We start from the raw sequence: 56604 nt of genomic DNA, 5'->3' as shown, positions 1-56604 counted from the left end.
TCGCGCGGCCACGCCGACAACACCTTGCCGCGCGACGCGATCCTCGCGCACCTGCGTGAGATCGTCGCGGCAACCGACCTGCCCGTGAACGCCGACTTCGAAAGCGGCTTTGGCGCCGATCCCGCAGGCGCCGAAGCAAGCGTCGGCCTCGCCGTCGAGACCGGCGTCGCCGGGCTTTCCGTGGAAGATTCGACTGGCGACGACGCAGCGCCGCTGCTGCCGATCGAGATCGCCGTCGAGCGCATGCGGGCGGCGCGGCGCGCCATCGACGCGCGCGGCGGCGACACCGTCCTCGTCGGCCGCGCGGAGAACTTCGTGGCGGGCGTGCCCGATCTCGACGACGCCATCGCTCGCCTGCGGGCGTACGCGCAGGCAGGCGCGGATTGCCTCTATGCGCCCGGCATCCAGACACGCGAGCAGATCGTGGCCGTCGTCACCGCTGTCGCGCCGAAGCCGGTGAACGTGCTGATCGGCGCGAAGTCGGCCTTCACGCTCGACGATCTCGCCGCGCTGGGCGTGCGCCGTGTGAGCGTGGGCGGCGCGCTCGCCCGCACCGCATGGGGCGGCTTCATGCACGCGGCGCAACGGCTCACCGAAGGGCGTTTCGACGGCTTCGAAGGCGCGGCCCCCGGCGCGACGCTCAATGCCGTCTTCCGTAGCGAGAGCTAATCACGCTATGTGCGTTCGGTGCGCGGCTTGCGCGCCGAACGACGAACGAGCGGGGACGCGGGCGCCCGCGCGCCGGCGACGCTGCCCGCTTCGCCAAAGCACGCCAGCGCCCACGCCACGAACGCGCGCTGCTTGGGAGCCTGCGCGCGGCGATCCGCGTAAAGCAGATGCATGGGCCGTACCGGCGCGGCATACGCCTCGAGCAGCGGCACGAGCCGCCCCGCCGCCACCGAAGGCGCGAGGTTCGGCTCGCCCGCCAGCACGATCCCACTCCCGCCTCCGCCGCCGAGACCAACGCGCGGGTGTCGTTGCTGCGCAGTTGGCCGCGCGGCTCGACTTCGATCTGCGTGTCGCCGTCCTTGAAGATCCACGTTTGGGGCGCCGGAAAGCTGTCGAATGCGTAATCGAGGCACACGTGCTGCGCGAGTTCGCGCGGATGCGCCGGCGTTCCGTGCGCGGCGAGATAGGCCGGCGCGGCACACGGCACGAGCCGATAGGGCGCGAGCGGCCGCGCGACCAGTTGCGAGTCGGGCAGCGCGCCGATACGAAACGCGACATCGAAACCATCTTGCAAGAGGTCGAATTGCCGATCGCTCAGCACGAGATCGACTTTCACGTCCGGGCAATCCGAGAGAAAAGCCTTGATTTCATGCGCAAGCCGGAAAGCGCCGAACGAGACGGGCGCCGTCACGCGCAGCGTGCCTTGCGGGTGGCCGGTCTGCGCGAGCGCGACGGCCTCCGCGGCGGCCGCCTCTTCGAGCACACGGCGGCAGGCTTCGAAATAGGCGCGGCCGGCCTCTGTGAGCGCGTGCTTGCGCGTCGAGCGCTGCAGCAGCCGCACGCCTAGCGTCTTTTCCAGCGCGTCGACGTGCTTGCCCGCCATCTGCGGCGTCATCGCGAGCATGCGTGCCGCCGCCGTGAACGATCCGGATTCGGCGGTCTTCACGAACACGGTCATGCTGGTCAATTTGTCCACGATTGGAAATCCCACGTTTCAAGTGTTTCACCCGGGTGTCCGATTATCGCATGACAGTTTCGGCGCTACGCTGGAGGCTCCATTGCAAACCACGGGGCTTCCCATGAACGAACATCGATTGGCTGTCGGCATTCTCGGCGCGGGCGAGATCGGCTCGACGCTGGGCAAACTGCTCGCACAGGCGGGGCATGAAGTGATGCTCTCGTCGCGTGATCCGAAGGTGCGCGCGGCAGAGGCGGCGGCGCTGGGCTGCGAAATCGGCACGCTGGAGCAAGCCGCGGCGTTCGGCGAAATCGTGATCGCGGCGCTGCCTCTGGCCGCGCTTGGCGAGATACCGGTCAAATCGCTCGCCGGCAAAGTCGTCATCGACACCATGAATTACTATCCGGCCCGCGACGGTGCCATTGCCGCGTTCGACGAACACCGCGAGGCGACGAGCGAACGCGTTGCGCAGCAGTTGAATGGCGCACGGGTGGTCAAGGCGTTCAGTGCGATTCTTGCGTACGACCTGCCGCGCGAAGAGCGGCCGCCTGTTGAAGGCGGACGGCGCGCGCTACCCGTCGCGGCAGACGACGAAGCGGCGAAGGCGCTCGTGGCCGCGCTGCACGCACAGCTCGATTTCGATGTGCTCGACGCAGGTTCGCTTGCCGACAGCTGGCGTTTCGAGCGCGCGAAACCGGCCTATTGCATTCCGCTTAACCAGACGCAACTGCGCGCCGCGCTCACCGCGGCCGAGCGACACAAGGAACTGCCACATGGCTCGTGGCGCCGCAAACCGCGACAGGATTGACGTTCACCGATACCGGGGAAATCGCCTGCCATACCGAATCAAACAGCACGAAGCCAACGCGGCCAGGCACCCGGATGCGATCTAGCATAAGCAGGGAGGGAGTTGCGCGCGGGCCAGAACGGCCCGGCGAGCGCCGCGGGATACAGCGGCGCGAAATGACGAGGCGCAGCGGCGCTTAGCCGTTGCGCCCGGCAAGCTGTGCTTAGTCGTAGTGACGGTGCTTGTGGTGCTTGCCGTGATAGCCGCGCGAATAGTCGTCGGCGTACGAGTTCGATCGCGAGACATTGCCGCCGAGCGCCGAACCCGCGCCGCCGCCCACGGCCGCGCCGATCAGGCCGCCGGTGCGGCCGCCCATGGCATTGCCCGCGGCAGTGCCAGCGCCGCCGCCGAGCGCGCCGCCGATGATGGCGCCCGTGCGTTCGCGACGATTCGAGGTGACTGCGCCACCCGCGCCGCCGCCCACCGCGCCGCCGATCACCGCGCCGGTGCTGCCGCCCACGGCGCCGCCCAGAGCCGCGCCGGCGACGCCGCCCAGCGCGCCACCCAGTGCGTTGTTCATATCGCCGGCGAGCGCCGGCAGCGAGGCTGCAGCAGTCAGCGCAGCAACGGCAACCATCTGGATGATTTTCTTCGACATAGTTGTTCTCTTACGTTTTTGAGACGGAACCGAGTATAGCGGCCAACGTGAAAGGGCTTTGTAACGCCGGAGGCCAAGCGCCGTAAGAGGTGTAACAAAATGGTCTTCTTCGGGTCGCGCCCCGAAAACGCGTCGCGACGCCGCTCAATCCAGTCTGAACACCTTGACCGCGCTGGCGAGCAAGGCCGTCTGGCGATGCTGCTGCTCGACCTGCTCCACCGTGTCGGCGACATGCGCCGCGTTTTCTCGTATCGCCGCGTCGATGTGGGCGATGTTCTCGCCCAGCTGGTCGATGCCCGCGCGCTGAGCGCCGGTGGCCGTCGCCATTTCGTGAACGATGGCCGACAGACGCGTGACGCTTTCGAGCACCTCGCCCACCGTATTGCCCGCGCTTTCGACGAGACCGTTGCCCGTCCGTGCGCGCTCGACCGACTCCCCGATCAGCGCCCGGATCTCCTTCGCAGCCGAGGCGCTGCGCTGGGCCAGCGTGCGGACCTCCTCCGCCACCACGCCGAATCCCCGCCCCTGATCGCCCGCGCGCGCGGCCTCGACCGACGCGTTGAGCGCGAGAATGTTGGTCTGGAACGCGATGCCGTCGATCACGCCGATGATGTCGGTAATGCGTTCGCACGAACGATAAATGTCGCCCATCGTATCGATCACCGCCTTGATCGCCCCGCGCCCCTGGGTCGCGACTTCGCTCGCGGAGCCCGCCAGCTCGCTCGCCGCCATTGCGTGATCGACGCTCTCATGCACGCTTTGCTTGAGCTGCTCCATCGCCGCGACCATGCCTTCCAGAGAATGGCGCTGTTGCTCGGTCCGCTCGGAAAGGACGGCGTTACGCGCGCTGGTTCCTGCTACGGACTCCGAAACTTCACTCACGCTGTCGCGCACCTGCAGCAGCGTTTTACGCACGGCAGCGAGCGTGGCGTGGAATGCCCCGGCCACATCGCTCGCGGGCCGGCTCGTTTGCTCGCCCAGCGTGATGTAACCCGAGGCCTGGCCGATCCCCTCCGACATGGCCGCGAGTTCGCCCGCGATGTTTGCGTCGCGCTCCTGGCGCGCCGAAATCGCCGCGATGAACAAGGTTTGCAGCCAGAGAAACGCCCAGTGCTGCGCCACGACGTCGAAGCCCGTCTGCGAATAGACCCTGACCGGCCAGCCCCAAGCCTGAAAATAGTTGAACGCGAGTTGCTGGATGGAGATGAAGCCGGTAGCGAGCAGCACCACCTGCACGTCGCGATAGGCGAGCAGCAGCGAGAGCAGGATGAACACGACGAAGTGAAACTCGTCCTGCCCGCCTCCCACGTCGATCAGTAGGGCCGCGCCGCCCATGAAGGTGAGCGCGGAACCCATTCTGGTGATCTTGAGCCCCGGCAACGCAAGCGCGAGCGCCGTGGAAACGAGCGCTAGCGGCAACCCGACGACGAGCACGGGCGTGAGCGCGTCGAAGTGCAAGCCGATCCCCAAGGCGCCCGCCAGAAGAATCCAGTTGACCAGCGCGCAAGCCCTGTCGGCTCGTTTGCGCGCGTTCATGAGCGGGCTTTCGACGGCCGCTACCCGTCGAGCGGCATTGGCTGGGGCGTAGGCCTCGCCAAACGGGGCTTCTGCGAAATTGCTGGGCATGGAATTCTCGACTCCTGATTGACAATGCAACTTATGGCCAGAGTGAGGCAGACAGGCCGAATCACATTACGCAGTTATCGGCAGGCGTACCGGCAGCTAGATAAGGGAAATCCATTGAGGAATTATGGTTGACTTATCATCCAATGTCATTTTGACGCCAGCCGTTGTAACGGGACCTAACAAAACTGCATCGCCCGGGGATGTTCCGCAGTGCTGTTTTTGTGGCAGGCTAGGTCAATTCGATCGCGAAAAGGCCCTCTACCATGTCCCGAAGCCCGCAATCCGTTTCTGCGTTGTCGTTCGCACGTCCCACCTATGGCTTGACGCTGCGCGTGCTGCACTGGCTGAGCGCGCTATGCATGTTCGTAGTGATCCCGGTGGCGTGGTACATGACGACGATGGACCGTCATGACCCGTCGCACGGCAGTTGGGTGAATTTCCACAAATCGATTGGCCTGACCGTCCTGCTGCTCACGCTGATCCGCGTGGTGACGCGGCTTGCGGGCAATGCGCCGCCGCTGCCGCAACGCATTCCAGCGTTCGAGCAGAAGCTCGCGCATATCGGCCATGGCCTGCTGTATCTGATTCTCTTTGCCATGCCGATCAGTGGATATATCAACTCGTATGGCGGCGGCCATCCGGTGAACTGGTTCTGGCTGTATCAGGTCCCCGCCGTCGTGCCGGCAGACAAGGCGCTCGGCCATCTCGGCTCGAAGATCCACTATTGGCTGGCGTACCTGACGTACGTACTGATCGCCGGGCACGTGCTCGCGGTGATCTACCATCAACTGGTGCAGCGCGTGGACATCCTGGGACGCATGACGGGGCGCGCGGGCAAGCGCTGAGGCGCCGGGCCGTCACAACGCTCGTTCGATTGCACCGATCAGCGCCCTCAGTACCCCTTCGATGGGGCGTGAAAGCCGCCGGTCGCGCATCGTCATCACACACAGGTTGCGCTGGTTGAGCGTCGGTTCGTCGAAGCGCTTCGCCACCAGCGAAAGATCGTCCGCGAGTCCCGACAGCGAGAGCCGGCTGCCGAGTGTGATCGCGCCCGCCAGCGCAGCGAACGCGTGCAGCGCGCTCGAATTGTTGCTCGTGAGAAGGGGTTCGAGCTTGATGCCGTGCCGCGCGCAGCATTCGTCGAATAGCTGGCGCGCCGTGTTGCCGCGTTCGAGCAGCGCGACGGGATAGTCGCGCAGGTCCGCGAGCGTGAGCGAGCGGCGCTGCGCCAGCGGATGCCCCGGATCGAGCAGTGCGCAGACCGGCGCCTGTGCGCTGTACTGCACGTAGACCTTCGCGGGGTCTCCGCTCGAAAACGCCAGCCCCAGGTCCGCCTCGCCCGTGGCCACCCACTGCTCGACCTGCGAAGGCGTACCCGAGCGCAGATTGAAATGCACGTGCGGCGCGGCGGCGTGATGCTGCGCGAGCACGTGGGGCAGAAACGAGCGCGTAAAGCCCTCCGTGCAGCCGATTCGGACGATGCCGTGCCCGAGCGCCTTGGCCGTGGCGATTTCGGCGAGCACCGCGTCACCCTCCAGCAGCGCGCGCCGCGCGTGCTCGGCCAGCCGCTCGCCCGATTCGGTCAGCACCATCCCACGCGGCATGCGCTCGAAGAGCGCCGTCCCCACGTCCTCCTCCAGCTTGCTGATTTGCCGGCTGATCGCCGAGACGGCGACGTGCAGGTTCTCCGAGGCCGCGGCTAGCGACCCGGTGCGCGCGACCTCGACGAAGTAGCGCAAGGCGATTCCATGAAGCATCGGCTTATCCGTTCAGTGGGCGCTCAGTGGGCGTTGTTTGTGTTGCCGTTTCGGCAATGCTATCCGCAAATTTTGAAATTGTTGCGAATTTTTGGCATTCCTAGACTGCTTTCATTCCCTGCACCCAGGCATGAGAGGAGCCCTTTTGAACGAGACCCGACAAACCGCCATCGACCGCGCCGTGCGCGTCTATGATTCCGGCGCTTTCTTCGCCGACCTCCAGCGCCGCGTGGGCTTTCGCACCGAAAGCCAGAATCCCGAGCAGGCCCGCGCGCTCGTCGCCTATCTCGCCGACGAGGTGATGCCCTCCCTCTCGTCGCTCGGCTTCACGTGCCGCGTGGTCGAGAATCCCGCAGGCGCGCGCGCGCCGTTTCTGATCGCCGAGCGCATCGAAGACCCCGCGCTTCCGAGTGTGCTGACCTACGGCCACGGCGACGTCGTGCGCGGCTACGACGAGCAGTGGCGCGAGGGTCTCGCGCCCTGGACCGTCACCGTGGAAGGCGACCGCTGGTATGGCCGCGGCACCGCCGACAACAAGGGCCAGCACTCCGTGAACTTCGCCGCGCTCGCCGCGGTGATGGACGCGCGCGGCGGCAAGCTCGGCTACAACGTGAAGGTGATCTTCGAAACCGGCGAGGAAATCGGCTCGCCGGGCCTCGACGCCGTGTGCGCCGCCCATCGCGACACACTTGCGGCGGACGTGTTCATCGCCTCCGACGGCCCCCGCGTGCTGGCCGAACGCCCCACGTTGTTCCTCGGCTCGCGCGGCGGCGTGACGTTCGAACTGCTCGTCGATCTGCGCCGCGGTGCGCATCACTCGGGCAACTGGGGCGGCGCGCTGCGCAATCCAGCCATCGTGCTGTCGCACGCGATCGCGAGCCTCGTCGACCGGCGCGGCGCCATCGCCGTGGACGGGCTGCGTCCGCCGCCCGTGTCCGCAAGCGTGCGCGAGGCGCTTGCCGACATCGTGCTCGGCGGCGACGACGACGCCCCCGCGATCGATCCCGAGTGGGGCGAGCCCGGCCTCACGCCCACCGAGCGCGTGATCGCCTGGAACACACTCGAAGTGCTCGCGTTCAAGACCGGCAACCCCGACGCGCCCGTCAACGCGATCCCGCCCACGGCCAAGGCCACTTGCCAGTTGCGCTTCGTGGTGGGCACGGACGCCGCGCGCGTGGGCGAGCATCTCGAAGCGCACTTCGCGCGGCTCGGCTTTGACGATGTGCAGGTGCGCGTCACGCAGACGTCCGCCGCGACGCGGCTCGACCCCGACGATGCCTGGGTGCACTGGGCGCTCGATTCGCTGCGCGCGTCGACCGGAAAGAAGCCGGCGCTGTTGCCGAACCTCGGCGGCACGGTGCCGAACGACGTATTCGCGTACACGCTCGGCCTGCCGACGCTCTGGGTTCCGCACTCGTATCCGGCCTGCGCGCAGCACGCGCCGAACGAACACCTGCTCGGCTCCGTCGCACGCGAGGCGCTCGCCGTGATGGCCGGACTCTGGTGGGACCTCGGCGACGACGCCGCGCGTCTCGCCGCAAGCCGCGCATCGGCGCAAGCGCAAGCACGCGCGACGCAACCCGCCGACGCCTTCGCCTGACGACCCAATAAAGGTGCATGCCGCCATGTCCGCAAAACAACCCGTGAGCCTTGCGAGGCTCGTCATCGCCACCTCCGCCGGCAACGCGCTCGAATGGTTCGACATCGCCATTTACGGGTTCTTCGCGGTGTACATCGGCAAGCACTTCTTTCCGGCGGTCAACGAGACCGTTTCGATGCTGCTCACGTTCGGCACCTTCGGCGCATCGTATCTCGTGCGGCCGCTCGGCGGCGCAGTACTGGGCGCCTATGCCGACCGTAGCGGACGCAAGGCCGCGCTGATGCTCTCGGTCAGCCTCATGATGGTCGGCACGGCGATCATCGCGCTGATTCCCGACTACGCGACGATAGGCCTTGCCGCGCCGCTCGCGGTGTTCGCCGCGCGGCTCATCCAGGGCTTTTCGGCGGGCGGCGAGTTCGGTGCGTCCACGGCCATGCTGATCGAGCATGCGCCGCACCGTCGCGGTTTTCTCGCGAGCTGGCAGTTCGCGACGCAAGGCCTCGCCACGCTGCTCGCGGCCTCGTTCGGCTATGGACTCGCCCGCCTCATGGCGCCCGCCGACCTCGCCGCCTGGGGCTGGCGTCTGCCGTTTTTTTTCGGATTACTGATTGGTCCGGTGGGCCTCTATCTGCGCCGCTTCATTGAAGACGCCGAGGACTTCAAACGCAGCGCGCGTACCGAAACGCCCGTGCGCGAAGTGCTGGGCCAGCAAAAGCGGCTCGTGCTCACGGCGATCGGCCTGATGACTGTCTCGACGGCGGTCAACTATCTGCTGCAATACATTCCCACGTTCGCGATCCGCCAGTTGCATCTGCCTGCGGCAACCGGCTTCGCGGCGACGATGGCGGGCGGCGTGATCCTCACCGTCGTCACGCCGTTCGCGGGGCATCTGTCCGACCGCATCGGGCGGCGCACGCAGATGACTTGTGTCGCGCTGCTCTTCCTCGCGAGCGCGTACCCGGGCTTCGCCTGGGCGACCGGCCGTACGAGTGCGGTTGCGCTCTTCGTGCTGATTGCGTGGCTCGCGCTGCTGAAGTCGATCTATTTCGGCGCCCTGCCCGCGCTCATGGCCGAGATCTTCCCGGCCGCGACGCGCGCCACCGGCATGTCGATCGGCTACAACATCGGCGTGACCGTGTTCGGCGGCTTTACCCCAGCCATCGTCACGTGGATGCTGAGCGCCACCGGCGAGAAGAGCGCGCCGAGTTACTGGCTGATTGCGACCGCCATGATCAGTTTGTCCGCGCTGGCGTATGTGAGCCGCGTGCGCGTCACGACCAGGGTTGCGCAGCAGGCGACGGCTTGAATCGAATGCGTGTGGGTCGCTGCTAACGCAGCGGTGATCCACGCGATGCAATGGGCTCGGGCCGGCGAATTTACCGACTGCCAGGCGTTGTTTCCCGGTGTTTTGCATCGCGCTAGACCACGCGAAAGCGGGGAGCGAACGCGAGATGTACCGACAACCCTATTGAAATCAGTGCCATCGCCCATATCGTAGAAATCCGATATATGATTCGGACAGTTACGATGCGGCCTCGATGAAGAATTCCCCTACCACTCCCGCTCTAGACGTCGACGCGATCTGCAAGGCGCTCTCCAATCCGGTGCGCCGCGAGATTCTTGCGTGCCTGCGCGAGCCGCAGGTGCACTTTGGCGACCAGGAGCTGCCGCTCGAAAACGGCGTTTGCGCGGGCAAGATCGACGCGCATTGCGAGCTTTCGCAATCGACGGTGTCCGCGCATCTGGCCGTTTTGCAGAAGGCGGGACTCGTCACGTCCAAACGCGTGGGGCAGTGGGTGTTCTTCAAGCGCAACGAGCCGGTCATCGAGGCGTTTATCGCCCATATGAACGCGCAGTTGTGATGCTTCAGCGACGAAACATCTGCTGAATACGCATCGTCCGTTTCGATTCCTGTATCGCTTTTCAGCCCGCGGGCCGCGCCCGCAGACAAGGTGACCCTACATGGCAACGCTTTTCGACCCCATCCAGATCGGCGACCTCACGCTGCCGAACCGCATCATCATGGCCCCGCTCACGCGTCAACGCGCCGGCGAAGTGCGCGTGCCCAACGAACTCATGGCGAAGTACTACGCAGAACGCGCCACGGCCGGCCTCATCATCAGCGAGGCGACCTCGGTGACGCCGCAAGGCGTCGGCTATGCCGAAACGCCGGGCATCTGGTCGCAGGAGCAAGTGGAAGGCTGGAAGATCGTGACCGATGCGGTGCATGCCGCGGGCGGCCGCATCTTCTTGCAACTGTGGCACGTCGGTCGCGTGTCCGACCCTGTGTTCCTGAACGGCGAACTGCCGGTGGCGCCCAGCGCCATTGCGCCGCAAGGCAACGTGAGCCTCGTGCGTCCGCAACGCGGCTTCGTCACGCCGCGCGCGCTCGCAACCGAAGAGATCGCCGGCGTGATCGCCGCGTTCCGCCAGGGCGCGATCAACGCGAAAGCGGCCGGTTTCGACGGCGTGGAAATTCACGGCGCGAACGGCTACCTGCTCGACCAGTTCCTGCAGGACACCACCAACCAGCGCACGGACGCCTATGGCGGCTCGATCGAAAATCGCGCGCGCCTGCTGCTTGAAATCACCGACGCGTGTATCGATGTGTGGGGCGCGGATCGCGTAGGCATGCACATCGCACCGCGCGGCGACGCTCACACGATGGGCGATTCGAATCCGGCGGCGACGTTCGGGTATGTGGCGCGCGAGCTCGGCAAGCGCAAGATCGCGTTCCTGTTCGCGCGCGAATCGCTTGGCGACAACCGTCTCGGGCCGCAGCTGAAGGCCGAATTCGGCGGTCCGTTCATCGCGAACGAAAAGTTCTCGCTCGAATCGGCGCAAGCGGTGCTCGCGGCAGGCGAAGCCGACGCGGTCGCGTGGGGTCAGCTCTTCATCGCCAACCCCGACCTGCCGCGCCGTTTCGAATTGAACGCGCCACTCAACGCGCCGAATCCTTCGACGTATTACGCGCGCGGCGAAACGGGGTACACGGACTACCCGTCGCTCGAAACCGCGGCGTAAGGTGACATAAGCGGAACGCGTGCGGCCCATGGCCGCATGCCATCAGGCGGCCACGGCGCAGACATTCTGTCTCGCCGTGGTCGTTTTTTGCGCTGGAAGCCCCGAAAATACAGGGCTCGCGCAAGCGAGCGTCAATGCTCAGACAGTTCACGCTTGTGATGCGCGTATGGCGGTTTTGCGCGATAGGTGGATTCAATTGGTATCCCGCGCCCGGATGTCCTTGAATTGAAACCCGCCTGCCAACCCCACGTCGCTGACCGGAGCCAAGTCATGCCGAAGACCGCCGATGCTTCCGAGATCGTCCATACCATCGCCGAAGAAACCAACACGCCGGAGGAAACGGTCGCGCGCATCTACGCCGACACGCTCAATGAATATCGAGCGCAAGCGCGCATCCAGGACTATCTGCCGCTTTTCGCCGCCCGCAAGACGCGTGCGACGCTGCGGCAAAATGGCACGAAACCGCACTAATCGCCGTCTGTCAGCTTGTCTTTGCGCCGGCCACACGCAGGCCGGCCGCTCCGCCCCACAGCATTTTTCTGGCTGGTGCGCGCCCGCATAGGGCTCGCACCGCTGCCGCCATCGGCCGTGCCGGTCACACTCGGGCTGCCGGCGCCCAAGCCCCTCTCTTAAGGTTGGTTTAATTCTTTGCTGCAAACATAGGCTCAACCCCTGTTGAGCCGCCGGAACATCGGCGGCGTTTTTTTGCGCGGCAAGCTTAGGAGGAGCGAGGTCATGGTTGAAGACGATGTACTAGTGCACCTGCAGTCCCTGCTGCGCGACGGCGCCGCTTCGACGGTCGCGTCGTGCCGGGTGTCCACGCCGCTCCAGCATCCGTGGGGCCGCGCTTACCGGCTCGTCGAATGGACGACGCCGCTCGATGACAGCGCCCGCCGTCAGGTCGTGCCCGCCGAGAGCACGGCGCTCGATATCGCCCGCCTCGTTGCGCAGCACGTGCCCGGCCGCCGCATTCTGCTGAACGGCGAACCCGCTGCAGTCGAACGCCCTCGCTCGCGCCGCCGCCGCGCGTCCAGCGCCGCAAACGCACGCGCGGCGCGCTAGACGCGCCGCTTCCGGGCGGCGCACAAGAACCGGCGCACGCCGCACCCGTCCCAGCATCTCATCCCACCACGCACCCTTCCCGCACGGGCAGCGTCAAACCACGAGGCGCGCCAGCGACGCCTCCAGCTCATCGCTCACACGTGTCATCGGCGCGCGCAGTTCATTGCGGATCCGCCCGCACGCAGCGAGCCCCGCCTTCACCGGGCCCGGATTCGGCTCCGCGAACGCCGCACGCACGAGCGGCACGAGTGTGTGCCAGATCGCGCGCGCATCGGCGAGACGCCCTTCCTGCAACGCGCGCGCCATCCCCACGAAACGCTCCGGCCGCCAATGCGCCGACGCCGCAATTGCCCCGCTCGCGCCCGCGCACATCGCGCCGAACATGTCGATGTCCTCGCCGCAGAGCACCTGCAAACGGCCGTCGAGAATCAGCGCGAGCGTCTTGTCGAGCGAGCCGCCGCAGTCCTTCACCGCGACGATGCGCTCGTGCGCGGCGAGTTCGAGCAGGCTCGGCAACTCGATGCGCACGCCCGTGCGCGCGGGAATGTCGTAGACGATCAGGGGCTTGCGGCTTGCATCGGCGAGCGCCGCGAAGTGGCCGATCACACCCGCCTGCGATGGGCGGATGTAGTAAGGCGCGGCCGCCAGCACGCCCGCGACGGGCTGCTCGTTGAGCGCCGCGATCCGCTCGCAGACGGCCGCCGTGTGATTGCCGCTCACGCCCGCCACGACCGGCAGGCCGCCCGCCGACGCCAGCACGGTGGCGAGCACGTCGTCCGCTTCCGCGTCGCTCAGCGCGGCGGGCTCGCCGGTCGTGCCGAGCGCGACGAAGCCGGCCACGCCGGCCTCGACGTAGTGGCGCACGAGCGCGTCGAGCGACGCATGATCGATTGCACCGGCGTTGAACGGCGTGATGAGCGGAATCCAGATACCCGAAAACTCAGACATGACTTTCCCTTGAACTCGACCGTATGGAAGGTCCGTTCAGCGGTGCGCAGGAGGGAAGCAAGCCGGGAGTGAGGCGGAAGGCAGGGCGCCTTCGACTGGCTATTCCGTCGCACATCTGACGGAACAGCAGACTCCGGTCAGATGAGCGGCTGTTTTTTGGCTTTGGCTTTCACCCACACCGAAGTGGCCTGCGCGAGCGACGACACCGCGCGCGTGGCGGCGGTGAGATTCGGCAGGTCGTGGCGGAGCGGGTTACGTAGCATGTCGCGCAGTTTAACCCGAGATCGCGCAGTTGCGGGCGGGTGCCAGCAAGCGGCGGGCTGCGCGAGCGGTACGGTCTCACGCGCGCAGAACGGTTTCTCGAGCGCTCCTCCGACAAAAGAACTTGACTTCTCACACCACCGAACTAATATACGCACCGCGTACATTAACCAGAAATCACGGGTGCCAGCATGAGCGTTCCGCAACAAGCCTTCCTCCGTGACGCCATGCGGCGTCTGAACATGACCCGCGACGCATTTGCGAGCCGCATCGGCGTGTCGCGTCGTGCGCTCGACACGTGGCTGCTGCCCGAGGAGTCGCAGGAATCGCGCGCCATGCCGGAGATCGTCGAGCGCTTCGTTTCGGAAATCGTCGGCAACGGCGAGCCGCGCGAAGACTATACGCAAAGCGTAGACTCGGCGCGCTCGCTCGCCAGCCAGATGCAGTTCGAGGGCAAGCCGCAACTGCTCTCCGTCGACCAGTTCTCGCGCGACTCCGTCGAGGCCTTGTTCCGCGTCGCCGACATCATGCAGCCCATCGCGCGCCGCCGGAAAATCTCGCGCGTGCTCGAAGGCGCGGTGCTCGGCAACCTGTTCTTCGAAGCCAGCACGCGTACACGCGTGAGCTTTGGCGCCGCGTTCTGCCGCCTGGGCGGTTCGGTGTGCGACACGACCGGCTTCACGTTCTCCTCGATGGCCAAGGGCGAATCGATCTACGACACGAGCCGCGTGATGGCCGGCTACGTGGATGCGATGGTGATTCGGCATCCTGATCAAGGCTCGGTGGCCGAATTCGCGCGCGCCGTGAACATCCCCGTGATCAATGGCGGCGACGGTCCCGGCGAGCACCCGAGCCAGGCGCTGCTCGATCTCTACACGATCCAGCGCGAGTTCTCGCGTCTGGGCAAGATCGTCGACGGCGCGCATATCGCGCTCGTGGGCGACCTCAAGTACGGCCGCACGGTGCACTCGCTCGTGAAGCTGCTCGCGCTGTATCGCGGCATCAAGTTCACGCTCATTTCGCCGCCGCAGCTCGAAATGCCGGCGTACATCGTCGACAAGATCTCGACCAACGGCCACGTCGTCGAGCAGACGCACGACCTGCGCGCGGGTCTGCGCGGTGCGGATGTGGTGTACGCCACCCGCATCCAGAAGGAGCGCTTCGCCGACGAGTCGTTCGAAGGCTACACGCCCGAATTCCAGATCAACCAGGCAACGATGGACGAGTGCTGCAGCGCTGAAACGCTCGTGATGCACCCGCTGCCGCGCGATAGCCGCCCGGGCGCCAACGATCTCTCGACCGATCTGAACCACGATCCGCGCCTCGCGATCTTCCGCCAGACCGACAACGGCATTCCGGTGCGCATGGCGATCTTCGCGGTGCTGCTGGGCGTGGAAAATCTCGTGCAGCACTCGATGCGCGACGCTGTCTGGCGTCCGCCTGCCTACCTCGGCCCGGACGACGCCGTGTTCCACGGCATCGACTGAACCTCGCTGCACTCGCAACGTCATCGGCCCGCAAGCGTCAATCGCGCTTGCGGGCCGATTTGTTTATGGCGCGCTCAAGCGCCTTGCGACGTGCAGACCGTCACGCAGGTCAGCCCTTCCGCCTTTTCCGCCGCGTCGATCGCGGTCTCCAGCGCATCGAACGGGTGACGCTGGACTTCGATCGCATCGAGCGGCAGTTGCCCGGACTGCACGAGCGCGATCAGCGCACGGTAGTCGGCTCCGCTGTACATGAAGTGGCCCATCAACTCCCAGTTGTTGATGAGCATCTCGCCATACTTGATCGGCAGATCCACCTCCATGCTGCCCATCAGCACCATGCGGCCGTTGCGGCGCAGGCTGCGCAGCGCAGCGAGCGTAGCGCCCGGGTCGGTGGCGTGGCCCACCATGTCGAAGGCGAGATCGGCGCCGCCGTTCGCGGCCGCGCGGATGGCCTCCACGTCGCGCGCCATCTCACCGCTGAGCGCGACGGTGACCACACGCCCGCCGCCGAACTTCGCGAGCGGCGCCAGCGCCGCCGCGCGCCGTCCGAGCGCCACCACACGGCCTGCGCCGAGTGCGAGCGCATCGAGCACAGCCGCCGAGCCGAACGCGCCGGCCGCGCCGTTCACCACCACGGTTTCGCCTGCCGCGAGCCGGCCGCGCCGCAGGCCGCCGAACGGCACCACGAGCTTGCCGAGCGCCGCGAGCTGCGCCGAAGGAACATGATCGAGGCCATCGAGCGGAAATACCGTCGAGGCCGGAAACTCGACCGCCTCGCGCAGCGTGCCGTGCGGATAATCGCCGAGCATCGGCCCGCTGTCCGGGCTGATCGCCGTGAGCCCGAGCAGCGCCTGGGCGGGCTCGCGCAGCGCTTCGTCGGCGATCCAGTAGGGGCTCAGCGCGACGCGCTGGCCGACGCGATAGCCGTACACGCCTTCACCGACCGCGAGCACCCGACCGATGCCGTTGGTCCCCGGCGAAAACGGCCCCTGCGGGTAGCCGTAGGGCAGCTTGCCCTGCACGTACTGGCGCGTATAGCTCAGGAGCGGCACGGCCTCCACGCGCACCAGCAGCGCGCCGCGGCGCGGTTCGGGTTGCGGCACGTCGCGCAGTGCGAGCGGTTGACCGGGTTGATCGAGCATCCAGGCTTTCATGGCTTCTCCTAGTGGAAAGGTGTTCATCTGACGGATTGAACTCTAGGCGAGCGAGACGTATTCTTGAAATCAATTGCCGACATTCCACCCATCACCGTGATTGATCTCTCCGGTATCGACCTCAACCTGCTCGTATCACTCGACGCCCTGCTCGCCGAGTTGAACGTGACGCACGCCGCCGCGCGCTTGAATCTCACGCAGCCGGCTGTTTCGGCGCAGCTTGCCCGGCTGCGCCAACTCTTCGACGATCCGCTGCTCCTTCCCGCCGCCAATGGCCGCGGCATGACGCCCACGGCGCGCGCGCTCGAACTGACGGAGCCGCTGCATGCGGCGCTCAAGACGCTCGAAACGGTGGTGCGCCGCGAGAGCGCCTTCGATCCGTTCACGGGCACGCGGCGCTTCGTGGTCGCCGCGAGCGACCAGTGCGTGGCCGTGCTCGGCCTGCCGCTGATGATCGCGTGGCCGCGTCTGGCTGGCCCGGGGCTGCAGCTGGCGTTCATCGCGATTGAATCCGGCTCGCTCGCGGAGCGCTTCGAGCGCGGCGAAATCGATTTGCTGCTCGGCTCCGCGCAACAGGTGCCGCCAACGCTCAAGGCCAGAAAGCTCTACGACGAACACTTCGTCGTGGCGCAGCGCAAAGGGCACCCGCGCGGCGCAGCCCCGTTCGACCTGGACAGCTATTGCGCGCTCGAGCACGTGCTCGTCTCGACCAGCGGCGCGAGCTTCTTCGGCTTCATGGACGAACATCTCGAAGCGCTCGGCCGACACCGCCGCGTGGCGCACTCAGTACAGCACTTCACGCTCGTGCCCGAGGTGCTCACTCGCACAGACTACGTGGCAACGCTGCCTTATCGGCTCGCCGCACGCTACCAGGACCGCGTGGATCTGTTCGAGCTGCCGTTCGAGGCACGCGGCTTTTCGATGCATGCGGCATGGCACCCACGCAATCACGCCGATCCGGCGCTCGTGTGGCTGCGCGAGGCCGTGGCTGCGCTGAGCACCGCCGGCATGGTTAGCGATCCTCTCGATTGACTCGTGCGCAATTCCTCAGTCGATCGATAAGGCGAATGTCTGCAAGCGCACCGCCGCTGCGGTCTACGGCGTGTCGGAAGGACTCCGTACCATTGTGGTCGAGCGTGAAGCACCAGATAGCCAGGCCGACACCTCAACTTTCAGGAAGACCGCGCATAGCGTAGGCGTTGCGCGGACCGACTCGTCGCGCAATCATCTTTCAATACCCTTTTCCCGCCTGCGGCATTGCATTTCTGTCCATGGCGCCAGCTTCGCGCCGGAATGGCGCCAGCCATGCGACAGCGTTGCGCCATCAAGCAATATGCAGCGAAAAATTCACACGTAAGCGCTTTACTTTCGTGTTCGAGAAGTGCACTTTGCAGTTCTGCAGTGCCCGGTCGAGCCACCGCGGCATCGGAATTGCTGCACGAAAGAGGCGCGCCGCTGCGCGACGAAGCCCCCGCGCGGCCAGCGCCTGAAGTCCCGGATTATGTACTGTCTTCATCCTGGAGTCCGCAGATCGCCATGTCCAACGAACGTCCCCTCCATGCGCCGTGCGATTGCGACGACGCCTCCCAAGTTTCCCCCTCCCGCGCGCCCGCCGACGTCACCCGCCGCCGCTTCCTGCAATCGGCGGCCGCCGCTGCCGCGTTGAGCGCGACGCCTCATCTGCATGCCCAGAATGCACCGCCGGCCAGCGCCACAACTGAAGCGCCGCCGCCCGCGCCCGCGCAGCCGGTCAGGCTCGACATCAACGGCCGCGCCTACACGCTGCATATCGAACCGCGCGTCACGCTGCTCGATGCGCTGCGCGACTACGCGGGACTCACCGGCACGAAGAAGGGCTGCGATCGCGGCCAGTGCGGCGCTTGCACGGTGCTCGTCGAAGGACGGCGCATCAACAGTTGCCTCACGCTCGCTGTCATGCACGAAGGCCAGCGCATCACCACGGTCGAAGGGCTCGCGGGCGTGGCCACGCTCAGTCCCGTGCAGCGTGCGTTTATCGAGCACGACGCCTTCCAGTGCGGCTTCTGTACGCCAGGCCAATTGTGTTCGGCCACGGCATGCCTGAGCGAATTCGCGGCAGGCGCAGCGAGCGCCGCTACGCCCGACGTGCGCACGCGCCCCGCCCGACTGAGCGATGCCGAAATACGCGAGCGCATGAGCGGCAACATCTGCCGCTGCGGCGCCTATGTCAACATCGTGGCCGCCGTGCGCGACGCGCACACGGCCAGCGCCTGAGTACGGAGGCACACAAATGGATGCCATCTCGTACCAGCGCGCCGCCGATGTGAACGGCGCGATTGCCGCCGCGCAGCGTCCCGGTGCGGCGTTCATCGGCGGCGGCACGAATCTGCTCGATCTCATGAAAGGCGGCATCGCGCATCCGGTGACGCTCATCGATATCACGCGCATCGAGGCGCTCGATCAAGTTCAAACGCTGCCCAACGGCGGCCTGCGCATCGGCGCGCTCGTGAGCAACAGCGACGCGGCCAATCACACGCTCGTGCGCACGCGTTACCCGCTGCTCTCGCAGGCGCTGCTCGCCGGCGCGTCGCCGCAGCTGCGCAACATGGCCACCGTGGGCGGCAATCTCATGCAACGCACACGCTGCCCGTACTTTTACGACACCGCGTTCACCCAATGCAACAAGCGTGCGCCCGGCAGCGGCTGTGCAGCGATTGAGGGCTTTAACCGCATGCATGCGATCCTCGGCGCAAGCGCGCAATGCGTGGCCGTCAATCCGTCCGATATGAGCGTTGCGCTCGCGGCGCTCGACGCCACCGTGCAAGTGAGCGGACCGGGCGGCGCACGCACCATCCCGTTCGCCTCGTTTCATCGCCTGCCCGGCGACAGGCCCGATCTCGACACGACACTTCAATCAGGTGAACTGATTACCTCGGTCGACCTGCCGCCGCCGTTGTTCAGCGAGCACGCGCACTACCTCAAGATCCGCGACCGCGCGAGCTATGCGTTCGCGCTCGTCTCGGTCGCGAGCGCGCTGCAACTCGACGGCCACCGCATCCGCGCGGCGCACATCGCGCTGGGCGGCGTGGCGCACCGACCGTGGCGCGCGAGCGTGGCGGAACAGCATCTCGCCGGAAAGACGCTCAGCGCGTCGACGCTACGCGAGGCCGCCGCGGCGGAACTTGCGCAGGCGAAGCCGCTGAGCGGCAATGCGTTCAAGGTCGGACTCGCGCAACGCGCGATCATCCGCTCGACGCTGCTCGCCGCCACCGGCACGCAAGCCGACAACACCGGAGATTTCGCATGAGCACGCTGACCGGACAACCGATGGACCGCATCGACGGCATGCTCAAGGTCACGGGCGGCGCGCTCTACGCGAGCGATTTCCCGGAAACGCGGCTCGCCCATGCCGTGCTCGTGACCAGCACGATTGCGAGCGGCACGATCACGTCGATCGACTCGAGCCGCGCCCAGTCCATGCCCGGCGTGCTGCTCGTCATGACGTACCAGAGCGCGATGCGGCTGCCCAACGGCGGGCGCTCGCCGCTCAAACCACCAGCGGGACGGCACCTCACGCTGCTACAGGACAACGTCGTGCGCTACAGCAACGAGCCCGTTGCAGTCGTGGTTGCCGACACGCTGGAACACGCCACCGATGCCGCGCGTCACGTCGACATCGCCTACGCGCCGACACAGGCCACGCTCGACTTCAATCGCGCGAAAGGCGACGCGCACGCGCCGCCCAGCCCAATGGGGCGCCCGGTCGAATCGACGCGCGGCAATGTCGAAGCCGGGTTGCAGGAAGGCGCGGTGCGCTTCGATGCCGTCTACACCACGCCCACGCAATTCCATAACCCGATGGAGCCGCACGCGACGATGGCGCACTGGGACGGCCCGGATCTCACGCTCTACGACGCCACCCAGGGCGTGAGCGGCGCGCGCGACGCGGTGGCGGCCGTGTTCGGCATCGCGCCGGACAACGTGCGCGTGATTTCGCCGTTCCTCGGCGGCGGCTTCGGCTGCAAGGGTTCGTCGTGGTCGCACGTGAGCCTGTGCGCAATGGCCGCGAAGCAGACGGGACGCCCCGTGAGGCTCGCGCTCGCGCGGCCGCAGATGTTCGGCCCCGTCGGCTCGCGCCCGCACACGGAGCAGCATCTGTCGCTCGCCGCGCGCCCGGACGGCACGCTCACGGGCCTGCGCCACGACACGCTGGCCCACACGTCCACCTTCGAAGACTGGCTCGAGATGTGCGGCCTCGTCACGCGCGTGATGTACGCGGTGCCCAATTGCAGCACGAGTCATCGTGTCGTACCCCTGAATGTCGGCACACCGACCTTCATGCGCGCGCCCGGTGAAACCACCGGCTCGTTCGCGCTCGAATCGGCCATGGACGAGCTGGCGTGGCAACTGAAAATGGACCCGGTTGCGCTGCGCCTGAAAAACTATGCGGAAAGCGAGCCGCAGGACGGCAAGCCGTGGTCGTCGAAAGCGCTGCGCCAGTGTTACGAGGCGGGCGCTCAACGCTTCGACTGGTCACGGCGCATCGCCACGCCGCGCGCCATGCGCAACGGGAACACGCTCATCGGCCTCGGCATGGCGAGCGCGACCTATCCCGCGAACCGCAGCGAAGCCGCCGCCGTGGCGCGCATCCTGCCCGACGGCAACGCGATAGTCGCGTCGGGCACCCAGGACATCGGCACCGGCACCTACACGGTGATGACCCAGGTGGCCGCCGACGCGCTGGGCTTCCCGCCCAACCGCATCCGCTTCGCGCTGGGCGATTCGACCTTGCCGATCGCGCCGGTTTCGGGCGGCTCGCAGTCGGCGGCGAGTGTCTCGCCCGCCGTGCAGGCCGCGTGCATGGCCGTGCGCGACAAGCTCATTGCGCTCGCGCGCGCCGATCGCGGCTCGCCCGTCTACGGACTCGCTGCCGACGACGTGACCGTGCAGGACGGCTGGGTCGTAAGCCGCAGCGACAGCTCGCGACGCGACCCGGCCGCCGCCGTCATCGCACGCGCGGGCGGCCAGCCGCTCGAGGCGCAGGTCGCGACGAAGCCAGGCGCCGAGAAGCAGCAGTATGCGTTTCACTCATTCGGCGCGGTATTCGCCGAAGTGCACGTCGATGCCGATACCGGCACGATGCGCGTGGCGCACATCGTCGGCGCGTACGACGTGGGACGCGTGCTCAACGAAAAAACGGCACGCAGCCAGTTGATGGGCGGCATGGTATGGGGCGTGGGCACGGCCCTGCACGAAGAGGGCCTCTTCGACACGCGCGTGGGCCGCATTGCCAACAACAATCTCGCGGAATATCACGTGCCCGTGAACGCGGACATCGGCGAGCTGGACGTGCTGTTCGTCGGCGAACCCGATCTGCGCTTCAATCCGCTTGGCGTGCGCGGCATCGGCGAGATCGGCATTACCGGCGTGCCGGCGGCGATTGCGAATGCCGTGTATCACGCCACGGGCGTGCGCGTACGCGATTTGCCGATTACGCTCGACAAGGTCGTTCCACAGATGAATTCGCTTGTGTGACCGGCACCGGTCTGCACCCGCATAGTGCATGCGCAGTCGGCAAATGCAGGACAGAGCAAGGCCTATGCCGCGCGCGGGGCTTGCCTCACGCGCGCTTGCGCCGCACAATCACTGCTCACCCTCTTCGCGGCGTATCACAGCCATGGCCTATGCTTCGTTCGCCACCGGCGTGTTGCTCGCCGCCGGCACCGGTTCGCGCTTCGATCCCAACGGACTGCGCAACAAGCTCCTCGCTCCCCTCCCTGAAGGCACATGCGTCGCGCGCGAATCCGCGCAACGGCTGCTACGCGTCGTACCCAAAGTGATCGCCGTTGTCCGTCCCGGGGCGGAAACACTCGCGCATGTGCTCAACGACGCGGGCTGCGAGGTGGTGTTCGCCCCCGACGCCGCGCGCGGCATGGGCGCGAGCCTCGCTGCGGGCGTGGAAACCGATCATGAAGCGGAAAGCTGGATCGTCGCGCTGGCCGACATGCCCTGCATTGCCGTCGAATCGATCGAAGCCGTGGCGCGCACACTGGATGGCGGCGCGTCGCTCGTCGCGCCGTTCTATCGCGGGCAGCGCGGACATCCGGTGGGCTTCGGCTACGCGCATCGCGCAGCGCTCGTCGCGCTCGACGGCGACGCGGGCGCACGCGCCCTGCTGAGCACCCACCCGCTCACACGCATCGAAGTCGACGATCCGGGCATTCTGCGCGACGTCGACACGCCGGCCGACCTCGACGGGCTCTGATTCGCACGCACTCGCGCGCGGCGATTGTTCAATTGCGAGTGCCAGGCATGCAATCGATCGCCTACGCTATAGGGTGACACGCACCACACGTCCGCACGCTTTAGCGCAAGAGGACCTCGCGATGATCTGCTCGCACACGAATCCGCTTCCCGATCCACTCGCCGATCCGACACGGGACCCCGAACGCGACCCGCTCACCCCACCGGCACCGGGCCATCACAAGGACGAACCGCAGCAGCCCGAGGGGCCGCCGGACAAGGACCCCGTGTGATCGCACGCCCGGTCGCCGCGGCCGGGCATCGTGTCTCATGGTCGTAGCGGCGCTCGCGACGACATCTCGCAAGCGCCGCGTCCGCTTCTGCGCGCTCCGCGCTTCTTCCACCCCCATATCCTCGCCTTTCGCAAAGCTTGCGCCTTCGACGGTCGATCCGTAGAATGCAAACGATTCCTATTTGCAGTATTTTTCAAGATTGCCGTGAGCCCAATCGTGATTGCGTTCGCCCCCGCGCGCCGGCCGGCGAGCCGAGGTTTTGCATGAGACCGATGCTGGTCCGCCTGCACCGCTGGTTCGGTCTTGCCACCGCAGCCTTCCTGTTCCTCGCCGGACTGACCGGCGCGGTGATCGCGTGGGACCACGAACTCGACGCGCTGCTCAATCCAACGTTCTTCCGTAGCGCGACGCCGGGCACCCCGCTGCCTGCGCTCGAACTCGCGAAGCGTCTCGAGGCCGAAGAACCGCATGCGGTCGTAACCTTCATGCCGCTTTCCGTCGAGCCTGGCCATACCTGGATCGCGCAAGTCGCGCCGCGCCTGAACCCCGCGAGCCAGGCGCCCTACGCGCTCGACTTCAACCAGGTCGCGCTCGACCCCGTCACGGGCGAGGAGCAAGGCCGCCGCATGTGGGGCAAGGCTTCGCTTGCACGCCAGAACCTGATCCCCTTCCTCTACCAGCTCCACTACACGCTATTCATGCCGACGAAGATGGGCATCGACTTCGGCGTGTGGACGATGGGTGTGGTGGGGATGGTATGGCTGCTCGACGGCTTCATCGCGATCGTCCTCGCGTTCCCGAACCTGAAAAGCTGGCGCAAGTCGCTCGCCTTTCGCGTGAAGCGCGGCGGGTATGCGCTCACGTTCGATCTGCACCGCTCGGGCGGCGTGTGGCTCTGGGGACTCCTGATCGTGGTGGCCGTGACATCGATTTCGATGAACCTCGGCACGCAGGTCGTGCGCCCCGTGGTGTCGGTGTTCTCGACGCTCGCGCCGGACCCGTTCCGCATCGTCGCGCCGAGCCCCGCGCTCACGCCCGCTGAAGCCACCGCCGCGCGCGAACGCATCGTGGCGGAAGCCGCCGGGATGGGCCGCCGGGAAGGCATCACAGCGCCGCCGGGGGGACTCTTCGGGCTGCCCACCTCCGGCGTGTATGGCGTGGGCTACTTCGAGGCGGGCAACGATCACGGCGACGCGGGCCTCGGCAATGCCTGGCTCATCATGAACGCGCGCACGGGCCAGGTGCTCGGCAGGCAGATTCCGGGCCGCGGCAGCGCAGGCGATATCTTCATGCAGGCGCAGTTTCCGTTGCACTCGGGCCGCATTGCCGGGCTGCCGGGACGTATCGCCATCAGCATTACCGGCGTTGTCGTCGCGATGCTCAGCGTGACCGGCGTGCTCATCTGGCTCAAGAAAGCGCGTGCGCGGCGCAAGCCCGCGAAGCAGGCGAAGGCGGCCAGCACGATCGGCACGCGCGAGCGCGCCGCGAACTGACCGCCCGGGTCAGCCACTCAGAACTTGTGGCGGATCCCCGTCACCGCGAGGAACTGGTTGCCGTTGCTCGATGCGCCAGACGTCCCGTCGATCTGCGCCACGGCGTTCGTTGCGCGCTGATAGATGAGGTCGAGATAGACATCCGTGCGCTTCGAGAGGAAGTATTGCAGCGCGCTGGTCGTCTGCCAGTAGTGCCAGCTATCCTTCTGGCCGTTCGCATTCACGCCCGTCCAGGTTTCGCCGATCGCGGCATGAATGGACGGCGTGATCGCATAGCGCAGGCTGACTTCCGCGTTCTGATAGTGCTGGTATTGACTTTGCGGCGTCAGCTCGAACGCGACGTTCGTGTACATCGCACCCACGCCGAGATTGCCGAAGGTGTACACACCGCCCGCGCCCCAGATGCGCTGCTGCGTAATGCCCTTCAGGAACGTGAAGTAGTTGTCCGAAGGAATCGCGCCGGTCGTGTCCGTGGCCGGATGATCGAGCTGTACATACGCTGCGCCGAACTGCAGCGGCCCGCCCGCATAGCTCGCGCCTACGCTCCATGAACGGTTCGTCCCGAAGTTGCCCGCGTTGTTGCTGAAACCGTACATCGAGTTGATCGTCAGGCCGTGGAACTTGGGCGTGACGTACTTGACCGAGTTGTCGGTGCGGAACGTGTTGTTCAGGTCGTCGGTATCGAACGGGTGCGTACCGTATTGCGACGTCTCCACGGCCATCTGCAGCGGTTCGAGCGAGTCCTGCGCCGCGTTGTACTGGCGGCCGAACGTGAGCGAGCCCCAGCGGTCGCTCGCGAGGCCCACCCACGCCTGGCGGCCGAAGATGCGACCGTTCGCACTCGCGGTGCCGGTCTGCAGGTTGAAGCCGTTCTCGAGGCGGAAGATCGCGCGATTGCCGCCGCCCAGATCTTCGCTGCCGAGCAGGCCCCAGCGCGAGCCCTGCTCGCTGCCGGCCGTCGCCTGGAAGTTCGACTTGCCGCCCTGGTTGCTCGTGTAGGTGAAGCCGCCGTCGGCGATGCCGTAGAGCGTGACGCTCGACTGCGCGTTAGCGTGCGAGGCCGCGAGACCGAGACCGCCGATGACGAGTGCGAGGGTGTGCCGGGATGCGTGAAACATGCGTTTTTCTCCTTCTGGCATTCGATGTGCCGTGAATTGACGTTGATCTCCAGATGCGCGCCGCGAGGTGCGATCTATCTTTTGCAGTCCTGATGAAACGGCATCGCTGTGCAGCGCAGAGCGACGGTTGCCTGCTCGTAGTCCCCGTTAGCGATGCTTGCCTCACCCGCTTGTTTTATTGTTTAAAACAGCGTATTATTAATTATTCGGGCCGGCTTTCCGTCCCGTCAAGAAGCTGTCAAAAACCCGCGACACGACGCACGGCGTCGCGGCGTCCGTCAAAATCGCTGTAATTCTCTCCAGTTGGTTCGTTTCACCGTTTTTACCGAGCCATTCCAGGGGAAACCCCAATCGGCCCAATTTTTGCCGCGCGTTACGCTGTCTCTTGAAATTAAAACGCTGTTTTATTCATTAAAACACGCGATAAGTGACTGACTAGCGATGACGAACACCAGCCTTCTTTCCCCCCAGGCAGACGAACACGCGCCCTGTTTCACCGTTGCGGCACAGGCTGCGCCGCTGCCTATCGTGTTCGACTCCCCGCATAGCGGCATTACGCTGCCGGACGACTTCGGCACCGTCGCGCCGCGCGAGGCGATCCTCACCTCGTGGGACGCGTTCGTCGACGAACTGTGGGGCGGCGTTCCCGCGCGCGGCGGCGTGCTGATCGGCGCACGTTTTCCGCGCGCCTATATCGACCCGAACCGCGCCATCACCGACATCGACGCCGAACTGCTCGCCGAGCCCTGGCCCGAGCCGCTCGCGCCCGAGCCGTACACGCGACGCGGCATGGGACTGATCCGCCGCTACGCGCTGCCCGGCATGCCGCTCTACGATCGCAAGCTTTCTGTCGATGAAGTCCGGCACCGCATCGACGCGTATTACCGCCCCTACCGCGCGGCGCTCGCTCAGGCGGCCGAAACGGCTTACGCACAACACGGCGCGCTATGGCACGTGGATTGTCACTCCATGAAATCGCGCGGCAACGAAATGAACGTCGACTCGGGCGAGGCGCGCCCCGATTTCGTCATCAGCGACCGGCGCGGCACGACGTCGGATCCGGCCTTCACGCAATGGGTCGCCGAGCACTTTGCGGCCGCCGGCTATCGCGTGCAGATCAACGAGCCTTACCAGGGCGGCGACCTGCTGCGCGCCGTGAGCGATCCGGCGCGCAACCGGCACAGCATCCAGATCGAACTGAACCGCGCGCTCTACATGGATGAGGCGACGTGTTCGAAGCATGCGGGTTTCGACACGCTCAAGCGCGACCTCGACGCCTTCGCCGACGCCCTCGCCGACTGGGCGCGCGCGCGACTCAACGCAAAGTGAGCATAGCCATGACCTATATCGTCGATGCCGTCGACAACGCGCTCAAACTGCTCAGCTATGTGGCCGAGCATCCCGGCCTTGGCGTAACGGAACTGTCCACGCAGTTGGGTATCAACAAATCGCGCACCTATCGCATGCTCTGCACGCTGGAGCTGCACCGCTATGTCGTACAGGACGCACAAACCTCCACCTACGCGCTCGGCCCGCAAGCCTTCGTACTTGGCGTGGCAGCCACGCAGCAGAACACGCTCGTGCGCTCCGCCTCGCGCCACATGCTCGCGCTCAACCAGGCCATCAACGAGACGATCGTGCTGCGGGTGCGCGAGGGCCTCGAGACGGTTTGCGTCGCGCGATGCGAGACCACGCACCAGGTGCGAGCAGTAGGCGCGGTGGGCAACCGCCGGTCGATCAACCACGGCGCTTCGGGCAAGGTGTTGCTCGCGTTCGCACCCGGTGCCGTGCGCACCGACTATCTCGCGCGCATGAAGAAGATGCCCGAGGCGCCGGACCTGATCGCGCTTGTCGAGGAACTCGATGCGATCGCGCGCAAGGGCTACGCCGTGAGTCTCGGCGAAGTGACGGCCGGCGCAGTGGCGATCTCCGCGCCGGTGCGCGATATGTCGGGCGCGACGGTGGCGGCCGTCGCCATTTCAGGGCCGGAAATGCGCATCGGCCGCGCCGAGATTCCCGACTACCTCGAACGTCTTCAAGCCTGCGCCGATGCGATCTCCGCCGAACTCGGCTATGCGGGCGCGCGCGCCGCGGCGCTTTCCGCCTGAGTACGCACAGAGGAATCCTTATCATGATCGCCGCTCCGCCCTCTTCCCCGCGCGAAGACACGACGCCCACCGAAGACGCAAAACCGGAAACCAGGCCGCACGGCAAGATGCTGCACCCAGTCGTCATGATGCTCTGGGTACTCGCCGCCGCATTGGCGATGACCTGGTTCGTCGACGCGGGCCGCTTCGAGCGCCACGACAAGCTGGTGATTCCGGGCACCTACCACGTGGTGCCGAAAAGCAGCGATCTCGCCACGCTGGTCGCGCCGTCAGTGACAAAGAGCACGCTGGATCATGCGGCGCCCGCGAGCCTCGTCTCCGTGTTCGTCGCCATCCCGAACGGGCTCATCAAGAACGCGCCGCTCATCGTCATGGTGATGTTCGTGGGCGGCATGTTCGGCGTCATGAAACGCACGGGCGTAGTGGACGCCGGCATCGACCGCCTGCTCCAGCTCACCGCCGGCAACGTCTACGTGCTCGCGCCGCTGCTCATGATCCTGATCGGGCTTGGCAGCACCCTGCTCGGATTCATTTCCGAGTACCTGGTCATCATCCCGATGGTGATGCTGCTCGCGAAGCGGCTGGGCCTCTCGAATCTGTTCGCAGTGGCGCTCGTCGCGATCGCGGCGAAGATCGGCTATATCGCGTCGGTTACGAATCCGCTTTCTCTCGCGGTGGCGCAGCCTATCGTCGGCGTGCCGCTCTTCAGCGGGCTGGCGCTGCGGCTCGGCGTGTTCGTGGTGTTTCTGACGATCGGCGTCGCGTATCTGCTGCTCTATGTGCGTCGCAGCGGCTATCGGCGCGAGGCCGCCGTCGAGGCGCTGCATGCGCCTACGCCGCTCTCGCGCCGCCACAAGGCGACGCTCGTCATCCTCGCTTTTGCGGCCGCTGCACTCGTGTTCGGCACGCGCGAACTGAACTGGGGCAACGTCGAGCTTTCCGCATTCTATGTGGCGATCAGCATCGTGACAGCGCTCGTCGGGCGGCTCGATTCGCGCAGCGCGTCCGAGGCCTTCGTCGACGGCATGAAGGGCATGGTGCTCGCGGGTCTCCTGATCGGGCTTGCGGCATCGGTCGAATTGATCCTCCAGAACAGCTTCGTGCTCGACACGCTGATCGACTACTTCACGCGCCTCGCGCACGGACGCTCGAGCGTCTGGGTCGCCAACGGACTCATGGCCGTGCAGATGCTGCTCGACGTGTTCATTCCCTCGGTGTCGGGCAAGGCCGCGGTGAGCATGCCGATCATCGGGCCTATCGCACAGCTTTCGGGCGTGAGCGGGCAGGCCTCGGTGCTCGCATTCGTGCTGGGCGGCGGCCTCACGAACATGGTCACGCCCACCTCCGGCATGCTGCTCGCGTATCTCGCCACGGCGCGCGTGGGCTTCGGCGAGTGGATACGCTTCATTCTGCCGCTCTTTCTCGTGCTGCTCGTGCTGTCTTCTGCGACCCTTGCGCTTGCGGTAGTCACGGGATATTGAAGCTCGACCAAAAAAGCAAACGGGCGGCCGAAGCCGCCCGTTAGTCGCTTGCGAAATACGCCCTTAACGCGTCACTTCATCGAACGCCGCCAGCAAGCGCTCGACATCGGCGGCGTGAATGTCGCCCATCGTCGAGATGCGGAACAGTTCCGCCGACAAGCCGCCCTGCCCCGCATAGATCACGAAACCGCGCGCCTTGAGCGCGTCATGCAGCGCGGGATAATCGACGCCCGCGGGCAAGCGGAACGCGCGCAGCACCACCGACGATTCGTCCTTCGGCAGCACGCTTTCCATGCCGCGCGCAGCGAGCCCCGCGCGCACCTGCTCGGAAAGCGCCGCATAGCGCGCGTGACGCGACTGCCAGCCGCCTTCGTCAGCGAGTTCGCGCAGCGCCTCGACGAGCGCGTAGTACGCGTGCACCGAAGGCGTGAACGGCGTATTGCGCTGGTCCTGCAGCGTGGCAAGACGCTTGAGATCGAGATAGTACGTGCGGCTATGCGCTTGCGCGAGCGCGGCGCGCCGCACCACGACGAAGGCCGCGCCCGGCACGCCGTGCAGGCACTTGTTCGCCGTGGCCGCCACCGCCGCGATGCTCGCGTCGCCGAAATCGATCGCTTCGGAACCGAAGCTGCTCACGCCGTCCACGAGCATCTGCACGCCGCGCGCGCAACACGCTTCGCCCAGTGTGCGCAGATCGTTCAGGCGCCCCGTGGTCGTTTCATGATGAATGATCGCGACGTGCGTGACCGACTTGTCGGCGTCGAGCGCGGCCGTGATGCGCGCGAGATCCGGCGCCTGCATCCAGTCGTGCTTAACCACTTCATGCGCGATGCCATACTGCTTCGCGATCGCGGTGATGCGCTCGCCATACACACCGTTCTCGACGATCAGCAGCTTGCCGTTCGCGGGCACGAGCGTCGAGATCATGCTTTCGACCGCAGCCGTGCCGGAGCCCGTTATGAGCACGGCTTGCCATTGTGCGGGGTCGAGATCGTAGACGCCCACGAGACGCGTGCGCGCCTCTTCCTGCACGTCGAAGAACTCGCTTTCGCGATGGCACAGGTCTTCCTGGAGGAGGCTCTGGCGCACGCGTTCGGTGAGCGTGACCGGGCCGGGATTGAGCAGCAGCATCGGTAGTTCCTTATTCAGCGGACGTGACGACAGCGGCGCCGATGTGGCGCATGAGGCGCGTCTTGACATCGGGCGGCGTGATCGTGGGGCGCGGCAGGCCATCGGGCGTACCGCGGCGAATCGCCAGGCGTACGAAGCGCGTGCCTTCGACACCCGAAGCGCGCTTCGCACGTTCGCGCGCGGCGGTGAGCACGCTGTCGAGCATGGCGAGATCGTCGCCTTCCACGGCGTCGGCGTAACCGCACGCGGCGGCCACGTTCGCGAACGACACCTGTCCCGACACGGTGGCCTGGCCACCCGTCGAATCGTGCGCGCCGTTGTCGAGCAGCACGTGCGTGAGGTTCGCGGGGCCATAGGCGCCGAGCGTGGCGAAAACGCCCATGCGCATGAGCGCCGCGCCGTCGCCGTCGAGCGCGACCACGTTGAGGTCGGGCCGCGCAAGCGCGAGACCGAGCGCGAACGGCGTGACGCAGCCCATCGAGCCCACCATGTAGAGCTGGTTCGAGCGGTCGTCGAGTGCGTAGAGTTCGCGGCCGCAGAAACCCGTCGAGGCGACGACCACCGTCGACTCGGCAGGCGTCGCCGCGATCACGCGCTCGAGCGCCTGCTGGCGCGTGGGCAGTTGATCAGGCGTCCGCCCGGTCCATTTGACCTGTGCGACCGGCAGCGCGTGCTTCGCCGGCATCGCGCCGCCGCCCTCGAGTTCGTACGGCGCCACGCTGCCCTTCTGCATGACGAGCGCATACGGGCGGCCCGTTGCGTCCATGTGCTTGATGGCGCGATCGAGCGCCGCCGTGATCTGGTCGGCTTCCGTGGGGAACGTCTCCCACGGAATTTCCATCGTTTCCAGCATCTGCGGCGTAACCGGGCCCATCAGCGCGTGCTGCGGCTCGTCGGGCACGCCCGGCTGGCCGCGCCACGTCACGATCAGCAGTTGCGGCAGACGAAACGTCCATGTCAGCGAAGTGAGCGGGCTCACGGCGTTGCCGAGGCCCGAGTTCTGCATCATCGTGACGCCGCGCTTGCCCGCGAGCGCCACGCCCGCGATGACCGCAACCGCGTCGCCTTCGTTGGCCGCGCTCACGTAGTGCAGCGAGTCGTCCTGCAGCACGTAGTTGATGAACGGCGTGAGGTACGAGCACGGCACGCCGGCGTACCACTCGAAGCCGCGCGAGCGCGCCGCTTCGACGAATTGTGCGGCTTCGATCATGCCTGGCCCGCCGCGCCCAGCGGCGTTTGCGCGTGCGTATAGACGCCCTGAGCGAAATCTCCCGCGCGGCGGAAGTCTTCGAGGTCGTTCACGCCGCGCCAGTGGCCGTGCACGTACTGCACTTCGATTTTCTCCCCGTCTGCGATCAGTGCGTTGAGCAGCGCCGGCATGTCGAGCGTGTCAAAGTCGGCGCACGTCTGCAGCTGCGCGAGCTTCTTCGCGAGCTTCGCACGGCCCGCGCCTCGCACGTTCACGAGGCCGATCCAGCGGCCGTGCGGGGCCGCGCCGTTCGCGGCCGGGTCGCTCGCCACACGCTCGAGGATCACCTTGCTGCCGAACAGATCGCGCTCGTCGGCGGCCGAGCACCATGCGAAGTCGCGCGTGCTGCTGTTCTCCGACTCGGGCGACGAGTCCACCACCACGCTGAAGTCCGCTTCGCTTTCTACTAGATCGCGCAGGATGTAGCTGCGGAACACAAGGTCGCCGTACGAAATCACCGTGTCGTTGTCGAGCGCACCGACCGCGCACGCGAGCGAAGCGAGTTCGTTCGTCTGAGCGAAACGCTCGTTGCGCACGAGCTTGATGCCCGCCGTGTCGATGGCTTCGGCCTTGTAGCCGCCCACCACGGTGATGTCGTTGACCGACTGCTTCTTGAACGCGTCGACGAGCCAGCGCAGGAGCGGCTTGCCCGCGACCGGCAGCATGACCTTGGGCTTGTCTTCCGTGTAGGCGTCGAGACCCGAGCCGCGGCTCGCGGCCAGCACGATCGCCGAGCCCGCGCCGCGCGACGTGGCGCTAAGGTAGCGGTCTTCGGCTTCCGAGTATTCGTCGGCGTCCTGCAAGCGAAAAATTTCGTTGACCGTAGCAATGCGGTCTTCGATATCGACGAGCGTTTGCGTGTCGTAAATCGTTTTGGTGACGGCCTGCATGGCCGAAACGGCCGCGCGGATCTGATGGTTCGCCCAGATCACCGTGCTGATGCCCGCCTTGCGGAACACCTCGGTCGGCGTGCTGTAGTACTTGGTCGGCACGATCACGAGCGGGCCGCGGCCCGCCCACTCGCGCGCGAACGTGAGGATCTCGTCAGCTTTCGAAAGCTTGCTGTGGATGAGGATCGCGTCTGCGCCGGCCTGGCGATACGCTTCGGCGCGCTTGAGCGCTTCGTCCATGCCCCAGCCCGCGATCAGCGCCTCGATGCGCGCGACGATCGAAAAGTGCTCGTCGGTCTGCGAATCCTTGCCGGCCTTGATCTTGCCGCAGAACTCGTCGATGTCGGCAAGCGGTTGCGCTTCGCCGCCGATGAAACTGTTGGTCTTCGGGAACACCTTGTCTTCGATGCACACGCCCGCAATACCGCGCTGCTCCAGCTTGCGCACGAGACGGCGCACGTTGTTGAAGTTGCCGTAGCCGGTGTCGCCGTCGAGCAGGATGGGCAGGTCGCTCGCGTCGGCCATGAACTCGAGGTTGTCGACCACCTGGGTCCAGCTCGCCTCGTTGTTGTCGCGCACGCCGAACTGCGCGGAGATCGAGAGGCCCGAGCCCCAGATCGCCTTGAAGCCCGCCTCGCGCGCGATGCGTGCGGAAAGGCCGTTGTGCGCTTCCATCAGGAATTCGAGTTCGTTGCTGGTCAGCATCTGGCGCAGCCGCGCGCTGCGCGATGTGGCAAGAGCGGCGGGGACCAGGGCGGGTTCGCGTGCGTTCATTCTTGTTGCTCCAGTGGACGTCATGCGGGCCGCAGCGGGGTTGCGCCGTGTGCGTCGCATCGTTGGTAAAGGTCCTTCATCCCGGCTTGATCGCAAGCCTCGAAGTCAGGCTGGCCGGGGGCAAAGTCGCGACTATATCGGAAATGATTCCTATCCGCAGTCGATCCCTGCAAAGAGTGGCAAATCATGGAGTTGCTGTGAAATTTGTGGCTTTTGTCGGCGCGTTCGCAGGCGTTTCAGCAGCGCGTCATATGCGCCAGATCAAGGACGTTGATTTGTATGAAGAAAAAGCTGCCTAAGCAGGGTTCCCCCTGGGTCTCGCGCACGTTTGCGTGGGCCGTAAACACAGTCTGGCGGCAACGCATCGCCAGTCGCACCGCTCCTGCCCTGTGAAATATCCGACCGACCATGCAGAACATGACCCTCAACAAAAAGCTCCGCTCGATGATCGCGATCCTCTGGATCGGCCTGCTGTTGATCGTCGCCTTTGGCGCCTGGCAAAGCCGCGAAGCGATGATCCGCGAGCGGCGCGCGCAGCTCACCACGCTCGTCGACGAAGCGACGAGCATCGCCAACTACTACTACGGGCTCTCGCAGCGCAACGTCATGCCCGAAGCCGACGCCCAGAAGCAGGCACTGACCGTGATCGGCTCGATCCGCTACAGCACCGACGGCTATCTGAGCATCAACAACTCGCAGTCGGTCATGCTGATGCATCCGATCAAGCCCGAGCTCGACGGCAAGAACCTGAGCGACTTCACCGACCCCGCGGGCACCCATGTGTTCACCGGGCTCGTGAACGCCGCGAGCGGCCCGAACGGCGGCTTCCTCGACTACCTCTGGGCCAAGCCCGGCCACAGCGAGCCCGTTCCCAAGCTGAGCTTCGGACGCCGCTTCGTGCCGTGGGACTGGGTGATCGTGACGGGCATGTACATGGACGACGTGCGCGCCGAGTTCTACGACAGCCTGCTGCGCTGGCTCGCCGTGACCTTCCTGCTGGGCGGGGCCGCCACGGCCGTGATGGTGCTCGTGGTGCGCAGCGTGCGCAGCAGCATCGGCGGTGAACTGGAAGGCGCGGTGGACGCGGCCAATCGCATCGCCGAGGGCGACCTCACCTTGCGCCTGCAGGTGCAGGGCACGAACGAGACCAGCCTGATGCGCGCGCTCGCGACGATGCAGACGGCGCTCGTGCAAACCGTCTCGCGCGTGCGCAGCGGCGCCGAAAACATCAACGTGGGCGCGAACGAGATTGCGGCTGGCAACACGGATCTCTCGCAACGCACCGAGGAACAGGCGGCGGCGCTCGTGCAGACCGCGTCGAGCATGGATCAGATGACGGCGAACGTGCGCCAGAACGCGGACAGCGCCCAGCATGCGGCGTCGCTCGCGAGCCAGGCCGCCGACGTCGCGACGCGCGGCAGCGCCGTAGTCGACGACGTCGTGCGCACGATGGGCGACATCACGACGAGCTCGCAGCAGATCGGCGACATCATCGGCGTGATCGACGGCATTGCGTTCCAGACCAACATCCTCGCCCTGAACGCCGCTGTGGAAGCGGCGCGCGCGGGCGAGCAAGGCCGCGGCTTCGCGGTGGTGGCCGCCGAAGTGCGCAGCCTCGCGCAGCGCTCCGCCACCGCTGCCAAGGAGATCAAGGCGCTGATCGAAAAGTCGACCGGCACCGTGATCGAAGGCCAGCATCTCGTGACCAACGCGGGCGCGACGATGACCGAGATCGTGCAGTCGGTGCGACGCGTGCACGAGATCCTCGAAGAGATCAGCAACGCTTCGCGCGAGCAGAGCGCCGGCATCGAGCAGGTCAACCGCGCCGTGGGCGAGATGGATCAGGTGACGCAGCAAAACGCGGCGCTCGTGGAACAGGCCGCAGCCGCCGCCCATTCGCTCAAGGATCAGGTGAGCGTGCTGCGCGAGTCGATCGCGAGCTTCCGCTTGCCCGCGCACGCGTAACGCTGTCGCCACGCCGGCTCGCCGCCGGTTCGCCGCCGGTTCGCCGCCGGTACGCATGTCTACCCGCCGGGCCGCATTCGCGGCCCGGTTCGCTTTGCGCCTCCCCCGCTCCCCTGCACCGCTCGCGCGCCCAATTGCCTCGCGGCCGTGCGCACCCATCATTTCAATTCAATTACATCATGTTTACAATGTTATTCTGCCTTCCACCCCGCCTTGCCGATGATCCGTTCCAGGAAACCGCCGCGCGACCCGCACGCCACCGCGACCCGTCACCCGATGCTTGCGCCGCGCCTGCCCGCGTGGCGCTCGAAGTTCATCGTGTTCATCACCTTCGCGGCCTTTGCAGCGCTGGCCGGGCGCGCGTTCTGGATTCAGGTCGCCAATCACGGCTTTTACGTGAAGCAGGGCCAAAAGCGCTACCAGCGCACGCTGGAGCTCGACGCGATGCGCGGGCGCATCGTCGACCGCAACGGCGCGCTGCTGGCCGTGAGCCTTGCGACTTTCGAAGTCTGGGTGAATCCGCGGCTTCTCGATGCCGCCGCGCACGCGCCGCTCGCGCGCCTGCTCGACATGCCGCTCGCGGAACTGGACCGGCGCGTTGCCGGCGACCGCTCCTTCGTGCTGCTCAAGCGCCAGGTGGACGCCGACACCGCCGCGCACATCGACGAGATGGGCATGGGCGGCATCACCCTGATCGCCGACTCGAAGCGCTATTACCCCGAAGGTGAATCGGCGGCGCACGTGGTGGGCTTCACCGATATCGAAGACGCCGGCCAGGAAGGCGTGGAACTCGCCGCGAACGCGCGCCTGCGCGGCACGCCGGGCCAGCGCGAGGTGATCCGCGACCGGCTCGGGCGCGTCGTTTCGGAGCCGAGCGAGCGCGTGCAGCCACGCAACGGCGACACCGTGCAGCTCACCATCGACCGCCGCGTGCAGCAGCTCGCGTACACGCAGCTCAAGGCCGCCGTGGCGAAGAATCATGCGGAAGCGGGCAGCGTCGTCGTCCTCGACGCGCAGAACGGCGAAATCCTCGCGCTCGCGAACTGGCCGTCGTTCGATCCGAACGACCGCGCGCGGCTCACGGGCAAGCAGCTGCGCAACCGCGCCGTGGTCGACACGTTCGAGCCCGGCTCGACCATCAAGCCCGTGGTCGTTTCGCTGGCGATGGACCTGCACAAGGTCAACGCGAACACGCTCATCGACACCTCGCCGGGCACGTACCGCATCGGCCCCGCGACGATTCACGACACCTCGAATCATGGCCGCATGACTGTGGCGGAGGCGATCCAGAAGTCGAGCAACATCGCGCTCGCCAAGCTCGCGCTGAATCTTCCCGCGCAAACGATCTGGGACAAGTATCAGGAGTACGGGCTCGGGCAGCGGCCCGGCGTCACGTTCCCGGGCGCGGCGCCTGGCCGCGTGCGGCCGTGGGCGCGCTGGCGCCCCATCGAACAGGCGACGATGGCATATGGCTACGGCCTGTCCACATCGCTATTGCAGATGGCGCAGATCTACACGGCCTACGCCGGCGACGGCACGCTGCATCCGGCCGCCCTCCTGCGCGAAGCGCCGGCCGGCGCGGGCGGTGCCTCCGCGTCGGCGGCGCGCGCGGTCACGACGCCGGCCACGGCCGCCGCCATGCGCAAGATGCTGGAGATGGCGACGAGCGACGGCGGCACGGGGCGCGCCGCGAATGTGGAAGGCTATCGGGTGGGCGGCAAGACCGGCACAGCGCGCAAGCAGATCGGCGCGGGCTATGCGAAGAACCGCTATCGGGCGCTGTTCGTCGGCATGGCGCCGATGAGCGCGCCGCGCGTGATCGTCGCGGTCATGATCGACGATCCGGCGGGCAAGGCATTTTATGGCGGCACGGTTGCGGGGCCGGTATTTTCGGGTGTGACGGCCGGCACACTCCAGTTGCTCGGCGTGCCGCCCGATGTCGCGGCCGGCCCCGAGAGCGCCAAGGGTGCCAGCGGCACCCGGGCCGGCTCAGGGCGCGGTTAGCGCCGCAATCAATGGTGGCGATACGCGGGCGGCGGCTCGCTGCCCGACACGGCGGGCACCCCCGCTTCTGCATTGGGTGCGGGCGGCGCGCCGTAACCCGATTGCGCGACCTGCTCCTGCGCCAGACGCGCTTCGTTGGCGCGCTTTTCGGCGAGCCGGCGCATGGCGCTCTGCACATCTTCCGGATACGTGGCATCGTTCGCCGAAGCCGGGTTGTAGCCCACCGACTCCAGATCGACCAATTCCTGCAGCACCTGGGCCCGCGTCACCGGACCGTTGTGCGTGCCGGTGGATTGACCGAACGAGACCGCCGGAACGATCGCCATCATCGACACCAGCGCCGCGCGCAGCATTGCGTTTTTCACCATGCTCTCCGTATGAATTCGATGAGCAAAGTCTACGCAGCGCGGCCACGCACAAAAACCGGCTAGCGAGGGAGAGAGTCTTCCATTCCTCGCAAGATTGATAAGGAGTTCTGCGGTCCTCAGATCTGGTCGCGGCCAAATGCGCGCAGCCCGTCGAGATCGAGCACGTCCACACGGTTATACGAGAGCGCGACGAGCCCCTGGCGCTCGAGCGTCTGCAGGGCCTGATTGATCCGTTGACGCGACGCGCCCGCCAGCATGCCGATCTCCTCCTGCGAGATGTCGAGCGCCCGCCCCGTCTCGGGATAAAGATCGGGATTGAACATCTGCGCGTGCGACTGCGCGACGCGCGCATCGACGTCGAGCAAGCGGCTGTTCTGGATCAACGCGATGAACTCGCCCATGCGGTTGTTGAGCTGATGGATCACGAAGCGGTTGAACGGCAGGCTGCAATCCATGAGCCGGTGGAACGTCTCGGTGGCGACGGCCATGACGAGCGACGGCTGCAGCGCGATCACGTCGTATTTGCGCGGCTCGCGCTTGATCACGCTCCCCTCGCCGAACCAGCCGCCGTGCGGCACGCCCGAAAACGTGCAGCCGCGCCCCGATGCATTGAAGATCGCCAGCTTCACGAGGCCGGAACTCACGCCGAGCCACCAGTCGGAGGGCGCTTCGCGCGCGGCGACGATCGCGCCCGCGGCATAGCCCTGCGCATGCGACGACGCCAGCACCCACTCGCGATGCTCGGGCGCGAGCCCGCGGAACCACGCGTAGCGCTCGAACAGCGAGGCAAGACGCGCGGCGTTGGCGGCGTCGATGCGCTCGCCTTCGCGCCAAGAATCGCGGGCGGCCGGTGTCCCGTCCGGGGGCATAATGGATTGCGACATCGCGCTTCCCTGGGTTAGGTCAATCTTTGGGTCGATCTTGTCGGGCGGACCGTGCGTCGCGACCCGCTCTGTCGCGCCGGCGACAGACTGGCGTGCGCGGCCCTGCTACGGTAGCGCGAATCCTATCGACACACCAATAACCGTTCGGAGACACCGCCATGTTGCACCCCTACGAAGAAGGGCTCGCGCAACGCGAAGCCAATTATGTGCCGCTCACGCCGGTCGATTTCATCGCCCGCGCCGCTGAGGTCTATGGCGAGCGCCTGGCTGTGGTCCACGGCGACGTCCGCCGCAACTGGCGCGAAACCTATGCGCGCACGCGGCGGCTCGCAAGCGCGCTCGGGCAGGCGGGCATCGGCCGCGGCGACACCGTGGCGGTGCTGCTGCCCAACATCCCCGCGATGGTCGAGGCGCACTTCGGCGTGCCCATGCTCGGCGCGGTGCTCAACACGCTCAACACGCGACTCGATGTCGCAACCATGCTGTTCATGCTGCGCCATGGCGAAGCGAAGGCGTTGATCGTCGATACCGAATTCGCGGCGCTCGCGCAGCGCGCGGCGCTCGAATTCCCCAACCTCAGGATCATCAGCGTGGCCGACATCGCGCCCGCGGACCCCGAGTACTTCCCGCGCGCCACCGACTACGAGGCGTTCCTCGAGCAAGGCGATCCCGAGTTCGCCTGGGAGCCGCCGCGCAACGAATGGGACGCCATTGCGCTGAATTACACGTCGGGCACGACGGGCGACCCCAAGGGCGTGGTCTATCACCATCGCGGCGCGTATCTCAACGCGGTGAGCAATATCCTCGAATGGGACATGCCCAAGCACGCCGTGTATCTCTGGACGCTGCCGCTCTTTCATTGCAACGGCTGGTGCTTTGCGTGGACCGTCGCCGCGCGCGCGGGCGTGAACGTGTGCCTGCGCAAGTTCGACGCGAAGCTCGTGTTCGACCTCATTCGCAGCGAGCGCGTCACGCACTATTGCGGCGCGCCCATCGTGCAGGGCGCGCTCGCCGACGCACCCGCAGAGTACCGCGAAGGCATCGCTCACACGGTGTGCACGATGGTGGCAGGCGCGCCGCCCGCGCCGGCCGTGATCGCGAAGATGAAGGCGATCGGCATCGAACTCACGCATGTCTATGGTCTGACCGAGGTGTACGGCCCCGCTGCCGTGTGCGCGGTGCAGGCGGGCTGGCAGACGCTGCCCGACGAGGAGCAGGCGCGCCTCGCCGCACGCCAGGGCGTGCGCTATCACCTCCAAAGCGGCGTCAGCGTGCGCAATGCGCAGACGATGGAGCCCGTACCCGCCGACGGCGAAACGCTCGGCGAGATCATGTTCCGCGGCAACATCTGCATGAAGGGCTATTTGAAGAACGAGCGCGCGACGGAAGAAGCGTTCCGCGGCGGCTGGTTCCACACGGGCGACCTCGGCGTGATGACGCCCGACGGCTACGTGCGCATTACCGACCGCAGCAAGGACATCATCATCTCGGGCGGCGAGAACATTTCGAGCATCGAGGTGGAAGACACGCTGTATCGCCATCCGGCAGTGGCGCTCGCCGCCGTCGTGGCGATGCCCGACCCGAAGTGGGGCGAAGTGCCTTGCGCGTTCGTCGAACTGCGGCCCGGCGCGAGCGCCACGGCCGAGGAAATCATCGCGCACTGCCGGCTCTTTCTCGCGCACTTCAAGGTGCCGCGCGCCGTGCGATTCGGCGAACTGCCCCGCACGGCCACGGGCAAGATCCAGAAATATGAGTTGCGCGCACAACTAGGTTCGCAAAGCGCGATCGACGTGGCTGGTGCAACACCCGCGCCGAAAACACCTCGGTAAGAACGACATCGGGGCCTGCTGGCCGGTAGACGTGACGCATTCAGGCGGCCCGCGCGGCCTGAATGTAACGTCAGTTGACACCCCGCCCCCCTGTGGCTCGGTCGCGATTGTCAGGTGCGTCGCTTAATCCTTTCTGCATCAAGGCTCAACTGTCAAAGCAGCCTTTCTCGCATGAAGAATCGTATGAAACGAAAGCTTACAAGTGGTCACGTTTTCCTCCGCTTCGGGCCGATAAGCTTTGAACCGTGGTCGCAACACAAAGGCATCCCGATGCCGCGTGACTGACGACGCAACCAACGAGGAGGTAACTCATGAACACGAAGAGCTGGAAGACCCCCGCCCGCGCCATCGCCGCAGCACTGATCGCCGGCGGCGCATTGATGGGCGCATCGAGCGCCTTCGCTCAATCCGCACCGTATGGGCTGCGTGCCGAATCGGCGCCGCAATACGGTCAACCGCACATGATGCCGGTGGACGCGCACGTCTCGATCGGCTGGCACGAGAACCGTTATTACGACGGCCACCGCTATTGGGAACACGACGAGTGGATGCACCATCACCCGCACGATCCGGGTCCCCCGCGCTACCGCGAGGACGACCATCGTCCGCCGCCCCCGCCGCGTTACTGATGCGCGTGATGCGCGCGTGATCCAGGGGCCGCCCTCTGTGGAGGCCCCTGAAGCGGCACACCGAGGCCGGTCTTCCCTCAAGGGAGACCGGCCTCGGCGCATTTCGGCGCCTTACTTCAGCACGCGCGTGCGAGCGCATGGATATCGTTCGGCATGCGTAACAATGTGAGCACGATGCCCGCCACACGGCGTATCCGGCCTGCCGTGCCGCGCGCCGGCTGCGGCCGGAAAGGCAGATGTCAGTAATTGCAGGTAATGCGGAAGTGTTGCCGGCCGCACGGCGCGCGGGTAACGTTGATGGGCGTTTCGTTCCCCGGAGCGCACGGTGTATTCTCATTGCCCGGCCAGCGATGGCCGGGATTTTTTTGCGCGCGAATGAGAACACTAGCGCCCTTTGGGTGTCACGCGCACCAGGTTTTTTTTCCGATTGCGGCCGCAATTTTGCGGACGTAAGGTGGGATTGCCTCTTGAGAACAGGCGAGCCTTGTGACCCCCGGTCGTGACACAGTCCGACCGGGGATTTTTTTGGCTTCTGTGCTTTGGAGAATCGCGTCTGCCGGGACATGCAGCGGCGCCGCGAGAGAAGGAACGATGACGGATCACCGAATGAGGAGTTCGGCTTCGCTCCAGCCAGAGCTAGATCCGTCATGCCGTGCATTATCCGGGCTGAAGGCCGGGGCGTCACTAGCATCCGGCGCAAAGAACCATTACGCAAATTGGCAAGATATGGGGACGGACGTCGAAAGCCGGCCCATGAGCATCGGTTAACATGGGGGTTTCGCCAGCAGTGCCACCCCGCTTGTGCCAACTTTCACCCTCGCCCATCCCGTCACCGCGGCACTCGATGTCCGCAAGAGCCGCTTCATCGCGCACGCCATTCCCGTTGCCGACCGCGAAGCGGCCATGGCCGAAATCCGCCGTCTGCGCGACGAACACCCCACCGCCACGCACGTTTGCTGGGCGCTGCTTGCGGGCGGCCAGTCCGGCATGTCCGACGATGGCGAACCCTCCGGCACCGCCGGCCGCCCGATCCTCGAAGTGCTGCGCCATCACGACCTGGACGGCGTACTCGCCGCCGTGGTGCGCTATTACGGCGGCGTGAAGCTCGGCGCGGGCGGCCTCGTGCGCGCCTATACCGACGCCATTGCCAGCGCCCTGCAGGGGGCCGAGCGCGTCGAGCGCATTGCGCAGGCGCGCCTCACCGTCGAACTCGGCTATCCCGACGAAACCCGCGTGCGCCACTGGATCGACCAGGAGCAGTTCACGCTCGTGGAAAGCCAGTACACCATGACGGTCCGCCTCACGATCCAGTTGCCCGCCACCGCCGTGGACGCCGCGCGCACCACGCTCACCGATCTCACGCAAGGCCGCTCGGGCTTCCCCGAGCCCGTCTGAGGCGGGCGGCTGGCTGCCGCCGCAATGCCGATCGCGCACTTTTCAAAATCTTTTCATTTCTTTCATAAAGTTTCATGAAAGCTTGCCGTAATGAAAGCATGGCCGCGCATTCGCGCGTTCCGTCGACTCGACGCACCAGAACGAACGGACTTCTTTCATGGCAAGCACGATCACGAACACCACGACCGCCAGCGCGAACAGCGCGCTGAGCGACGCCGCCCAGTCGATCATCAGCGGCGCGACCAACTCCGCACTTGACGTCAACCAGCTCGTCAAGGCGCTCGTCAACGCGAAGATCGCGGGGCCGAGCGCCATCCTCAGTGCGAAGCAGACCGCCAGCAACACGACGCTATCGGCGCTCGGCACGCTGAAGTCGGCGCTCGCTTCGCTCCAGACCGCACTCGAGCCGTTCAAGGATGGCGCCGCGCTGCAGCGCTTCACCGTCACGACGAGCGAGAAGGACAAGGGCTTGAGCGCGGTGGCCGGCAAGGACGCCGTGGCGAGCAGCTTCACGGTCGAAGTCGATCGCCTCGCGACAGCGCATAAGCTCGCCTCGGACAGCTTCGACACGGGCGAGACGCTCGGGGAAGGCAGCCTCGACATCGCGATGGGCGGCAAGTCCATGCATCTGACGATCGCTGCGGGCAGCAACAAGCTCACCGACGTCGTCGCGGCGATCAACCGGGCGAAGGACAACCCAGGCGTCACGGCGTCGATCGTCAACGGCGCCGACGGCCAGCACCTCGTGCTGACCGCGAACAAGACCGGCGCGGCCAACGCGATCGACGTGCAGGCGGGCGCGGGCGTCGACACGCGGCTCGCTTCCTCGCAGATGCGCGAAGTCGAGGCAGCCGGCGACGCCGAACTGCGCATCGACGGCACGCGCGTCACGAGTGCGAGCAACACGCTCGAGGGCGTGGTAAGCGACATCACGATCAAGCTTGCAAGCGCCTCGGTGGGCACGAAGCAAACGCTCACCGTCGCTCCCGACACCGAAGCGACGGGCACATCCATCCGCGACTTCGTGAAGGCGTACAACAGTTACGTCGATGCCCTGAACGGGCTGACCTCCTATACGGCCGCAACCGGTTCGACGAGCGCGCAAGCAGGCGCGCTGCTCGGCGACTCGATCGCGCGCACCCTCGCGGCGAGTCTGCCGGCGCTCGTTTCGGCGGGCGTGAAGGGCAGCGACGGCGTGACCCATTCGCTGGGCGAGATCGGCATCAAGCTCGACAAGAGCGGGAAGCTCGAGATCGACGACGAGACGTTCAAGAAGGCGCTGCAACCGGGCAACAGTGCGATTGCGGCGCTGTTCGGCAGCGGCGGCCTGACCACGAAGCTCAACAGCGCCATTACGCCTTACGTGCAGTCGAGCGGCATCATCGAGCGGCGCAGCACGGCCATCAACAAGGAACTCGACGACATCAAAAAGCAGTCGTCGATGCTCGATGTGCGCGCAACCCAGCTCACGGCGAAATTCAACCGCCAGTTCACCGCGCTCAATAACCTCATGTCGATCATGAACAACAACCAGCAATATCTGACACAGCTCTTTGGCGGTGCAAACAGCGCGGGCGCCCTCGCGACGAATCACAAATAAGGCTTGAATACGCCGTGATCGACGCTAGCAAACGTCGACAGCAGACGAAAAAAAAGGCCGCCGAGTGAATCGGCGGCCAACAGGGGACGTGAAGAACAACCGCGAATCGAACTATCGAATCGACCCGACCGCTCCATCATGGCGAGCCAAAATTAAGACAAACTTAAACGCGCGCAAAAAACGATCGGGAATTCCGGCGCGTGAGCGCGCAGGCAATGGAAAGAACGCGTAATAATCGGCTGGCTATACTTGATCTGGTCCGCGCCGCGCAGTCATTCGCGCCCGCATGACCGTCTTCTACCCAACCCGGAAGAGCCGCCATGTTTGATCGACTGCATCGGTTTATGGAAGGCGCAGGTCCCGAGCGGCGCCATCGCGTCTGGAGCAAGGTGCGCATTTTCGTGGCCGCAATGGGCACGCTCGGCTCTGCCGCCGGCATCGCCATCGCGGTGGTCGGCCTCATCAACTTCGACCACCGGAAGGTGATTGCCGGCGTGGCCGTCATCATCGTCTGCACGGCGATCTACGTGTCGATCCTCGTGCGCGACCGCAATCGCGCCGACTAACGCACGCCGCCCGGCGTCGCTGCCTCACTGCAGGTTCTGGCCGTCGCGCGTGACATGCACGGCGGTCGCGCCCACGTAGTCGGCGCGAATGCTGTCGCCCACCTTGATCGATTCGAGCGGCACGTCCGGCGGCGCCACCACCACGACCGTGCGGTTCGGTCCGCGCAGCGCGACCTTGCGGCTCTTGCGGTCGATCTTCTCCACCGTCGCGATCACCTGCACGCTACGCGCCGTCGCCGTCATGCCACCGGAAGCGGGCGTGGTCGCGACCGTATCGACGCGCGAGCGGATGCCCCTCGTAGCCAGCTTTTCGGCACGCAGCAGCAACGCCTCCTTGTAGAGGATGTTCACATGATCGCCGGGCTTGAGCTTGCTCACATCGCCGACTGCGGGATCGACGGCGACCGTCACCAGGTTGCGGCGCGCGCCACGCAGCGTGACCGAGTTGGTGGCCGCGTCGATGCTCACGACGGTCGCCGTGGTCTGCACCTCGCCGATCTGCAGCGCCGCGTTGGGCGCACTCCCGGGCGCGGCATCGGACGCCGTCTGCGCAAACAGCGGTACATGCGGCGACACGCCGAGGGCAAGCACGAGTATGGCGCCGAGCAGCGGCGCGGACGAATGGTAGCGCGTGGACATGAAGCCTCCTTGTGTGGATCGTGAATGCAAGAGAGCGGCATGGCGCCGCTCGCACGCATCAAGCGCTGTTCATGCAGGCTTCTTCCGCCGCACAGCGCAGGTAATGGGCATACACACGCTCACGTTCCTCGTTGGCGAGCTGGCGCTTTTCGGCAAGCCGCAGCATGCGGTGCCGGTCCGCGCCGAGCGTTTCGTAATAGCGCTCGGTATGCAAGCGCTTGAAGCGCGTATAGAAGTCCGGGCCGGGCAGGCCCGAATCGGTCGAGAGCAGCGAGGCATAGTCGGCCTCGTGCGGCGCGCACAACGCGGCCGCGGCCGCCTCGAGCTTTTCGTAACGCACCCGCAACGGCACGTCGCCCGCGAACAGGGCATGAAACGCACCGTACGGCACGAGCGAGCGCCGGCTCGCAGCGCGGCGCAACAAACGACCTACCTTTTCGTCGAGTTCTTGGTTCATCCGCAGCGGCCAGAAAGCGGGCCGCCGCCCAGGCCGCGCGTCGTTTGACGAAACGCACGGACGCATTTGGCGGCCCGAGGGATTCAGGGACCCGTTTCGCCACGCGATACGCTGCGCGGCGAATCCGGCATTCTGCATTCGTTCATTCGAATCCAATCTGCATTGCAATCGATTCGAAATGTTTGCGAAAACCATTCTGCACAAAAAAGCGAAATCACTCCCTGAAATTGCCCCATAGCCGTCATCACCCGCGCTGGACCATGCCATTTTTTGCCGCGCACCTCAAAAACGCTAACAAACATCTAAAGGTGCGATCGTCGCTATTAATTCATTTTGGATAAAACCGTTTCAACTCAATATATGCTGAATACCGATTTAGTCATACAAAACAAGGAAAAGTGTTGCTTTCCAATGTTTGAGCAATTAAGTCAGGTTAACTGGCTGCAATGGGAGCAAACTTCGCATTGCGGAGTCCGTGCGAAATGGCGGCACCCATTGTTGACACACGCGAGTCGGTTGTTTTTTCCATTAGTTCAGGATTATCCACAAGTCAAGCAGACTATTTTTCCGCTAGCTATACACATTCCCTACAAAAACAATTATTAATATCCGCTGCGGAACACCGAGGCGTTTCGCAACAAGCGCCCTTCACCGGGCGTCGATTTCGCCGTCCGTCATGACCCCCGCGTCACCGCACCGGCGCCGGGTCCATGGCAAGCGACAAGACCCGCTTGCAGGAAGGGTTACAGGAGCGGCACATCCGCAATGCCGCGTGTCCGGAATCTTTCGTCGACGAGTGAACACATGCTTACCCGAACCGAGAACCTGCCGAGCGTCGCGAGAAGAATGGCCGCCGGCCAGATGTTGATGGAAGGCGCGACCGTGAATAGCGTCGCCGACTCACTCCACCTTTCCGCCCAGACGGTGAGGCGCTACAAGTCCATCGTCGAGGACGGCGGCCTGGCAGCGCTCCAGCAGATGAGCGTGGGCGGCCGGCCTTCAGTGCTCGATCAGGCCGCGCTAGGCTGGATCGCGAGCGCCCTGCATGGCTCCGCGCGAGAGCACGGCTTTGCGAGCGATGCGTGGACCAACAGCCGCGTGCGCGAGCTGATCGGCCGCCAGTTCGGCGTGCACTATTCGCGCGTCTATACCTGGCAGATCGTCTCGAACCTCGGCCTCGGCCACCGGCTGTCGAAGTCCGCGCGCTGAACGGCATGGCGGGCGTCGCGCGCCGCACGAAAGCCGGCGCGCCTCAGCCTCGCGTTGCGGGTGCATCGCGGCCTCGGCTTCCGGCTTCGGAATCCACCAGCGGCTGTGCCCCATCGCCCGTCCATTGCTGCGACCTGACCTGATTGCGGCCCGCTTCCTTGGCCTCGTAGAGCAGGCGGTCGGCGGCGGCCAGCAGCTTCGCGCCGCTGCCGCCCTCCGGCGGATTGCAGCTCGCACACCCCGCGCTCACCGTCACGCACCCATGGTGCGTACCACTCAGCGTGAGATTGTCCGACTCGATGCGTTTGCGGATCTTTTCCGCCATGCGCGTCGCGGCGTCGAGCGCCGTGCCCGGCAGCACCACCGCGAACTCTTCGCCGCCAAAGCGTGCGGCGAGATCGGTTGCGCGCCGCGATCCTGCAGCGATGCGCCCGGCCACGAACACCAGCACCTCGTCGCCGGCGGCGTGCCCGTAGGTGTCGTTGAAGAGCTTGAAGTGGTCGATGTCGAAAAACAGCACGGAAAGCGGCGTGCGTTCGCGCACCGCGTGATGCCATTCCTCCGCGAGACGGCTGTCGAGCGCGCGGCGGTTCGCAAGACCCGTGAGCGGGTCGGTCACCGCGAGACGCACGAGCTTGCCCTCGGCCACCACCTTGTCGCGCAGCGCGAAGGCGAGCATCCACGACACCGCGACCCACGCGCCGCCGAACACCGTCGTCATCACGAGGGCGATATAGCTGCGCCGCCGCCAGCCGGCGAGCACGTCCCCCACGGCGGGCGCCACGACGACGATGAACGGCGAGTTGCCTACATGCGCAAAGGTGTAGATGCGCTCGACCCCGTCGATTGCCGAGTGCGACGTGTAGGTGCCGGCGTCGCGACGCGAAAAGAACGCGAAATTCGGCAGGTCCGCGTAGCTCCAGCCGGCGCCGCGCATCGAGGGCGGCTTGCTCGCGAGCAACGTGCCGTCGCGCATCAGAATGAAGAGATGGCCGCCGGGGCCCAGGTCGATGTGCTCGAGCAGTTGCTCGAGATAGTCGAGGCGCACACCGAGCAGCGCGACGCCCGCGAACGAGCCGTCGGGCGCGTTGATGCGGCGCGTGAGGCCGATCGTGAGCGCGCCGCCGCGCAGGCGGGAATGGAACGGCTTCGAAAAGAACAGGCCCGCATGCGGGTCGCGCTGTTGCGCGATGAAGTAATCGCGGTCGGCGAACGAAATGCCGGCGGGTGAAACGTCGAAGGCGTTGCTGTGCGAGGCTATCACATGGCCCTTGGCGTCGATCACATAGGCGCCGCCCAGCCTCGACGCCGCCGTCGCCCGGTCGAACAGCACGCGCTGGCGCAGCGCCTCGGGCATGCTCCAGGTCTGCGGCTGCTGCGCCGCCTGGACCACGGCCTGTAGCGACAGGTCGTAGATCTCGACGTTGCGCGCAATGTCGTTGCTGATGAGCTGCACGAGGTTGCGCGAATTCTCCTGCGCGTGGCGCAACTCCTCGGCACGGCCCTCGTAGAGCGCCGCGTAGGTGAGGATCGCCATCACCGTCGCGACGAGCGTGCCGGAAAGCCCCGCGAAGAAGGGATAGTTGCCGATCAGGCGCGTCGCCGCCTTCGCCCGCCCGTGGGCCCAGCGGTGCACCAGAAGACGCAGCGAAAGAACCCGTTTTGGCATCTGCGCAATCCTCTTGCTGACTGCTGACGGCGCGATTCGAAGGAGCGCCGGTCTGTCGGGCATGCATCGGGCATGGCTGGCACGAATCCGTCATCAAACGGACACCTGGGCAGTTCACGATCGGAGGCGAAACCTTTGCCCACTCCCTCCCCCAGGAGCCCGCCTGCCATGCCAGAATTTTCCCTGTCACCGCAACCGGGCACCGCCCCCGCACGCGGGCGCAACGCCAGCCTGCTCGCCTTCCTCGTCGTCATCGCCGCAGGCGCCGTGTACGTGGGGATGCATCTCGCCGACGACCTCTCGCCGGTGCGCGAAAGCTCGGCGATGCCCTGGATCCTGCTCGGCATCGCGCTCCTGATCGCGCTCGGCTTCGAGTTCGTGAACGGCTTCCACGATACCGCGAATGCGGTCGCAACCGTCATCTATACGCACTCGCTTTCGCCCAATATCGCCGTGATGTGGTCGGGCGCGTGGAATTTCCTCGGCGTGCTCACCTCCACCGGCGCGGTGGCCTTCGGCATCCTGCAACTGCTGCCCGTAGAGCTGATCCTGCAGGTGGGCAGCAGCGCGGGCTTCGCCATGGTGTTCGCTCTGCTCATTGCCGCGATCATCTGGAACCTGGGCACGTGGTACTTCGGCCTGCCTTCGTCGAGCTCGCATACGCTGATCGGCTCGATCATCGGCGTGGGCCTCATGAACCAGCTCATGCACGGCGCGAATGGCACGAGCGGCGTGGACTGGAGCCAGGCGCTCGGCGTGGGCAAGTCGCTGCTGTTTTCGCCGATCGTCGGCTTTTTGCTGGCCGGCCTGCTGCTGCTCATCCTCAAGGCCGTCGTGCGCGTGCCCGAGCTCTACGCGGAGCCGAAGGGCAAGGAGCCGCCGCCGTTCTGGATCCGCGCGCTGCTGATCCTCACGTGCACGGGCGTGTCGTTCGCGCACGGCTCCAACGACGGCCAGAAGGGCATGGGCCTCATCATGCTGATCCTGATCGGCACGGTGCCCACGGCCTACGCGCTGAACCGCGCCGTCACGGCCGAACAGACGCAGACTTTCATCGCCGTCGCGCACGACGCCACGCGCGCGCTCGAGCGCTATACGAACGGCGTGGCCGCGCCCGCCGATCCGCGCGCCGAAGTGGAACGCTTCATCGGCCGCCGCGCCCTGTCGAGCACGACGGTGCCCGCGCTTGCCGCGCTGTCGAACCAGGTGACCGAACAGGTGCGCGGTTACGGCTCGCTCGCGGCAGTGCCGCAATCGGTCGTCGATAACGTGCGCAACAACATGTACGTGATTTCCGAGGCGATCCGCCTGCTCGACAAACAGAAGGCGGTGCCCTTCTCGGCCGACGACCTGAAGTCCATCAACAACTTCCGCAGCCAGATCGACCACGCGACGAAATTCATCCCGACATGGGTGAAGGTGGCCGTGGCGATCGCGCTGGGGCTCGGCACGATGGTGGGCTGGAAGCGCATCGTGGTGACGGTGGGCGAGCGCATCGGCAAACAGCACCTGACCTACGGCCAGGGCGGCTGCGCGGAGGTCGTGGCGATGGTCACGATCGGCGCGGCGGACGTGTACGGTCTGCCGGTCTCGACCACGCACGTGCTCTCCTCGGGCGTGGCGGGCACGATGGCCGCGAACGGCTCGGGCCTGCAATGGAATACGGTGCGCAGCCTCGTGATGGCATGGGTGCTCACGCTGCCCGCTTCGATCGTGCTGGCTGGCGCGCTCTATTGGGTGTTCAAGCACGTGTTCTGAGTACGAAAGGCCAGAGAAAAGCCGCGCTCCCTGCGAGGGGAGCGCGGCTTTTTGTTGCGTCGTGCGCCTTCGTTCAGACGATCGAGATTTTCAGCGTCTTGCCGCACGCTGTTACTGCGCCAGGGGCATCCCAAAATCGTCGCGCTTGCCCTCGATCAGATCGAAAGCGGCCAACCGCTCAATAAATTTCCGGAATGATCATGTCCTGCGGCACTGGCTGGCGAATGTAATCCGGATGATGCACGCGCGCCGGCAGCGTGACTTGCGGGTGCTCGATCTCGTGATACGGCACCTGGCTCAGCAAGTGGTGAATACAGTTCAGGCGCGCGCGCTTCTTGTCCACGCCCTGCACGACCCACCACGGCGCCTCGGGAATGTGCGAGCGCTGCAGCATCACTTCCTTCACGTGCGTGTAGGCCTCCCAGCGGCGGCGGCTTTCGAGGTCCATCGGCGAGAGCTTCCACTGCTTGAGCGGATCGTCGATGCGGCTCTGGAAGCGCACTTCCTGCTCGTCGTCGGTGATCGAGAACCAGTACTTGACGATCTGGATGCCACTCCTCACGAGCATCTTTTCGAACTCGGGCACGGAGCGAAAGAATTCTTCGTATTCGTCGTCGGTGCAGAAGTTCATCACGCGTTCCACGCCCGCGCGGTTGTACCAGCTGCGATCGAACAGCACCATCTCGCCGCCCGCGGGCAGATGCTGCGCGTAGCGCTGGAAATACCATTGCGTGCGCTCGCGGTTGTTCGGCGCAGGCAGCGCCGCCACGCGGCACATGCGCGGGTTCAGCCGCTGCGTGATGCGCTTGATGACACCGCCCTTGCCCGCCGCGTCGCGTCCCTCGAAGATCACGACGAGCCGGTGCCCCGTGCTCACGATCCAGTCCTGCATCTTCACGAGTTCGCCCTGCAGGCGGATCAGCTCGCGGAAATAGACGCGGCGCAGCGCACGCGCCTCGTCGCTGATCTGCAGACCGCTTTCCTGCAGCCGGTCGTCGACCTCCATCTCGAGCTCTTCGTCATAGGCGTCGATGAGCTCTTCATCCAGACGCCGACGACGATGCAGTTCGGCCTCCTGCTCTTGCGCATCCCGTTGTTCGGCATCCATCGTGCGGTCCAGTTCATTCATGGCGACTCTCTCCTTGGTCGATATGCTGTCAACTCGCGCCACTATCGGCGCAGCGAGTGTCACGAATATTTCAAATGCATTGCGGCGGCTCAGGTGAGCGGCCTGGCGAAGCTCAGCTCGTGGCCGTCCGGATCGACGAGATGGAAATAGCGCTCGCCCCATGGGGCGTCGCGCGGTGCGAATTCGGGCTTCGCGCCCGCGGCCAGTGCATGGGCATAGAACGCGTCCACGTCGGCGACGTGGAGGACCACGCGGCCCCAGCCGTTCACGGCGCCGTGCGGTCCCTCCAGCAGGTTCAGATAGCAAACGCCGGCCGCGCCGCCCAGTTCGAACGACGCGAAGCCCGGCACCGCCGGCCCGTCTCTCCGCTCGAAGCCGAGTGCCTCGTAAAAGGGCACCGACCGCGCGATGTCGCTGACGGTCAGCGTCACGGCGCTCAACGCTACGATTTGCGCGGCGCGTTCGTTCATCTGCTCCTCCTGCTCATGCGGCCAGGGACTGCCTGCGGCCCGGAATGAGGCCCGTCGGCCCGATCAGCCGACTTTAGCAGCGTTCGCGCGCCCGGCACGGCCCACTGGCGTTTTCTCCCTGCCGCCCGCCACCTTGCGCGCGGCTTTGCGCGCCGGCTTGGCCGCCTGCGCAGCCGCTGGCGCGGCGCGCGGCGCATCGTCACTGGTTGGACCAATTTCCTGCCAGCCGATCTCCTCTCCCACCCGCGTGCGCACGAAGTCGATGTGCGTCTGCATCGCCGTGCGCGCCTCCTCGGGACGCCGCGCAACGATCGCGTCGCACAGCGTGCGGTGCTGCAGCAGCAACTGGTCCGGCGCGTCTTCGTTCTGCACGCGCAGCCCCGTGCCGTTGATCGTGATGTGCTCGCGCAGCACGCCCAGCACGCTCGTGTGCAAGTGCAGAAACATCGCGTTGTGCGAGGCCTGCGCGATCACTTCGTGCAGCTTCGCATCGGTATCGGCTTCGGCGGCTTTGTCGTCCACTTCGCGCGTGCGCTCCAGTTCCTGCATGAGCGCGCGAATACGCTCGAGATCCTCGTCGCTCGCGCGCAGCGCCGCAAAATACGCCGTCGCGCCTTCCAGCACGCGGCGAAATTCGAGGATGTCTTCACGCAAGGCCGGATGATCGGCCACGAGCTGCCCCCACGGCGAAGCAAAGCCCGTGCGCAACTGGTCAGTGACGAATACGCCCGCGCCCGGCCGGCTCTGCACGAGGCCGCGCGCGGCCAGGCGCTGGATCGCCTCGCGCACGGTGTTGCGCGCCACGTCGTATTCCATCGCGAGCACGCGCTCGGAAGGCAGCTTCGCTCCCGCGCGCCAGGTGCCGTCGAGCAGCGACGTCTCCATCTGACGCATCACGGTCTCCACGCGCCCGCGCGCGACTGCCCTGTCCCTCATTGTCATACCCGAATCTCGTTTTATCTTGTGGCAAGTGGTCCAACCAGTTTGAACCGTTCGCCCGGAGCGGGAATTATGCGCCCAAACCAGCGCTCGTCCTCAACCCGCCCGGCCTCGGGTCCGCGGGGAAGGAGCACGAAAGCGCGCCAAGACACCGAGCGAGACATGAAGCCACGGCAATACCCCACCGAGCGCCCCACCGACGTCTATCTGTTCGCCACCTGCCTCGTCGACCTGTTCGTGCCGCAAGCCGGCCTCGACGCGGTGAAGCTGCTCGAACGCGAGGGCCTGACGGTCCATTTCCCGCGCAGCCAGAGCTGTTGCGGCCAGCCTGCATACAGCAGCGGCAACCCGCGCCAGGCGCGCGAGGTCGCGCTCGCGCAACTCGGACTCTTCGAAAAACCCTGGCCCGTGATCGTCCCTTCGGGTTCGTGCGCGGGCATGATGCGCCATCACTGGCCCGCGTTGTTCGAAGGCGACGCGGCCAACGGCGCGCGCGCCGAGGGACTCTCGGAGCGCGTGTACGAACTCACGGAATTCCTCGTGCGCGTGCTGAACGTCGACTTCGACGCGTATGGCGCACAGGGTGCCGTCCGCCAGCCCGACGAGCGCGTCGTACTGCACACCTCGTGCGGCGCGCGGCGCGAGATGGGCACGCGCGTGCACGGCGTCGAAGTCGTCGATGCGCTGCCGGGCGTCACACGCATCGAGCACGAACGCGAATCGGAATGCTGCGGCTTCGGCGGCACGTTCTCGCTCAAGCACCCGGACATTTCCGGCGCGATGGTCGCCGACAAGATCGCCTCCGCCTGCGCCACGGGCTGCGAGCGCCTGGTTTCCGCCGACTGCGGCTGCCTGCTCAACATCGGCCACGCGGCGGCGCACAAGGGCGCGCCGCTCGCCGTGGAGCACCTCGCCTCGTTCCTCTGGCGCCGCACGGGCGGGGAGGCCGCATGAACGTCGATACGATGAGCGCGCGTGCGCGCATGCTGCAACGCCTGCGTGGCCATGCCCCTGCAGCACCCTCCCCCACGCTCGAAGCGCTCGACGCGCGCATCGACGCGCATTTCACCGGGCGCCGGGCGCTCGCCCCGCTTGCCTTGAACGAACGCATCGCGCAGTTCCAGCGCATGCTCGAAGCCGCGCACGCAGAAGTGATCTGCGCGAGCGCCGCAACGTGGGCCGACGATCTCGCCGACCGCCTCGCGGCGGCGGGCGTGCGCAGCCTGCTGCTCGACACCGCCTGCGCCGAAGGCCAGGCGCTCGAGGCGGCACTCCCGTCCGCCGTGCAGGCGCGCAGTTACGCGCAGCCGATCGAGCAGTGGAAGGCCGAACTCTTCGACACCGTCGACGCGGGCTTCACTGTCGCGCGCTCGGGTCTCGCGGCGACGGGCACGCTCGTGGTCGTCCCCGACGCGAACGCGCCGCGCACGGTCTCGCTCGTACCGCCGCTGCACGTCGCGCTGATCCACGCGAACAGGCTGCACGCCGACCTGCACGCCGCCGTGGCCGCGGAGCGCTGGCGTGACGGCATGCCCACCAATCTCGTGATGATCTCGGGTCCTTCGAAGACCTCGGATATCCAGCAGACCACCGCCTATGGCGCGCATGGTCCCCGCGCTCTATGGGTCGTCCTCGTGACCGATGAGGATCGCGCAACGGGCACGCAGCACGGAGCCGCCGAATGAGCACGAGCACGCAGAACTCTCAGGAAAACACGCTCCATTTCGTCCCGACTGCGGAATTCCGCCAGCGCGCGCGCACGGCGCTCGACGACCCGCAACTGCGCAAGAGCTTTCGCGGCGCGATGGACTTCCTGCAAGGCAAGCGCGCCGCGCAGTTCCCCGAGGCGGACGAACTCGAAGCCCTGCGCGACCTCGGCGAAGCCGTGCGCCAGCATGCGCTCGCGCGCCTGCCCGAACTCCTCGAGCAACTGGAAACGAAGCTGCGCGCGAACGGCATTCAGGTGCATTGGGCCGAGACCGCCGACGAGGCGAACCGCATCGTCCACGCCATCGCGCAGCGTCACGCGGCCACACGCGTGATCAAGGGCAAGTCGATGGCGAGCGAGGAAATCGAGCTCAACCATTACCTCGCCGAGCGCGGCGTCGACTGCATCGAGTCGGACATGGGCGAGTACATCGTGCAGCTCGCGGGCGAAAAGCCCTCGCACATCGTGATGCCCGCCATCCACAAGACGAAGGGGGATATCGGGCACCTGTTCGAAACGCACATTCCCGATACGCCCTTTACGGAAGACGTGGACACGCTCATTCAAACGGGCCGCCGCGCGCTGCGCCGCGCCTTCGTGGATGCGCAGATCGGCCTCTCCGGCGTGAACTTCGCCGCCGCCGACACGGGCACGCTCTGGCTCGTGGAAAACGAAGGCAACGGCCGCCTTTCCACCACGGTGCCCGACGTGCATATCGCGATCATGGGCATGGAAAAGGTGGTGGCAAAGCTCGAGCACGTCGTGCCGCTTTCGAGCCTGCTCACGCGCTCGGCCACGGGCCAGCCCATCACGACGTATTTCAACCTGATCAGCAGCCCGCGCCGCAAAGGCGAGAAAGACGGCCCGCGCGAGGTGCATCTCGTCCTGCTCGACAACGGCCGCAGCCAGGCCTACGCCGACGAGCAATTGCGCGCCACGCTGCAATGCATCCGCTGCGGCGCGTGCATGAACCACTGCCCGGTGTACACGCGCATCGGCGGGCATGCGTACGGCACGACGTATCCGGGGCCGATCGGCAAGATCATTTCGCCGCATCTGCTCGGGCTCGACGCGACAGCGGAGCTGCCCACCGCGTCGAGCCTGTGCGGCGCATGCGGCGAAGTCTGCCCGGTGCGCATTCCGATTCCGCAGCTGCTCGTGCGCCTTCGCACCGAGGCGAACCGCGACCCCGAGGAGAGCGTTGCGCATCCGTTGCGCGGCCAGGGCGCGAATCACAGCAGGAGCGAGCAGTTCATCTGGCGCTTCTGGAGCGGCGCGTTCGCGCATCCGCGCGCCTACCGTGCGCTACGCTGGGCCGTGACGCGTCTACGCGGCCTCGCGCCCTCGCAGCAAATGGGCTGGACGCAGCATCGCACACCGCTCAAGCCCGCGCCGCGCAGCCTGCACGACCTGCTGCGCGAACGCGATCAGCCGCAATAGCGCTCATGTCGTCAGGCCTGCGAAATAACGCTCATAGCAAGCCTGACGAGATCACATAAATTTTCTACCCGCATCATCGGAGGAGACCGTAGTGCAACCCTGGTACCAGATCTACACACCGCTCGGCAGTCTGTGGCTGTCCGCCCTCGTGGCCGCCATTCCCATTCTGTTCTTCTTCGTCGCGCTCGCCGGCCTGCGCATGAAGGGCCATGTCGCCGCGGCGATCACCCTGCTGCTCGCGCTCGCCGTGGCGATCTTCGAATACGGCATGCCCGTGCGCCAGGCGCTCATTTCCGCGGGCTTCGGCTTTGCCTACGGCATCTGGCCGATCGCGTGGATCATCGTCACGGCGGTGTTCCTCTACAAGATTGTCGTGAAGACGGGACAGTTCGAGATCATCCGCGCCTCGGTGCTCTCGATCACCGACGACCAGCGACTGCAGCTGCTGCTGATCGGCTTCTCGTTCGGCGCGTTCCTCGAAGGTGCGGCAGGCTTCGGCGCGCCGGTGGCGATCACCTCGGCGCTGCTCGTCGGCCTCGGCTTCGAGCCGCTCTACGCCGCGGGCCTGTGCCTCATCGCCAATACCGCTCCGGTCGCGTTCGGCGCGATGGGGATTCCCATCATCGTCGCAGGCCAGGTGACGGGCATCGATCCGTTCCTGATCGGCGCAATGGCGGGCCGCCAGTTGCCGCTGCTCTCGCTCTTCGTGCCGTTCTGGCTCGTCTTCATCATGGACGGCAAGCGCGGCGTGAAGGAAACGTGGCCCGCCGCGCTCGTGGCCGGCGGCAGCTTCGCTGTTACGCAGTACTTCACGTCGAACCACATCGGGCCCGAGTTGCCGGACATCACTTCGGCGCTCGTGAGCCTCGTCGCGCTCGCCGCGTTCCTCAACGTGTGGCAACCGCGCCGGGCAACGCAAGGCACGAGCGTGAAGGTGAGCGGCGGCGCCGCTGCGCTGGGCGGTTTCGGCGGCGGCGGTTCGCGTGCGGCGGCTTCGAGCCGCAAGGCGTCGCCGTACAGCATCGCGCAGACCGTGCGCGCGTGGTCGCCGTTCATTCTGCTCACGGTCATCGTGACCGTGTGGAGCGTCAAGCCGTTCAAGGCGCTCTTCGCAGCGAAAGGCCCGCTCGCGGGCACGATTCTGAGCCTGCACGTACCGGGCCTCGATCAGCTCGTGGTGCGCACGGCGCCGATCG

At 66.1% G+C, this 56604-nt stretch carries 50 protein-coding genes and 2 pseudogenes (2 of these 52 only partly in view); 33 read left to right on the top strand and 19 right to left on the bottom strand.

Going from position 1 to position 56604, the window contains the following annotated elements:
• Positions 1–669, top strand: partial view of an isocitrate lyase/PEP mutase family protein gene (locus BFD71_RS03250; protein WP_069261802.1) — the 3' portion only. 165 nt of this gene lie to the left of the window's left edge; 669 of the gene's 834 nt are visible here — the last part of the coding sequence; the start codon falls outside the window, past its left edge; it ends in the stop codon at positions 667–669.
• Here BFD71_RS03250 and BFD71_RS03245 read toward each other — a convergent pair.
• A complete protein-coding gene (locus BFD71_RS03245) occupies positions 641–1645 on the bottom strand; it encodes a LysR substrate-binding domain-containing protein (RefSeq protein WP_218108641.1) in 1005 nt (334 codons plus the stop codon). The genes BFD71_RS03250 and BFD71_RS03245 overlap by 29 nt on opposite strands.
• 103 nt (positions 1646–1748) lie before the next feature.
• Between BFD71_RS03245 and BFD71_RS03240 the strand changes: the two genes are divergently transcribed.
• The gene (locus tag BFD71_RS03240; protein WP_256094460.1) at positions 1749–2435 is read left to right on the top strand and encodes an NADPH-dependent F420 reductase; all 687 of its coding nucleotides are present in this window, start codon (positions 1749–1751) and stop codon (positions 2433–2435) included.
• 202 nt (positions 2436–2637) lie between these two features.
• On the opposite strand, the gene BFD71_RS03235 is transcribed toward BFD71_RS03240, so the two are convergent.
• Positions 2638–3072 carry a hypothetical protein gene (locus BFD71_RS03235; RefSeq protein ID WP_069261799.1) on the bottom strand — a complete coding sequence of 145 codons (435 nt, stop codon included), beginning with the start codon at positions 3070–3072 and terminating at the stop codon, positions 2638–2640.
• A gap of 144 nt (positions 3073–3216) precedes the next feature.
• Positions 3217–4698: a methyl-accepting chemotaxis protein gene (locus BFD71_RS03230; RefSeq protein ID WP_083245010.1), complete on the bottom strand. Its 1482-nt coding sequence runs from the start codon at positions 4696–4698 to the stop codon at positions 3217–3219.
• A 263-nt stretch (positions 4699–4961) separates the two neighbouring features.
• Here BFD71_RS03230 and BFD71_RS03225 point away from each other — a divergent pair, with 263 nt between their 5' ends.
• Positions 4962–5543: a cytochrome b gene (locus BFD71_RS03225; RefSeq protein ID WP_083245009.1), complete on the top strand. Its 582-nt coding sequence runs from the start codon at positions 4962–4964 to the stop codon at positions 5541–5543.
• 12 nt (positions 5544–5555) lie between these two features.
• Here the strand turns inward: BFD71_RS03225 and BFD71_RS03220 are convergent, their stop codons facing one another.
• Positions 5556–6455, bottom strand: coding sequence for a LysR family transcriptional regulator (locus BFD71_RS03220; protein WP_069261796.1), 900 nt, complete (start codon positions 6453–6455; stop codon positions 5556–5558).
• Between the two features lie 145 nt (positions 6456–6600).
• Here BFD71_RS03220 and BFD71_RS03215 point away from each other — a divergent pair, with 145 nt between their 5' ends.
• The 6 genes and pseudogenes from BFD71_RS03215 to BFD71_RS03190 form a co-directional block, all read left to right on the top strand.
• A complete protein-coding gene (locus BFD71_RS03215) occupies positions 6601–8055 on the top strand; it encodes a M20 family metallopeptidase (RefSeq protein ID WP_256094459.1) in 1455 nt (484 codons plus the stop codon).
• A 25-nt stretch (positions 8056–8080) separates the two neighbouring features.
• The gene (locus BFD71_RS03210) at positions 8081–9361 is read left to right on the top strand and encodes an MFS transporter (protein WP_069261794.1); all 1281 of its coding nucleotides are present in this window, start codon (positions 8081–8083) and stop codon (positions 9359–9361) included.
• 232 nt (positions 9362–9593) lie between these two features.
• Positions 9594–9917, top strand: coding sequence for an ArsR/SmtB family transcription factor (locus tag BFD71_RS03205; RefSeq protein ID WP_069261793.1), 324 nt, complete (start codon positions 9594–9596; stop codon positions 9915–9917).
• A gap of 100 nt (positions 9918–10017) precedes the next feature.
• Positions 10018–11079: an alkene reductase gene (locus tag BFD71_RS03200; protein ID WP_069261792.1), complete on the top strand. Its 1062-nt coding sequence runs from the start codon at positions 10018–10020 to the stop codon at positions 11077–11079.
• 270 nt (positions 11080–11349) lie between these two features.
• Positions 11350–11550 (top strand): DUF3562 domain-containing protein, encoded by a 201-nt coding sequence (locus BFD71_RS03195; protein WP_028202533.1) that lies wholly within the window; start codon positions 11350–11352, stop codon positions 11548–11550.
• Positions 11551–11814: 264 nt separating this feature from the next.
• Positions 11815–12045 (top strand): annotated as a pseudogene (locus BFD71_RS03190) (DUF2866 domain-containing protein); the annotation flags it as partial.
• A gap of 189 nt (positions 12046–12234) precedes the next feature.
• Here BFD71_RS03190 and dapA read toward each other — a convergent pair.
• Together dapA and BFD71_RS41965 are read right to left on the bottom strand one after the other, a co-directional pair.
• Positions 12235–13089, bottom strand: coding sequence for a 4-hydroxy-tetrahydrodipicolinate synthase (gene dapA / locus BFD71_RS03185; protein ID WP_069261790.1), 855 nt, complete (start codon positions 13087–13089; stop codon positions 12235–12237).
• A gap of 137 nt (positions 13090–13226) precedes the next feature.
• Positions 13227–13352 carry a hypothetical protein gene (locus BFD71_RS41965; protein WP_256094458.1) on the bottom strand — a complete coding sequence of 42 codons (126 nt, stop codon included), beginning with the start codon at positions 13350–13352 and terminating at the stop codon, positions 13227–13229.
• Positions 13353–13541: 189 nt separating this feature from the next.
• Here BFD71_RS41965 and BFD71_RS03180 point away from each other — a divergent pair, with 189 nt between their 5' ends.
• Complete coding sequence (locus BFD71_RS03180) at positions 13542–14837, top strand: aspartate carbamoyltransferase (RefSeq protein WP_069261789.1); 1296 nt, start codon at positions 13542–13544, stop codon at positions 14835–14837.
• 74 nt (positions 14838–14911) lie between these two features.
• On the opposite strand, the gene BFD71_RS03175 is transcribed toward BFD71_RS03180, so the two are convergent.
• The gene (locus tag BFD71_RS03175) at positions 14912–15991 is read right to left on the bottom strand and encodes a zinc-binding dehydrogenase (protein WP_069261788.1); all 1080 of its coding nucleotides are present in this window, start codon (positions 15989–15991) and stop codon (positions 14912–14914) included.
• Between the two features lie 63 nt (positions 15992–16054).
• On the opposite strand from BFD71_RS03175, the gene BFD71_RS03170 reads away from it, so the two are divergent.
• The 7 genes from BFD71_RS03170 to BFD71_RS03140 all read left to right on the top strand — a co-directional run bounded on the left by BFD71_RS03170 (position 16055) and on the right by BFD71_RS03140 (position 23999).
• The gene (locus tag BFD71_RS03170; RefSeq protein WP_083245008.1) at positions 16055–17023 is read left to right on the top strand and encodes a LysR family transcriptional regulator; all 969 of its coding nucleotides are present in this window, start codon (positions 16055–16057) and stop codon (positions 17021–17023) included.
• A 504-nt stretch (positions 17024–17527) separates the two neighbouring features.
• A complete protein-coding gene (locus BFD71_RS03165) occupies positions 17528–18244 on the top strand; it encodes a (2Fe-2S)-binding protein (RefSeq protein ID WP_069261787.1) in 717 nt (238 codons plus the stop codon).
• Between the two features lie 16 nt (positions 18245–18260).
• Entirely contained in the window at positions 18261–19277 is a 1017-nt protein-coding gene (locus BFD71_RS03160; RefSeq protein ID WP_069261786.1) for an FAD binding domain-containing protein, read from the top strand.
• A complete protein-coding gene (locus BFD71_RS03155; RefSeq protein ID WP_069261785.1) occupies positions 19274–21505 on the top strand; it encodes a xanthine dehydrogenase family protein molybdopterin-binding subunit in 2232 nt (743 codons plus the stop codon). The genes BFD71_RS03160 and BFD71_RS03155 overlap by 4 nt, the downstream gene beginning before the upstream one ends.
• A 142-nt stretch (positions 21506–21647) precedes the next feature.
• Complete coding sequence (locus tag BFD71_RS03150; protein ID WP_069261784.1) at positions 21648–22235, top strand: nucleotidyltransferase family protein; 588 nt, start codon at positions 21648–21650, stop codon at positions 22233–22235.
• 121 nt (positions 22236–22356) lie between these two features.
• Positions 22357–22506, top strand: a complete 150-nt coding sequence (locus BFD71_RS41270) for a hypothetical protein (RefSeq protein ID WP_176732810.1) — start codon at positions 22357–22359, stop codon at positions 22504–22506.
• Positions 22507–22769: 263 nt separating this feature from the next.
• Positions 22770–23999, top strand: coding sequence for a PepSY-associated TM helix domain-containing protein (locus tag BFD71_RS03140; RefSeq protein WP_069261782.1), 1230 nt, complete (start codon positions 22770–22772; stop codon positions 23997–23999).
• A gap of 17 nt (positions 24000–24016) precedes the next feature.
• Here BFD71_RS03140 and BFD71_RS03135 read toward each other — a convergent pair whose 3' ends face one another.
• Positions 24017–25117: a porin gene (locus tag BFD71_RS03135; RefSeq protein WP_069261781.1), complete on the bottom strand. Its 1101-nt coding sequence runs from the start codon at positions 25115–25117 to the stop codon at positions 24017–24019.
• Between the two features lie 441 nt (positions 25118–25558).
• Between BFD71_RS03135 and BFD71_RS03130 the strand changes: the two genes are divergently transcribed.
• The 3 genes from BFD71_RS03130 to BFD71_RS03120 are packed head-to-tail and all read left to right on the top strand — an operon-like array spanning position 25559 to position 28706.
• A complete protein-coding gene (locus BFD71_RS03130; protein WP_083245007.1) occupies positions 25559–26446 on the top strand; it encodes an N-formylglutamate amidohydrolase in 888 nt (295 codons plus the stop codon).
• A gap of 8 nt (positions 26447–26454) precedes the next feature.
• Positions 26455–27225, top strand: coding sequence for an IclR family transcriptional regulator (locus tag BFD71_RS03125; RefSeq protein WP_069261780.1), 771 nt, complete (start codon positions 26455–26457; stop codon positions 27223–27225).
• Between the two features lie 23 nt (positions 27226–27248).
• Positions 27249–28706: a YfcC family protein gene (locus BFD71_RS03120; RefSeq protein WP_069261779.1), complete on the top strand. Its 1458-nt coding sequence runs from the start codon at positions 27249–27251 to the stop codon at positions 28704–28706.
• A gap of 63 nt (positions 28707–28769) precedes the next feature.
• Here BFD71_RS03120 and BFD71_RS03115 read toward each other — a convergent pair whose 3' ends face one another.
• Genes BFD71_RS03115 through aepX form a run of 3 tightly spaced genes read right to left on the bottom strand, consistent with a single transcriptional unit; the run spans position 28770 to position 32750 of the window.
• The gene (locus BFD71_RS03115) at positions 28770–29837 is read right to left on the bottom strand and encodes a 2-aminoethylphosphonate aminotransferase (protein ID WP_069261778.1); all 1068 of its coding nucleotides are present in this window, start codon (positions 29835–29837) and stop codon (positions 28770–28772) included.
• Positions 29838–29847: 10 nt separating this feature from the next.
• Positions 29848–31047 (bottom strand): phosphonopyruvate decarboxylase, encoded by a 1200-nt coding sequence (gene aepY, locus BFD71_RS03110; protein ID WP_069261777.1) that lies wholly within the window; start codon positions 31045–31047, stop codon positions 29848–29850.
• Positions 31044–32750, bottom strand: a complete 1707-nt coding sequence (aepX, locus tag BFD71_RS03105) for a phosphoenolpyruvate mutase (RefSeq protein ID WP_069261776.1) — start codon at positions 32748–32750, stop codon at positions 31044–31046. The genes aepY and aepX overlap by 4 nt, the downstream gene beginning before the upstream one ends.
• 417 nt (positions 32751–33167) lie before the next feature.
• Here aepX and BFD71_RS03095 point away from each other — a divergent pair, with 417 nt between their 5' ends.
• Both BFD71_RS03095 and BFD71_RS03090 read left to right on the top strand, forming a co-directional pair.
• On the top strand, positions 33168–34715 hold the full coding sequence (locus tag BFD71_RS03095; protein WP_069261774.1) for a methyl-accepting chemotaxis protein: 1548 nt from the start codon (positions 33168–33170) through the stop codon (positions 34713–34715).
• A gap of 219 nt (positions 34716–34934) precedes the next feature.
• A complete protein-coding gene (locus BFD71_RS03090; protein WP_083245006.1) occupies positions 34935–36719 on the top strand; it encodes a peptidoglycan D,D-transpeptidase FtsI family protein in 1785 nt (594 codons plus the stop codon).
• Positions 36720–36727: 8 nt separating this feature from the next.
• On the opposite strand, the gene BFD71_RS03085 is transcribed toward BFD71_RS03090, so the two are convergent.
• Positions 36728–37087 carry a DUF4148 domain-containing protein gene (locus BFD71_RS03085; protein WP_256094457.1) on the bottom strand — a complete coding sequence of 120 codons (360 nt, stop codon included), beginning with the start codon at positions 37085–37087 and terminating at the stop codon, positions 36728–36730.
• 116 nt (positions 37088–37203) lie between these two features.
• Positions 37204–37956 (bottom strand): Crp/Fnr family transcriptional regulator, encoded by a 753-nt coding sequence (locus BFD71_RS03080; protein WP_069261889.1) that lies wholly within the window; start codon positions 37954–37956, stop codon positions 37204–37206.
• A 173-nt stretch (positions 37957–38129) separates the two neighbouring features.
• Between BFD71_RS03080 and BFD71_RS03075 the strand changes: the two genes are divergently transcribed.
• From BFD71_RS03075 to BFD71_RS03055, 5 genes are all read left to right on the top strand, one after another.
• On the top strand, positions 38130–39800 hold the full coding sequence (locus BFD71_RS03075) for an acyl-CoA synthetase (RefSeq protein ID WP_069261773.1): 1671 nt from the start codon (positions 38130–38132) through the stop codon (positions 39798–39800).
• A gap of 311 nt (positions 39801–40111) precedes the next feature.
• Positions 40112–40429, top strand: coding sequence for a hypothetical protein (locus tag BFD71_RS03070; protein ID WP_069261772.1), 318 nt, complete (start codon positions 40112–40114; stop codon positions 40427–40429).
• Between the two features lie 801 nt (positions 40430–41230).
• Complete coding sequence (locus tag BFD71_RS03065) at positions 41231–41824, top strand: IMPACT family protein (RefSeq protein ID WP_069261771.1); 594 nt, start codon at positions 41231–41233, stop codon at positions 41822–41824.
• A 157-nt stretch (positions 41825–41981) separates the two neighbouring features.
• Positions 41982–43424 (top strand): flagellar filament capping protein FliD, encoded by a 1443-nt coding sequence (fliD, locus tag BFD71_RS03060; protein WP_069261770.1) that lies wholly within the window; start codon positions 41982–41984, stop codon positions 43422–43424.
• A gap of 320 nt (positions 43425–43744) precedes the next feature.
• Positions 43745–43990: a DUF2964 family protein gene (locus BFD71_RS03055; protein WP_256094456.1), complete on the top strand. Its 246-nt coding sequence runs from the start codon at positions 43745–43747 to the stop codon at positions 43988–43990.
• Between the two features lie 24 nt (positions 43991–44014).
• Here the strand turns inward: BFD71_RS03055 and BFD71_RS03050 are convergent, their stop codons facing one another.
• Positions 44015–44629 (bottom strand): hypothetical protein, encoded by a 615-nt coding sequence (locus BFD71_RS03050; protein ID WP_069261768.1) that lies wholly within the window; start codon positions 44627–44629, stop codon positions 44015–44017.
• Positions 44630–44687: 58 nt separating this feature from the next.
• Positions 44688–45086 (bottom strand): hypothetical protein, encoded by a 399-nt coding sequence (locus BFD71_RS03045; RefSeq protein WP_069261888.1) that lies wholly within the window; start codon positions 45084–45086, stop codon positions 44688–44690.
• Between the two features lie 804 nt (positions 45087–45890).
• Here BFD71_RS03045 and BFD71_RS03040 point away from each other — a divergent pair.
• Entirely contained in the window at positions 45891–46295 is a 405-nt protein-coding gene (locus tag BFD71_RS03040) for a helix-turn-helix domain-containing protein (protein ID WP_028202557.1), read from the top strand.
• A 43-nt stretch (positions 46296–46338) separates the two neighbouring features.
• On the opposite strand, the gene BFD71_RS03035 is transcribed toward BFD71_RS03040, so the two are convergent.
• Positions 46339–47964 carry a sensor domain-containing diguanylate cyclase gene (locus tag BFD71_RS03035; protein ID WP_069261767.1) on the bottom strand — a complete coding sequence of 542 codons (1626 nt, stop codon included), beginning with the start codon at positions 47962–47964 and terminating at the stop codon, positions 46339–46341.
• Positions 47965–48132: 168 nt separating this feature from the next.
• On the opposite strand from BFD71_RS03035, the gene BFD71_RS03030 reads away from it, so the two are divergent.
• A complete protein-coding gene (locus BFD71_RS03030) occupies positions 48133–49722 on the top strand; it encodes an inorganic phosphate transporter (RefSeq protein ID WP_069261766.1) in 1590 nt (529 codons plus the stop codon).
• A 178-nt stretch (positions 49723–49900) separates the two neighbouring features.
• Here BFD71_RS03030 and ppk2 read toward each other — a convergent pair whose 3' ends face one another.
• The 3 genes and pseudogenes from ppk2 to BFD71_RS03015 all read right to left on the bottom strand — a co-directional run.
• A complete protein-coding gene (gene ppk2 / locus BFD71_RS03025; protein ID WP_256094475.1) occupies positions 49901–50830 on the bottom strand; it encodes a polyphosphate kinase 2 in 930 nt (309 codons plus the stop codon).
• A gap of 110 nt (positions 50831–50940) precedes the next feature.
• Complete coding sequence (locus tag BFD71_RS03020; protein ID WP_069261764.1) at positions 50941–51321, bottom strand: VOC family protein; 381 nt, start codon at positions 51319–51321, stop codon at positions 50941–50943.
• A 240-nt stretch (positions 51322–51561) separates the two neighbouring features.
• Positions 51562–52215: pseudogene (locus BFD71_RS03015) on the bottom strand (FadR/GntR family transcriptional regulator); the annotation flags it as partial.
• A gap of 207 nt (positions 52216–52422) precedes the next feature.
• On the opposite strand from BFD71_RS03015, the gene BFD71_RS03010 reads away from it, so the two are divergent.
• The 4 genes from BFD71_RS03010 to BFD71_RS02995 form a co-directional block, all read left to right on the top strand.
• Entirely contained in the window at positions 52423–53214 is a 792-nt protein-coding gene (locus BFD71_RS03010; protein ID WP_069261763.1) for a (Fe-S)-binding protein, read from the top strand.
• The gene (locus BFD71_RS03005; RefSeq protein ID WP_069261762.1) at positions 53211–53945 is read left to right on the top strand and encodes a LutC/YkgG family protein; all 735 of its coding nucleotides are present in this window, start codon (positions 53211–53213) and stop codon (positions 53943–53945) included. Before BFD71_RS03010 ends, BFD71_RS03005 begins: the two co-directional genes overlap by 4 nt.
• Positions 53942–55408 carry a LutB/LldF family L-lactate oxidation iron-sulfur protein gene (locus BFD71_RS03000; RefSeq protein ID WP_069261761.1) on the top strand — a complete coding sequence of 489 codons (1467 nt, stop codon included), beginning with the start codon at positions 53942–53944 and terminating at the stop codon, positions 55406–55408. The genes BFD71_RS03005 and BFD71_RS03000 overlap by 4 nt, the downstream gene beginning before the upstream one ends.
• Before the next feature lie 91 nt (positions 55409–55499).
• On the top strand, positions 55500–56604 hold the 5' portion of the coding sequence (locus BFD71_RS02995; protein WP_069261760.1) for a lactate permease LctP family transporter. The gene runs 599 nt beyond the window's last position; the window shows 1105 of its 1704 coding nt (coding positions 1–1105); its start codon is at positions 55500–55502; its stop codon lies beyond the right edge, outside the window.

It is taken from the genome of Paraburkholderia nodosa (genome assembly GCF_001718195.1).
GTDB lineage: Bacteria > Pseudomonadota > Gammaproteobacteria > Burkholderiales > Burkholderiaceae > Paraburkholderia > Paraburkholderia nodosa_A.
This window is presented reverse-complemented; position numbering and strand designations above follow the sequence as displayed.

What these genes read in the sequence shown, in the direction of transcription:
- BFD71_RS41270 (WP_176732810.1), top strand. Translation starts at nt 22,357, where the DNA reads ATGATCTGCTCGCACACGAATCCGCTTCCCGATCCACTCGCCGATCCG.
- BFD71_RS03070 (WP_069261772.1), top strand. Translation starts at nt 40,112, where the DNA reads ATGAACACGAAGAGCTGGAAGACCCCCGCCCGCGCCATCGCCGCAGCA.
- BFD71_RS03225 (WP_083245009.1), top strand. Translation starts at nt 4,962, where the DNA reads ATGTCCCGAAGCCCGCAATCCGTTTCTGCGTTGTCGTTCGCACGTCCC.
- BFD71_RS03125 (WP_069261780.1), top strand. Translation starts at nt 26,455, where the DNA reads ATGACCTATATCGTCGATGCCGTCGACAACGCGCTCAAACTGCTCAGC.
- BFD71_RS03055 (WP_256094456.1), top strand. Translation starts at nt 43,745, where the DNA reads ATGTTTGATCGACTGCATCGGTTTATGGAAGGCGCAGGTCCCGAGCGG.
- BFD71_RS03115 (WP_069261778.1), bottom strand. Translation starts at nt 29,837, where the DNA reads ATGCTGCTGCTCAATCCCGGCCCGGTCACGCTCACCGAACGCGTGCGC.
- BFD71_RS03010 (WP_069261763.1), top strand. Translation starts at nt 52,423, where the DNA reads ATGAAGCCACGGCAATACCCCACCGAGCGCCCCACCGACGTCTATCTG.
- BFD71_RS03000 (WP_069261761.1), top strand. Translation starts at nt 53,942, where the DNA reads ATGAGCACGAGCACGCAGAACTCTCAGGAAAACACGCTCCATTTCGTC.
- BFD71_RS03180 (WP_069261789.1), top strand. Translation starts at nt 13,542, where the DNA reads ATGAGCGTTCCGCAACAAGCCTTCCTCCGTGACGCCATGCGGCGTCTG.
- BFD71_RS03095 (WP_069261774.1), top strand. Translation starts at nt 33,168, where the DNA reads ATGACCCTCAACAAAAAGCTCCGCTCGATGATCGCGATCCTCTGGATC.
- BFD71_RS03030 (WP_069261766.1), top strand. Translation starts at nt 48,133, where the DNA reads ATGCCAGAATTTTCCCTGTCACCGCAACCGGGCACCGCCCCCGCACGC.
- BFD71_RS03080 (WP_069261889.1), bottom strand. Translation starts at nt 37,956, where the DNA reads ATGCCCCCGGACGGGACACCGGCCGCCCGCGATTCTTGGCGCGAAGGC.
- BFD71_RS03075 (WP_069261773.1), top strand. Translation starts at nt 38,130, where the DNA reads ATGTTGCACCCCTACGAAGAAGGGCTCGCGCAACGCGAAGCCAATTAT.
- BFD71_RS03210 (WP_069261794.1), top strand. Translation starts at nt 8,081, where the DNA reads ATGTCCGCAAAACAACCCGTGAGCCTTGCGAGGCTCGTCATCGCCACC.
- BFD71_RS03085 (WP_256094457.1), bottom strand. Translation starts at nt 37,087, where the DNA reads ATGGTGAAAAACGCAATGCTGCGCGCGGCGCTGGTGTCGATGATGGCG.
- BFD71_RS03005 (WP_069261762.1), top strand. Translation starts at nt 53,211, where the DNA reads ATGAACGTCGATACGATGAGCGCGCGTGCGCGCATGCTGCAACGCCTG.
- BFD71_RS03235 (WP_069261799.1), bottom strand. Translation starts at nt 3,072, where the DNA reads ATGTCGAAGAAAATCATCCAGATGGTTGCCGTTGCTGCGCTGACTGCT.
- BFD71_RS03160 (WP_069261786.1), top strand. Translation starts at nt 18,261, where the DNA reads ATGGATGCCATCTCGTACCAGCGCGCCGCCGATGTGAACGGCGCGATT.
- BFD71_RS03230 (WP_083245010.1), bottom strand. Translation starts at nt 4,698, where the DNA reads ATGCCCAGCAATTTCGCAGAAGCCCCGTTTGGCGAGGCCTACGCCCCA.
- BFD71_RS03155 (WP_069261785.1), top strand. Translation starts at nt 19,274, where the DNA reads ATGAGCACGCTGACCGGACAACCGATGGACCGCATCGACGGCATGCTC.
- aepY (WP_069261777.1), bottom strand. Translation starts at nt 31,047, where the DNA reads ATGATCGAAGCCGCACAATTCGTCGAAGCGGCGCGCTCGCGCGGCTTC.
- BFD71_RS03050 (WP_069261768.1), bottom strand. Translation starts at nt 44,629, where the DNA reads ATGTCCACGCGCTACCATTCGTCCGCGCCGCTGCTCGGCGCCATACTC.
- ppk2 (WP_256094475.1), bottom strand. Translation starts at nt 50,830, where the DNA reads ATGGATGCCGAACAACGGGATGCGCAAGAGCAGGAGGCCGAACTGCAT.
- BFD71_RS03045 (WP_069261888.1), bottom strand. Translation starts at nt 45,086, where the DNA reads ATGAACCAAGAACTCGACGAAAAGGTAGGTCGTTTGTTGCGCCGCGCT.
- BFD71_RS03120 (WP_069261779.1), top strand. Translation starts at nt 27,249, where the DNA reads ATGATCGCCGCTCCGCCCTCTTCCCCGCGCGAAGACACGACGCCCACC.
- BFD71_RS03090 (WP_083245006.1), top strand. Translation starts at nt 34,935, where the DNA reads ATGATCCGTTCCAGGAAACCGCCGCGCGACCCGCACGCCACCGCGACC.
- BFD71_RS03195 (WP_028202533.1), top strand. Translation starts at nt 11,350, where the DNA reads ATGCCGAAGACCGCCGATGCTTCCGAGATCGTCCATACCATCGCCGAA.
- BFD71_RS03220 (WP_069261796.1), bottom strand. Translation starts at nt 6,455, where the DNA reads ATGCTTCATGGAATCGCCTTGCGCTACTTCGTCGAGGTCGCGCGCACC.
- BFD71_RS03175 (WP_069261788.1), bottom strand. Translation starts at nt 15,991, where the DNA reads ATGAAAGCCTGGATGCTCGATCAACCCGGTCAACCGCTCGCACTGCGC.
- BFD71_RS03150 (WP_069261784.1), top strand. Translation starts at nt 21,648, where the DNA reads ATGGCCTATGCTTCGTTCGCCACCGGCGTGTTGCTCGCCGCCGGCACC.
- BFD71_RS03040 (WP_028202557.1), top strand. Translation starts at nt 45,891, where the DNA reads ATGCTTACCCGAACCGAGAACCTGCCGAGCGTCGCGAGAAGAATGGCC.
- dapA (WP_069261790.1), bottom strand. Translation starts at nt 13,089, where the DNA reads ATGTCTGAGTTTTCGGGTATCTGGATTCCGCTCATCACGCCGTTCAAC.
- BFD71_RS03135 (WP_069261781.1), bottom strand. Translation starts at nt 25,117, where the DNA reads ATGTTTCACGCATCCCGGCACACCCTCGCACTCGTCATCGGCGGTCTC.
- BFD71_RS03035 (WP_069261767.1), bottom strand. Translation starts at nt 47,964, where the DNA reads ATGCCAAAACGGGTTCTTTCGCTGCGTCTTCTGGTGCACCGCTGGGCC.
- BFD71_RS03130 (WP_083245007.1), top strand. Translation starts at nt 25,559, where the DNA reads ATGACGAACACCAGCCTTCTTTCCCCCCAGGCAGACGAACACGCGCCC.
- fliD (WP_069261770.1), top strand. Translation starts at nt 41,982, where the DNA reads ATGGCAAGCACGATCACGAACACCACGACCGCCAGCGCGAACAGCGCG.
- BFD71_RS03140 (WP_069261782.1), top strand. Translation starts at nt 22,770, where the DNA reads ATGAGACCGATGCTGGTCCGCCTGCACCGCTGGTTCGGTCTTGCCACC.
- BFD71_RS03200 (WP_069261792.1), top strand. Translation starts at nt 10,018, where the DNA reads ATGGCAACGCTTTTCGACCCCATCCAGATCGGCGACCTCACGCTGCCG.
- BFD71_RS03020 (WP_069261764.1), bottom strand. Translation starts at nt 51,321, where the DNA reads ATGAACGAACGCGCCGCGCAAATCGTAGCGTTGAGCGCCGTGACGCTG.
- aepX (WP_069261776.1), bottom strand. Translation starts at nt 32,750, where the DNA reads ATGAACGCACGCGAACCCGCCCTGGTCCCCGCCGCTCTTGCCACATCG.
- BFD71_RS41965 (WP_256094458.1), bottom strand. Translation starts at nt 13,352, where the DNA reads ATGCTACGTAACCCGCTCCGCCACGACCTGCCGAATCTCACCGCCGCC.
- BFD71_RS03240 (WP_256094460.1), top strand. Translation starts at nt 1,749, where the DNA reads ATGAACGAACATCGATTGGCTGTCGGCATTCTCGGCGCGGGCGAGATC.
- BFD71_RS03205 (WP_069261793.1), top strand. Translation starts at nt 9,594, where the DNA reads ATGAAGAATTCCCCTACCACTCCCGCTCTAGACGTCGACGCGATCTGC.
- BFD71_RS03165 (WP_069261787.1), top strand. Translation starts at nt 17,528, where the DNA reads ATGTCCAACGAACGTCCCCTCCATGCGCCGTGCGATTGCGACGACGCC.